We start from the raw sequence: 44,959 nt of genomic DNA, 5'->3' as shown, positions 1-44,959 counted from the left end.
CGCGTCCACTGTGCAACTCCCGACAAACGAACAATCACACCATTTTTGGTGGTTGGTTGTTTGACATGTCGATAGAGTTACGGCGGTCATGGCGGAGGGGAAACGCCCGGTAACATTCCGAACCCGGAAGCTAAGCCCTCCAGCGCCGATGGTACTGCACTCGGGAGGGTGTGGGAGAGTAGGACACCGCCGGACAAACTTTCCAGTCAGGGTCACCCATTTCCGGGTGACCCTGACTGCATTTCCGGCGCGGGAATCGCCGGCGGCCGGACGCCCGCGGTGAACGGCGTCCCGCAGCCCTGGTCAGCGGCTCTGAATACCCTCGCGCAGCTGCCGGAACAGCACGGCCGAATCGTCTATCGAACGGCCCGCGAACATCGCCATCACCACGCTGCCGTGGTCGGCCCAGCCGCAGACCGCGAAGTCGCCGCCATCGCCGCCGGTCGAACCGCACTTCATTACCCCGCCTAGGCGGCCGGCGTCCACCTCGTGCAGCCCGCCCACCTTGCCGGTCTCGTCGGCCATCAGCCCGAAGAGGGTGTCCAGGTCCCGCTCCGGCTGCCAGAGCAAGGTGGTGCCGCCGAACACGAGCACCGCCCGCTTGGCGTCGGCCGGGTCGCTGTAGACGGTGCCGAAGCTCCGGTCTAGGTCGATGTCGGCGGCGAAGCCGTTGCGGAGGTAGTCCGCGGTGCTGCGGGCGCCCTCGCTGTCGTCTCGGGTCAGCCCGGCGACCTTGGCCGGCGTATCCAGCGTGGTGTCCTTCTGGGCCAGTACCCGCCAGCCGCCGACGCCCAGCGCCCCAAGACCGGCCAACCCGACGGCCAGCGCCGCGCCCAGCACGATCCGGCGCCGGCGCGAGGCGGGACGCCGTTCGGGCTCCATCGCCGGATCCCGGCGGCTCAGCTGGATCGGCTCGTCGGTCAGGTCGACCGGCTCGGACCCGTCGTCCACCGGGCGCTCGGTGAGATGTGCGTCGGACATGTCCGCCACCGTACGCGAACGAGAGGTGGCGCACGTCAGGTCTCCAGAAGCGCTCCGTAGACTTTCAGGGTGACCGAGAGACTGGATGCCCGACGCCCCGACGCCCCCACCCTTGCCGGCCAGTACCAGCCCGGCGAGGTAGAGCAGCGACGGTACGAGCAGTGGGTAGCCGCCGGCCACTTCCGGGCGTCGGCGGAGAGCGACAAGCCCCCCTTCACCATCGTCATCCCGCCGCCGAACGTCACCGGCTCGCTGCACATGGGCCACGCGTTCGAGCACACGCTGATGGACGCCCTCACCCGCCGGAAGAAGATGCAGGGCTTCGAGGCGCTCTGGCTGCCCGGCATGGACCACGCCGGCATCGCCACCCAGAACCTGGTCGAGCGGCAGCTCGCCACCCAGGGCCTGTCCCGCCACGACCTGGGCCGGGAGAAGTTCGTCGAGCGGGTCTGGCAGTGGAAGGCGGAGTCCGGCGGCGCCATCCTGGGCCAGATGCGCCGGCTCGGCGACGCGGTCGACTGGGATCGCGAGCGCTTCACCATGGACGCGGGCCTGTCCCGGGCCGTGCAGACCATGTTCAAGAAGCTCTTCGACGCCGGGCTGATCTACCGGGCGAACCGGATCATCAACTGGTGCCCGCGCTGTCTCACCGCGCTGTCCGACATCGAGGTGGAGCACACCGACGACGAGGGTGAGCTGATCTCGATCCGCTACAGCGACGAGGTCGTGGTGGCCACCACCCGGGCGGAGACCATGCTCGGCGACACCGCGGTCGCGGTGCACCCGGAGGACGAGCGCTACCGGCACCTGATCGGCACCACCGTGGCGCTGCCGCTCACCGACCGGCGGATCCCGATCGTCGCCGACGAGCACGTCGACCCCAGCTTCGGCACCGGCATGGTCAAGGTGACCCCGGCGCACGACCCGAACGACTTCGAGATCGGGCAGCGGCACGACCTGCCGGCGCTGACGATCATGGATGAGCGGGGCATCATCACCGCGCCGGGCCCGTTCCAGGGACTCGACCGGTACGAGGCCCGCCCGGCGATCGTCGCCGCGCTGCGCGAGCAGGGGCTGATCGTGGCCGAGAAGCGGCCGTACCTGCACGCGGTGGGGCACTGCTCGCGGTGCAAGACCACGGTCGAGCCGCGGCTGTCGCTGCAGTGGTTCGTCAACACCGCCCCGCTGGCCAAGGCCGCCGGCGACGCGGTCCGCGATGGCCGGGTGCGGATCGAGCCGGCTGAGCTGGCCAAGCGTTACTTCGCCTGGGTCGACAACATGCACGACTGGTGCATCTCCCGGCAGCTCTGGTGGGGCCACCGCATCCCCGTCTGGTACGGCCCGGACGGCGAGATCGTCTGTGTCGGCCCCGACGAGGAGCCGCCGACCGGCGAGGGCTGGCGGCAGGACGAGGACGTCCTGGACACCTGGTTCTCCAGCGGCCTGTGGCCGTTCTCCACCCTCGGCTGGCCGGAGCAGACCCCCGACCTGGCGAAGTTCTACCCGACCAGTGTGCTGGTCACCGGGTACGACATCCTCTTCTTCTGGGTCGCCCGGATGATGATGTTCGGCCTGTACGCGATGGACGGCGTGCAGCCCTTCGACGTCGTCGCGCTGCACGGCATGGTCCGCGACGAGCACGGCAAGAAGATGTCCAAGTCGTTCGGGAACGTGGTCGACCCGCTGGACTGGATCGACCGGTTCGGCGCCGACGCCACCCGGTTCACCCTGGCCCGGGGCGCCAATCCGGGCCAGGACGTGCCGGTCAGCGAGGAGTGGTGCCAGGGCTCCCGCAACTTCTGCAACAAGCTCTGGAACGCCACCCGGTTCGCCCTGCTGAACGGCGCACACGCCGAGGGGCCGCTGCCGGCGGCGAGCGAGCTGTCGACGGTCGACCGGTGGATCCTGTCCCGCCTGGCGCACGTGACCGCCGAGGTGGACGAGCAGTTCGAGGCGTACGAGTTCGCCAAGGTGTGCGACCTGCTCTACCACTTCGCCTGGGACGACGTCTGCGACTGGTACGTGGAGCTCAGCAAGCCGGTGCTCGCCGAGGGCGGGCCGGCGGCCGACGCCACCCGCCGGGTGCTCGGGCACGTGCTGGACCAGCTGCTGCGCCTGCTGCACCCGGTGATCCCGTTCGTCACCGACGAGCTGTGGAGCGCGCTGACCGGCGGGGAGACGGTGCTCACCGCGATCTGGCCGGTGGCCGACCGTACCCTCGTCGACGACGCCGCGGAGAGCGAGGTCGGCACCCTGCAGCGGGTGGTGACCGAGATCCGGCGGTTCCGCTCCGACCAGGGGCTGCGCCCGACGCAGCGGGTGGCGGCCCGGCTCGACGGCCTCGGGCCGGCGGGCCTCGCCGCGCACGAGCCGCTGATCCGGTCGCTGGTGCGGCTGGACGCCCCCGGCGACGACTTCCAGGCCAGCGCCACCCTCGCCATGCCCGGCGAGGTGAGCGTCGCGCTGGACACCCGGGGCTCGATCGACGTGGCCGCCGAGCGGGCGCGGCTCACCAAGGATCGGGCGGCCGCCGAGAAGGAGGTCGCCCAGGCGCGGGCGAAGCTGGACAACCCGGCGTTCGTCGGCAAGGCGCCCGAGCCCGTGGTCGCCAAGATCCGTGAGCGGCTCGCGGTGGCCGAGGCGGACCTGGTCCGGATCGACGCCGCGCTGGAGGCGCTTCCCTCGTGACCGACCGTACCGAATTCGCCGCGGTGGAAGCCGCGCTCGGCGAGCGTGGCTTCACCCGCATGCATTTCGAGCTGGAGAAGATCGAGAGCCTGCTCGACCTGCTCGGCAGCCCGCAGCGGGCGTACCCGTCGATCCACCTGACGGGCACGAACGGCAAGACCTCGACGGCCCGGATGATCGATTCGCTGCTGCGGGCGTTCGGGCTGCACACCGGCCGCTACACCAGCCCGCATCTGGAGACCGTCCGGGAGCGGATCAGCCTGGACGGGGAGCCGGTCAGCGAGGAGCGGTTCGTCGCCACGTACCGGGAGGTGGCGCCGCTGGCCGAGCTGGTCGACCAGCGCTCCGCCGAGCCGCTGACCTACTTCGACCTGACCACGGCGCTGGCGTTCGCCACGTTCGCCGACGCGCCGGTCGACGTCGCGGTGGTGGAGGTGGGGCTCGGCGGCGCCGAGGACTCGACCAACGTGATCCAGGCTGGGGTCGCGGTGATCACCCCGATCGGGCTGGACCACACCGAGTGGCTCGGCGACACCGTCGAGGACATCGCACTGCACAAGGCGGGCATCGTCCACAAGGGGGCCACCGTGATCGCGGCGGCGCAGGAGGAGGAGGCCGCCCGGCCGATCCTGGAGCGCTGTGCCGAGGTCGGCGCGACCATCGCCCGCGAGGGCGCCGAGTTCGGCGTGCTCCGCCGGGCGGTGGCGGTCGGCGGCCAGGTGCTCACCATCCAGGGCCTCGGCGGGGTGTACGAGGAGATCTTCATCCCGCTGCACGGCGCGCACCAGGCACAGAACGCGGCCGTGGCGCTCGCCGCGGTCGAGGCGTTCCTCGGCGCGGGCGCCAAGCGGCAGCTCGACATCGAGGCCGTCCGGGAGGGTTTCGCCTCGGCCACCTCGCCGGGACGGCTGGAGAAGGTGCGTACCGCCCCGACGATCCTGCTCGACGGCGCGCACAACCCGCACGGGATGGCCGCCACGGTCACCGCGCTGCAGGAGGAGTTCGCGTTCAGCAAGCTGGTCGGCGTGCTCGCCGTACTCGGCGACAAGGACGCGGCCAGCCTGCTGGAGCTGTTGGAGCCGATGCTCGACTCGATCGTGGTCACCCGCAACAGCTCGCCCCGGGCCATGCCCGCCGACGCGTTGGCCGCGCTGGCCCGGGAGATCTTGGGACCGGACCGGGTGCAGGTCGCCGAGGAGATGCCGGACGCCATCGAGGCGGCCGTCGCCGAGGCCGAGTCCGACGTACCGGGCGAGCTGGCCGGGGTCGGCGTGCTGATCACGGGATCGGTGGTGACCGTGGCCGACGCCCGCCGGCTGCTCAAGCGATGACCGGCCCGGTGGAGGAGCGCCCCGGCGCCGAGGACCACCCGGCGATGCCTGCCACGTCCTCGCCCGGTGGTCCGGGTGACGGCGAGCCGGGCCCGGGGGAGCGCCGGTCCGGGCTGCGGAATCCGGACAAGGCCGTCCGCGGGCTCGGCGCGGGGACGCTGGCGCTGGAGGCGTTGGTGCTGTTGCTGGCCATCCAGCCGATCCGGGTGGTCGGCGGGCACCTCGGCGGCACCGCGGTCGGGGTGATCGTGGCGCTGGCGGTAGCCTGCGTGGTGCTCGCCGGACAGATGAAACGGTCGTGGGCCTGGCACGCCGGGACCGTGCTCCAGGGGTTGCTGATGCTGTCCGGGCTGCTGCACTGGTCGCTGCTCGTGCTGGGGGTCATCTTCGCCCTGGTCTGGGCGTACGCCCTGCACGTGCGGCGGGTCGTCCTCGGCTGAGCGCCCCGGCCGGGCCCCGCTCGGCGCGGCTCAGGCGTCGGCGAGGGTGCGCCACTGGGTGAGGGCGACGCCGTGGCCGTCCGGGTCACGGAAGGCCGCTGCCCACACCTCCAACTTCGTGCCCCGGTTGACCACGCGGGGGGCGTACGTGAAGCGCACGCCGGACCCGCGCAGCCGCTCGTACGCGGCCTGGATGTCGTCGACCTCCAGGTTGACGTGGACCAGCCGGCGGCTGATCGGCGCGGCCCCGCTCACCTGGCGCAGCACCAGGCGGGTCGCCCCGGAGGAGAGGACGGCGTTGCCGGTGCCGCGGTCGAACTCCTCGAAGCCGAGGCTCCGGTAGAAGTCCAGCGACCGGTCCAGGTCGGTGACGAGCAGGGTGATCCCGACCCCGCTGATCGGGGTGGCCAGCTCGGCCGGCTCGTCCCCGGCCGGGCCGAAGATGGCCTCGTCCAGTTCCTCCGGGGTGGGCGGCGCCTCGGCGGCCGGCTCGTCCAGCGGGACGTCGATCGGGTCGACCGGCACGGTGTCGAACCGCTCATCGGCTGGCGTGCGCGGGGCCGGGGTGGCCCGGCGGGGCAGCGAGCCGCTGGCCGCCGGCTCGACGAGCTGGCCCTCCAGCACCACCGGGCCGCCCGGGCGCTGGTGCACCACCACCGGCTCGCGCGGCTCCGGCGGCGCCGTGACGTCGTCGAGGACCGGGTCCGGCGCGGGCGGGAAGTCGTCCCGGAAGTCCTCCTCCGGGCGGTCCGCCCACGGCGGGGCCTCCTGCGCGATCAGCACCTCCTCGACCGGGTCGGGACCGGCGTACTCAGGTGGGAGGTCGGCGACCGCGGCGGCCGTCTCGGCGTGGGTGGGCACCTCGTCCCACAGCACGCGGATGTGTCGCTGGTCGTCGAGGGCTACCCGGACCGGCAGGGCCTGGCCCAGGGACGGCCACTTGGCGACCGGGACCCGCGGCTCGATGATCTTCTTGGACCGGGGCGGCAGCCCGGGCGCGTCGATCACCAGTTGGAGTTCGCAGCGGCCGAACGCGTACTGGGTGGGCGGCTCGGAGGCGCTGTGCACGTGGCCTAGGCCGACCACCCAGGTGCGGCCGCCACCACGTACGGTGGCCAGGGCGATCGCCAGCACGAGCAGCGCGATGCCGAGCGCCACGATCGCCCAGCTCGTCATGCCCAGCCCGAACAGCACGATGAAGGTAGCCACGGTGCCCAGCACCGCGCCGATCAGCTTTCGCACCGGCGCGATGGGTCGGTTCCCGCCATTCGCCACAGTGGACCTCCCGGGGTCTAGGGCCAGGCTAGGCCGTGTCGGCGACCGGGGGAAAGAGCGGCCGCCGCGTCGGCGCCGGGACCGGGTCGCTACGCTGACCGTACCCAGCCCGACCCGCTTCCGCGCACAGGAGGAACCCAGCGTGTCCAGCAGCAGCCCGGACGAGCGCACGCTCGTACTGATCAAGCCTGATGCGGTGCGCCGCGGTCTGGTGGGCGAGATCCTCGGCCGTTTCGAGCGCAAGGGCCTGCGGATCGACGCGCTGGTCTCCCGGACGATGGACGGCGACTTCGCCGACCAGCACTACGCCGAGCACGTGGACAAGCCGTTCTACCCGCCGCTGAAGACGTTCATGATCGGTGGTCCGCTGGTGGCCCTGGTGCTCTCCGGCGACCAGGTGATCGAGGTGGTGCGCGGGATGATCGGCAGCACGGACGGCCGCAAGGCCGCCGCCGGCACCATTCGCGGCGACTTCTCCCTCTCCAACCGGGAGAACCTGGTGCACGCCTCCGACTCGGTCGACAGCGCCAAGCGGGAGATCGCCCTCTGGTTCCCCGAGCTGGGCTGACGTCCTCGCCGACGGCCCTCGTCCCCTGCTGGGACGGGGGCCGTCGGGCGTGTTCAGCCGGGGACGCGGGTCAGCTTTTCGGGGTTGCCGACCAGGTAGACGCCGGTGATCCGGCCGTCGGCGGCGGCCACCGCGAGGGTGTAGCGGGCTCCGGCCGGCCAGCGCAGCAGCAGCGCCGGCGCGCCGTTCAGCTCGGCCGACGTCGTCCGGATGCCGGGGCGGCGATCGCGGGCGTAGATGCCGGCGAAGAAGCGGGCGATCCGGTCCGCGCCGTGGACCGGGTTGCGCGCCGCGCGGACCCGGCCGCCACCGTCGGACCAGGCGGTAGCGTCGGCGGCGACGAGGTCGGTCAGCCGGGCCAGGTCGCCGTCGCGCGCCGCGGCGAGGAACGCGTCCAGCAGCCGCCGCTGCTCCGCCGGGCCCGCGGTGAACCGCCGCCGGTCGTCGGCGATCCGCGCCACGGCCCGGTGGTGCAGTTGCCGGCAGTCCGCCGCCGACCGGCCGAGCAGGTCGGCGATCTCGGCGTACGGCAGGGCGAACGCGGTGTGCAGCACGTACACCGCCCGTTCCGGCGGGGTGAGCCGCTCCAGCAGGTGCAGCAGCGCGGTGGAGAGGGTGTCCCGCAGTTCGACGGTGTCCAGCGGCCCGAACGGCGACGGTGCGGTCGGCACCGGCTCGGGCAGCCACGGACCGATGTACGTCTCCCGGGCCGCCTGCCGGGCGCGTAGCCGGTCCAGCGCCAGCCGGGTCACCACCCGGGACAGGTAGCGGCGCGGCTCGGCGACCGACTCCCGGTCGACGTCCAGCCAGCGCAGGTACGTCTCCTGCAGCACGTCCTCGGCGTCGTGCAGGCTGCCCAGCAGCCGGTACGCCAGCCCGAGCAGCATCGGCCGGTGCGCGGTGAGCGCACCGGCCGCCTCCGCTGCCCCGGTCGTGGTCACACCTCGAGCGGCGGTTCGTTCCGGGTGCTCACCGAGATTCGGTTCCACACGTTGATTGTGGCGATCGCGACGAGCAGGTCGGCCAGTTCCTTCTCCGACCAGACCTTCGCGGCGGCGTCCCACACGTCGTCTGGCACGCCGTGCTCGCCGAGCCGGGTGACCGCGTCGGTCAGCGCCAGCGCGGTCCGCTCCCGCTCGTCGAAGAACGGCGCGTCCCGCCATGCGGCGACCGCGAACAGCCGCCGGCTGGACTCGCCGGCGGCGAGCGCGTCCCGGCTGTGCATGTCGACGCAGTACGCGCAGCCGTTGAGCATCGACGCCCGCAGCTTCACCAGCTCCAGCACGGTGTGGTCCAGGTTCTCCCGCACGTACTTCTCCAGCTCGAGCACCGCCTGGTACGCCCCCGGCGCCACCGCTGCCATGTTGATCCGGCTCATTTCGGCCTCCTCGTGTCGTCGATACGCCTACCCGACGGATACGGCCCCGGCCGGCGTGACGGTGCGGCCCTGTGACGGTGGTCATGCGAGCTGCGCCGGGCCGGCTGACCCTCGATCATGAGGTTGGCGGCGGTGACGATCTCGGGATCCGCCGCCAACCTCATGATCACCGGAGTGGGGTGATAGTCGGGGCCGGAGCGGGCGCGGGGTCGAGTACGCTTGTCGGCACAGGCGACGACCCGGCCATCACCGGCGAGCCTCCGGAAGAACGGCCGGGTGACCGGCCCAGTAGAACCGGACGGGACCGGCCCGTCACAGCCGGCCAACGAGCGGGCGGTCGCACCTTGACCGCCAAGCGGGGTGGTACCGCGGGCCTTGCCCGGGCACGCCGGTGACGGCGTACCGGAAAGGGTTCGTCCTCGCAGACCCACACGACAGTGAGCTCGACGGCTCCCGGTCGCGGCGCGGCGTCAGCCGCGCCGAGCTGGAGTTGTCGCACGTGAGGAGAGCGACCCCCGATGGCCTATCCGTTGCACGACCCGACCGCCGCCGGTGTCCCGGCGAGCCCGGACCTGCCCGCGGTGGAGCGCCGGGTCCTGGAGCACTGGACGGCCGACAAGACCTTCGAGGCCTCCGTCGAGGCAAGGCCGGCCTCCGGCCGGCAATCGGACACGGCGGCGGGCTCCGCTGGCGGCGGCGGAGCCGCCGACAATGAGTACGTCTTCTACGACGGCCCGCCGTTCGCCAACGGCCTGCCGCACTACGGCCACCTCTTCACCGGGTACGTCAAGGACGTGGTGCCGCGCTACCAGACCATGCGCGGCCGCCGGGTGGAGCGGCGCTTCGGCTGGGACTGCCACGGCCTGCCGGCCGAGGTGGTGGCCGAGAAGCAGCTCGGCATCACCAGCAAGGCCGAGATCCTCGACCTGGGCGTGGCCCGGTTCAACGAGGCGTGCCGCACCTCGGTGCTGGAGTTCACCCAGGACTGGGAGCGGTACGTCACCCGGCAGGCCCGCTGGGTGGACTTCGCCAACGACTACAAGACGCTCGACCTGGACTACATGGAGAGCGTCATGTGGGCCTTCAAGACCCTGCACGACAAGGGTCTGGTCTACGAGGGCTTCCGGGTGCTGGCGTACTGCTGGCGGTGCGAGACGCCGCTGTCGAACACCGAGACCCGGATGGACGACGTCTACAAGGACCGGCACGACCCGACCGCGTCGGTGTGGTTCGAGCTGACCCCGGACGAGGGCGCGCCGGAGTTGCTGCGCGGCCCGGTCCGGGTGGGCGTCTGGACCACCACGCCGTGGACCCTCCCGTCGAACCTGGCGCTCGCCGTCGGCCCCGATATCGAGTACGCGGTGCTGGAGCGCGACGGCGCCCGGTACGTCGTCGGCGCCGCCCGGCTCGGCGCGTACGCCAAGGAGTTGGAGGGGTACGCGCAGGTCGGAACGGTGTCCGGCCGCGATCTGGTCGGGCGCCGCTACGTGCCGCTCTACGACTTCCTGGTCGAGCAGGCCGGGGCGAACGCGTACCAGGTGCTGGGCGCGGAGTTCGTCACGACCGAGGACGGCACCGGGATCGTCCACCTGGCCCCGGCCTTCGGTGAGGACGACCAGAACGTCTGCAACGCGGCCGGCATCCCGACGATCGTCACCGTGGACGACCACACCCGGTTCACCGCGCTGGTCCCGCCGTATCAGGGCGAGCAGGTCTTCGACGTGAACAAGTCGGTGATCCGGGAGCTGAAGGAACGGGGGGTGCTGCTCTGGCAGGACACGTACACCCACTCGTACCCGCACTGCTGGCGCTGCGACACCCCGCTGGTCTACAAGGCGGTGTCGTCCTGGTTCGTGGCGGTGACCCAGTTCAAGGACCGGATGGTCGAGCTCAACCAGCAGATCAACTGGACGCCGGGGCACATCAAGGACGGCTCGTTCGGCAAGTGGCTGGCCAACGCCCGCGACTGGTCGATCAGCCGGAACCGGTTCTGGGGCTCGCCGATCCCGGTGTGGAAGTCCGACGACCCGAACTACCCGCGGGTGGACGTGTACGGCTCGCTGGCCGACCTTGAGCGGGACTTCGGCGTACGCCTGACCGACCTGCACCGGCCGGCGGTGGACGACCTGGTCCGCCCCAACCCGGACGACCCGACCGGGAAGTCGATGATGCGCCGGGTGCCGGAGGTGCTGGACTGCTGGTTCGAGTCCGGCTCGATGCCGTTCGCCCAGGTGCACTACCCGTTCGAGAACCGCGAGTGGTTCGAGCACCACTACCCGGGCGACTTCATCGTGGAATACATCGGGCAGACCCGCGGCTGGTTCTACACCATGCACGTGCTGGCCACCGCGCTGTTCGACCGGCCGGCGTTCCGCAACTGCCTCAGCCACGGCATCCTGCTCGGCTCGGACGGGCGCAAGATGTCCAAGAGTCTGCGCAACTACCCGGACGTGTACCACGTCTTCGACTCGTACGGGTCGGACGGGATGCGCTGGATGCTGATGTCCTCGCCGGTGCTGCGCGGCGGTGACATGGCGGTCACCGAGGCGGGCATCCGGGACGCGGTACGTCAGGTGCTGCTGCCGTTGTGGAACGTCTGGTACTTCTTCTCGCTCTACGCGAACGCGGAGGGCTACCAGGCGAAGCGGCGGGTGGATTCCACCCACCTGCTCGACCGGTACGTGCTGGCGAAGACGAACGAGCTGGTGTCGACGGTCCAGACGCAGCTGGACGCGTACGACATCTCCGGTGCCTGCGCCACCGTCCGGTCCTACCTGGACGCGCTGACCAACTGGTACGTGCGTCGCTCGCGGGACCGGTTCTGGTCCGGTGACGCGGAGGCGTTCGACACGCTGTGGACGGTGCTGGAGACGCTCTGCCGGGTGGTGGCGCCGCTGGCGCCGCTGACCGCGGAGGAGATCTGGCGCGGCCTCACCGGCGAGCGGTCGGTGCACCTGACCGACTGGCCGGCGGCGGCCGAGTTCCCGGCCGACCACGAGCTGGTGACCGCGATGGACGCCACCCGGGCGGTTGCCTCGGCGGCGCTGTCGCTGCGTAAGGCCAAGGGGCTGCGGGTGCGGCTGCCGCTGTCGAAGCTGACCGTGGCCTCGTCGCGGGCGGACCAGTTGCGGCCCTTCGCCGACCTGGTCGCCGACGAGGTGAACGTCAAGCAGGTGCAGTTCACCGACGAGGTGTCCGCGTACTGCCAGCAGGTGCTGACGGTGGTGCCCCGGGCGCTCGGCCCGCGGGTCGGCAAGGCGGTCCAGCAGGTGATCAAGGCGGTCAAGGCGGGGGAGTGGGAACTGGTCGACGGTGCCCCGGTCGCCGCCGGGGTCACCCTCGCCGAGGGCGAGTATGAGCTGCGCCTGGTCGCCGCCGACGCCGAGCACTCCGCGCCGCTGCCCGGCGGCGAGGGCGTGGTCGTGCTGGACACCGAGGTCACCCCGGAGCTGGCGGCCGAGGGGCTGGCCCGGGACGTGGTCCGGGTCGTCCAGCAGGCTCGCCGGGACGCCGACCTGGACGTCTCGGACCGGATCGTGGTGGCGCTGTCGGCGTCCGAGGAGGTGCGCGCGGCGGTGTCCGGGTACACCGACTTCGTGGCCCGGGAGGTGCTGGCCGACACGGTCGACTTCGCCGAGGGGATCGAGGGCTTCGTCGGTGAGGTCGGCGAGGGTGAGCGGGTGACGGTCGCCGTGCGGCGGGTATGACCTGCTGAGGGTGGTGGTCCGGCGGGCTGGGATCCGGCGGACCACCACCCGGGCGGCCGGCCACCCGAGAGGGCCGGCATGGGGCCGTCCGCTACCGTGACACCGCCTGTCCCGTACGACCGCCGGAGGACCCGTGCCCCTGCTCTACACCATCGGCAAGCTCGCCGTGGCGCCCACGATCCGGTTGGCCTTCCGTCCAACCGTCGAAGGGCTGGAGCACATCCCGGCGACCGGTGGCGCCATCTTCGCGGGCAACCACCTGTCGGTCGCCGACGAGTTGCTCCTCGGCACGGTGGTGCCACGGCACCTGGCCTTCTGGGCGAAGTCGGAGTACTTCAAGGGCACCGGCGTGAAGGGTGCGTTCTCCAAGTTCGTGCTCACCGGGCTGGGCGCCATCCCGGTGGAGCGGGCCGGCGGCCGGGCGGCGCTGTCGGCGTTCGACGCCGCCATCCCGGTGCTCAAGGCCGGTGACCTGGTCGCCGTCTACCCGGAGGGGACCCGCTCCCCGGACGGGCGGCTCTACCGGGGCCGCACCGGCGCCGCTCGGCTGGCGGTGGCGGCCGGCGTGCCGATCATCCCGGTCGGCGTGACCGGCACCGACAAGGCGCAGCCCATCGGCACGCGGGTGCCCCGGCCCGGCCGGGCCGAGATCGCCATCCGGTTCGGCAAGCCGCTAGACGTCACCGGCCGGTCGGACGACCGGACCTCGCTGCGGGCGATCACCGACGAGCTGATGAGCGAGATCCAGAAGCTCACCGGCCAGGAGTACGTGCCCCGCTACGCCCCGCCGCGCGCCCGGCCGGCGGTCAGCGGCGAGCCGCCGACCGCCTGAGCCGTCCGGCGGGAGCCGTCACGGCGGGTCGTTGCCGCGGCGCTTCTCCTGAACGACCACCGCGTCCAGGTCGCTGAGGCCGTCCAACTGCTTGATGGTCCGGGCCAGCCGGGCGTTGGCCGGGATCCGGGGGCGGTTGGTGGACAGGAACGCCCAGTAGCCGGCGGTGAACGGGCACGCGTTCTCGCCGAGCCGCTCTCTCGGGTCGTAGCGGCAGCCGCCGCAGTAGTCGCTCCTCCGGTTGAGGTACGCGCCCCCGACGACGTACGGCTTGGTGGTCATCCGGCCCAGGTCGGCGTACTGGCTCAGGCCGATCACGTTGCCGGTCATCGCCCACTCGTGGCCGTCCACGAACCGGGTGTGGAACCACTCGGCCAGCTCCGCCGGGCGCCAGCCGCGCTGCAGGGCGTAGTTGCCGAGCACCATCAGCCGGGGGAGGTGATCCGCCCAGCCGCGGTCGCGGACGCCGGTGAGCACGTCGGACAGGCAGCGCGCGTCGACCACGTCGGCGTCCAGCTCGTTCCACCAGGCCGGCAGCGACCGCCGCGTGGCCGGCTCGCTGCGGTTGCGCCGGGCCGGCTCGAAATACCAGTACATGTGCCAGGCGTAGTCCCGCCAGCCCATGATCTGCCGGACGAAGCCCTCCACGCCGGCCAGCGGCGCGCCCGCCGTGCGGTACGCCTGCTCGGCACCCCGGACCGCCTCCATCGGGTCCAGCAGGCCGAGGTTGAACGCGGCGGACAGCACGCTGTGCGCCGGCCACGGGTCGCCGGCGAGCATCGCGTCCTCGTACCGGCCGAACGCGGCGAGCCGGTGTCGGAGGAAGTGCCGCAGCCGGGCCTTCGCCTCCTTCGCGGTGGCCGGGAAGTGGCGGGGACCGTCCCGGCCGGCGAACCGGATGCCCTCCCGCTCCCAGCGGTCCAGGTCGGCCCGGACCTCCGCGTCGATGTCGTCCTCTCGCGGCCGCGGCGGGGCCGGTATGCCCAGCGCGCCGTTCTTCGGCGGCGGCTCGCGGTGCTCCGGGTCCACGCTCCACCGGCCGCCCACCGGGTCTTCGCCGGTCATGAGCACCCCGTGCTGCTCCCGGGCGAAGCGGTAGAACGCCTCCATCCGCAGCGCGCCCCGGCGGCCGTCGGCCCAGTCGGCGAAGTCCGTCAGGCTGGTCACGTACCCCCGGGGCGGCAGCACCGTGACCCGGTCCAGCTTGCGGACGAACTTTAGCGCCCGACGGGAGGTCGGATGGCACACCTCCAGCGGCTCGCGGACCTTTCTGAGCGCCTGCCCGTACGTCTCGGCCCGCAGGAAGATCGCCTGGTCCCCCAGCTCGGCGGCCCGGTGCCGCAGTGCGGAGAGGATCAGATGGGCCTTCTGCCGGTGGTAGACGCGACGCCGGAAGACCGCCTTCGACTCGATCAGCAGGACCGGTTGCTTCCGGTCGTCGAGGAAGTGCAGCCCCAGCTGATCGGCGAAGTGCCAGCGGCGCAACATGTCCCGATTGTGAGTCAATCACCCATTATGGGCGGCGCGACGCGAGGAGCTTTATGTGATCGATACCTTGCGTAGCGTGAGACTCGCTACTGCTTCGGGGTCACCACCTGCTGTCGTAGGTCGTTCAGCAGGCGGCCGCTGTCGTCCACGGAGAGCCGGGTGAAGACGCCGGTGGTCAGGCTGCCGTGGTCGACCGAGGTGCACACCACCACCGCGTCGCCGTCCGACCGGCCGACCGCGCAGCGCTCGTACCGGCCCCGGACACCGGTCTCCACCGCTACGGCGTCGCCCAGCGCGTACCGGTCCCGGAGGCGGTCGATCTCGGCGTCGGCGTCCGCCTCGGGACTCAGCCGGAACCCGGTGCCGCCGAAGAGGGTCACCCGCTTGCCGTCCTTGTTGGTGTAGATCCCGGCGAAGGTGTCCTCGGCGAGCAGGTGCGCCTGGCGTACCTGGGTCTCCAGCTCGGCCGCGTCGGCCTGGCTGCGCTGGTCCTGCCGTAGCTGCAGGTCCCTGATCTGGTCCGGCAGGGCCGCGCTGGCCGGGTACTGGGCGCGGAGCGGCTGGGCCCACCAGAGGGGCAGGCCGCAGCAGCAGGCGACGGTCAGCAGCAGCACCCAGGGCCAGCGGCGCCGGCGGCGGACCGGGACGCTCACGTACCCCTTGGGTGGTTGGAACCCGGGCGGTGGCGCGACCGGCGGTGCGGCCGGGCGGCGGCGCTGCTTCGGCGGCGCGGGTGGCGCGGGCCGGGGCGGCGGCAGCGCGGCCGGCGACGGCGACACCGGGCGGGCGGCGACCGGCGGCGGCGGGGTGACCGGCGGGCGCGCCTGCGGACGGGCGTCCGGCGGGTACGGGGCGTGCGGGTGCGCGACCGGTGGGTACGGGGCGTGCGGGTGGGCGACCGGCGGCGCCGGACTGGCCGGCGGTGCGGCCGGATAGGGCAGGGTGTGGCCCGGCGGCGGGTAGGACAGGGTCGGCGGCAGTGCGGGGAAGTCGGCCGAGTGCAGGTCCCAGCCGGTGGTGTCGACACCCTCCCAGGGGTCGACCGGGACCAGGTGTTCGGGCGAGTCCACCGGCGGCGGCGGGGTGGGCTCGGCGGACTCGCCCCAGGACCGCTTGCGTGGCGGCGGGGCCGGCACCGGCGCGGACCCGCTCCACCGGGGCGCGGGCGGCTCGGCGTGGGTCTCCACCCGGGTCGGGTCCGGTCGGTCCGCCTCCCGCGCCGGGTCGGGGCGATCCGTCTGCCGCGTGGGGTCGAGGCGGCCGGGGACCGCTGCCGAGCCGGTCGGTCGGTTCGCGGCGGCCGGGCGGGGCGGTACGGCGGCCGAGCCGCGCGCCGGGGAGACCGGCGCGTCGGCCGGCGGCGCCGGTGCGTCCTCGGTGCCCATCGACGCGTCGTCGCTGCTCGTTGGCGGCGTCGGCGCCCCGGCGGCCCGGTCATCGGTGTCCGGGTCGCTCGACGCGGGCTCGTGTGGGTCGGACGGCGCCGGTTCGTCGGTGGCCGCCGGAGTGACGGTCGGCGCCGGTTCGTGGGGGGCCGCGGGCGGCACTCCTGGCCCCGGCTCGGCAGGGTCGCCGGCCGGGCCGGTCGGTGCGGGTTCGCCGGTGGTCGTGGCCGGGTCGGTCGGCGCCGGTTCGTCGGTGGCCAGGGGTGGCTCGTCAGCGGGCGTGCTGCCGTCCGGTGCCGGCGCCGGCGGCGCGACCGGATCGGTGGCCGGGCTGGCCGCCGGTACGGGGGCGCGGCTCGGCCCGTCGGTGCCCGGATCCCCGCCCGTGGCCGGGGTGCTCCCGTCGGCCGGCCGGTCGGTGCCCGGCTGCGGCTCCGGCATCGCGGCTGTCTCCTCTCGCGCCGGTTGCGAGGCTAGTACCGGCGTGCCACCGCCGACGAATCCGCTCGTCAGCCCGTCCCGTCGCCGATCCCGGACAGCTGCCGTGCGCTGCGGACGGGGGCGGGTCCAAGATCCAGAAGAGCCGGACGGCGGGCTGCTGCGGTGCGCCGTGGTGGCCGGTGGCGCACCGCGTACCCTTGGGCATCATGAGTGCCCCGTCCACGACGCCGCGTCCCGTCGCGGCCCATTCCGTTTGGCCCCGGCTGGAGCCGCTGCTGCCGCAGGTGACCAAGCCCATCCAGTACGTCGGTGGCGAGCTGGGTGCGGTGGTCAAGGACTGGGACGCCGCGGTCGTCCGGTGGGCGCTGATGTACCCGGACGCGTACGAGGTGGGCCTGCCCAACCAGGGCGTGCAGATCCTCTACGAGGTGCTCAACGAGCTGCCCGACGTGCTCGCCGAGCGGACGTACGCGGTCTGGCCGGACCTGGAGAAGCTGATGCGCGCCCATGGCGTGCCGCAGTTCACCGTCGACGCGCACCGCTCGGTGCGCGACTTCGACATGTTCGGCGTCTCCTTCGCCACCGAACTGGGCTACACCAACCTGCTCACCGCGATCGATCTGGCCGGCATCCCGCTGCTCGCCGCCGACCGCACCGACGCCGACCCGGTGATCGTGGCCGGCGGGCACGCCGCGTTCAACCCGGAGCCGATCGCCGACTTCGTCGACGCCGCCGTGCTCGGCGACGGCGAGGAGGCGGTGCTGGAGATCACCGGCATCGTCCGGGAGTGGAAGGCCGAGGGCTGCCCGGGTGGGCGGGACGAGCTGCTGCTGCGGCTGGCCCGCACCGAGAGCGTCTACGTGCCGCGCTTCTACGACGTGGACTACCTGCCGGACGGCCGGATCCAGCGGGTCGTGCCGAACCGCCCCGACGTGCCGTTCCGGGTGCACAAGCGCACGACCATGGACCTGGACGCCTGGCCGTACCCGAAGAAGCCGCTGGTCCCGCTCGCCGAGACGGTCCACGAGCGGTACGCGGTGGAGATCTTCCGGGGTTGCACCCGCGGCTGCCGGTTCTGCCAGGCCGGCATGATCACCCGCCCGGTCCGGGAGCGCTCGATCACCACGGTCGGCCAGATGGTGCAGCAGGGGCTGGAGTTCTCCGGCTTCCACGAGGTGGGCCTGCTGTCGCTGTCGTCGGCCGACCACTCCGAGATCGGCGACATGTGCTCCGGCCTCGCCCAGCAGTACGAGGGCACCAACGTCTCGCTGTCGCTGCCGTCGACGCGGGTGGACGCGTTCAACATCGACCTGGCGCAGGAACTGTCCCGCAACGGCCGGCGCACCGGGCTGACCTTCGCCCCCGAGGGCGGGTCGGAGCGGATCCGCAAGGTGATCAACAAGATGGTGTCGGAGGACGACCTCATCCGCACCGTGGTCACCGCGTACACCAACGGCTGGCGGCAGGTGAAGCTCTACTTCATGTGCGGCCTGCCGACGGAGACCGACGAGGACGTGCTCCAGATCGCCCGGATGGCCCACGAGGTGATCAAGGCCGGCCGGGCGGCGACCGGGTCCAAGGACATCCGGTGCACGGTCTCCATCGGCGGGTTCGTGCCGAAGCCGCACACCCCGTTCCAGTGGGCGGCGATGGAGCGGCCGGAGGTCATCGACGCCCGGCTGAAGCTGCTCAAGCAGGCGATCAACGCCGACCGTTCGCTGGGCCGGGCGATCGGTTTCCGCTACCACGACGGCGAGCCGTCGCTGATCGAGGGCCTGCTGTCCCGAGGTGACCGCCGGGTCGGCGCGGTGATCCGCAAGGTCTGGGCGGACGGCGGCCGGTTCGACGGCTGGAGCGAGCACTTCTCCTACCAGCGGTGGGTGGACGCCGCCGCCGAGGTGCTGCCGGCCTTCGGGGTGGACCTCGACTGGTACACCACCCGGGAGCGCGACGAACTGGAGGTCCTGCCCTGGGACCACCTGGACTCGGGCCTGGACAAGGACTGGCTCTGGCAGGACTGGCAGGACGCCCTGTCCGAGTACGAGCAGGACGACTGCCGGTGGACCCCGTGCTTCGACTGCGGGGTCTGCCCGGCCATGGACACCGAGATCCAGATCGGCCCGACCGGCCGAAAGCTGCTGCCGCTGACCCCGGTCAACGGCCTGAAGCTGCCCACCGGCGCCCCGCAGTAGCGCCGCCGACACGTCCGGAGCGCCGGGACCTCACCAGGGTCCCGGCGCTCCGCCGTTTCCGGTGCCGGTCAGCAGGCCCGTCGCCGGCGGCCCCAGCTGGTGCCGTGACCCCCGGGGTGGGGGTGCCTGGATTGGCGGCGACTCGATACGCTGCGTCCGACATGGACCGATCGGCGGGTCGGCAACGGGGAGGACAGCAACATGGGTGACATCAGGCCGCCGGCCACCGGCGACCTCCACGTCAGTGTCGAGGACCTGGACGCCGCGGCGGAGTACGTCGAGCGCTTGAAGCAGTACGTCGACGACACCATCGGCTACGAGATGGAGCGCATCAAGGAGCGGATGAAGGGCGACAGCAACAACGCCCAGGCCGTCCCGAACGGCACCCCCTTCGGCGCGTACGAGGACGCCCGCATGCAGTGGCAGGCCCTGACCAGGTCGACGGCCAACATGGAGCTCCACCTCAAGGCGATCTCCAACAAGCTCGCCGGGCTCAAGAAGGGCACCGAGGACATCGCCAAGGCGTTCCGGGACGCCGAGGCGCGCAACGCGGCCAACGGCAAGGAGATCGAGCGGATGCTGGAGTCCGCCACCCCGCCGCCCGCGCCCGGCGGCACGCCCACCACCTACCCGTACACGGCCTGAGGGGAACGGTCATGGCAGGAGGAACCTGGGAGAGCTGCGTCCGCGAGGTGACGCTGTCGGCGGACCCGGAGACGGTCGGCTCGGTGAGCGTGGGGTGGAATAACCTCTCCACCGCGCTGGGCTACCTGCGGGACTCGCTGGTCGGGCGGTCGTTCGTCGGCCCGATCGCCCCCGGCCAGGAGCGCCCGCACAGCGGCGGCCTGCCGGGCCTGCTGGCCGGCTGGAAGGGCAGCGGCGGCGACGCCTACCGGGAGCACCTCGGTGACATCGGCAAGGACATCGAGAAGCTGATCACCGACGCGAGCAACGTCAGCGGCGCGCTGTCGCGGATCGAGGGCGACATCCGCAAGGCGGTCGCCAGCATCCCGATCCCGCTGATGGACGACTTCGGCTGGAACGAGTGGAGCCTGCCGAACGGCACCGAGCTCGACGACGCCCGGGACGGCGAGAGCTCGTCCGGCTTCCTCGCCGCACTGCGCAAGGACTACCAGAACAACCCCGCCTCGTACGCCGACGGCGCGTTCCGCGACAAGGCCGACGACCTCGAGGCGACCATGAAGATCGACGGCAACGCCGAGGACCACAAGCGGGGCGGCTGGTGGGACACCAAGTCCCACCTGGACAACTGGTACCGGGACAACCAGCAGGCGGCCAAAACCGCGATGTCGCCGCTGCCCACCGCGGTGGAGACCGAGCGGCCCAGGCTGGTCGTGTCGGCGCCCGACGAGGCCGCCTCGGACGGCTACACGCCCGACGACCGGAAGCCCCCGTCCGGATACCCCGGTGGAGGTGGTGGCGGCTTCGGTGGTGGCGGCCCCTCCATCGGCAGCACGGGCATCGGCGGTGGCGGCGGCGGTTCGTACGGTGGCGGCCCCTCGTCCATCGCGCCACCCACCGGTGGCGGCTTCGGCGGCGGAGGCTCCCTGACGCCGCCGTCGACCGGCTCCGGCTACCCGGGCACCGGCAGCCCCGACTACGGCAGCGGCCTGGCCGGCGCCGGTGGCCCGACCACCACCGCCGGCAGCGGGTACGGCGGCCCGAGCGGCCTGGGCAGCCCGGCGCTCGGCGGTGGCAGCGGCTTCAGCGGGGGCGGACCGGGCGTGGGCTCGGCCGGCGGGTTCGGTGGTGGCGGTGTCGGCGCGGCCGGCGGGATCGGCATGGGTGGCATCCCGGGCATGGTCGGCGGCGGCAACGGCAAGGTGCCGCCGATGACCAGCGCGGCCAGCGCGTTGCGCAACGCGGCCGGCGCCGGCGGCGCGGGTGGCCCGCGGGGCGCGGGGATGATGGGCGGTGGCATGGGTGGCCATGGTGCCGGCGGGCATGGTAGCGGGGCTGCGGAGCACTCGTCGTGGTTGACTGAGGACGACGATCCGTGGGGCACCGGCGACGCCGGGTCTCCGGGCATCCTGCGATGAGGACGGACGGATGAGGTTGCACGTCGGCGCGCTCCGGCCGGCCGTGGCCGGCCTGCTGGCCGGGCTGATGGTGCTGGGGGCCGCCCAACCGGCGGCCGCCGCGCCGCGCCGGGCCGAGCAGTGGTACCTGGACGAGCTGCGGATCGAGCAGGTGCACAAGCTCTCCACCGGGCGGGGTGTGATCGTCGGGGTGGTGGACACCGGCGTGGACGCCACCCACCCGGACATCCGGGGTCAGGTGCTGCCCGGTGGCCGCAGCTACGGCGCCTCCGGCGACGGGCGCGCCGACGAGGAGGGTCACGGCACCCACATGGCCGGCATCATCGCGGCCACGAACGCCAGCCGCGACGGCGTGGACGGCGTCGCCCCGGGCGCCAAGATCCTGCCCATCAAGCTCAAGGCGGGCAAGGGCGCCAACCCCACCGGGGCGTCGGCCCGTGGCATCCGGATGGCCGTCGACGGCGGCGCGAAGGTGGTCAACCTCTCCTACGGTGGGCCGGGCTACGCCGACCCGGACGTGGAGAGCGCGATCAAGTACGCGCTGGACCGGGACGTGGTCGTGGTGGCCGCTGCGGGCAACACGGCCAAGGGGAGTGTCGCCGTCGACCAGCCCGCCAACGTCCCCGGTGTGATCGCGGTGACCGGCACGACCCGGGGCGGCGCCTTCTGGGGCGGCTCGGTCCGGGGGCCGGAGGCGGTGATCGCCGCGCCCGGCGACGGCATCTACAACGTCGGTCCCGAGCACGGCTACGGCTGGGGTGACGGCACCTCGGACGCCAGCGCGATCGTCTCCGGCATCGCGGCGCTGATCCGGTCGAAGTACCCGAACCTCGACGCGCCCAACGTGATCAACCGGATCATCGCTACCGCCCGGGACGCCGGCCCGCCCGGTCGCGACCCGGAGTACGGCTTCGGGCGGATCGACCCGGTCGCCGCGCTGACCGCGAACGTGCCGGCCGTCTCCGCGAACCCGCTGCTTGAGGCGGCCGCCCCGGCCAGCCAGGCCCCCGGCCAGGCGGCCGAGGACGACAACTTCGACGTGACCAAGTACGGCGACCGGGGTGGCCCCAGCGACCAGCAGGTGATGGTGATCGGCATCGGCATCGCCGTGGTGCTGGTGGTCCTGCTGGCGCTGGCGATCTTCCTGATCTGGAACCGGCGCCGGTACCGGCGCGACGCGGCCCGCGCGGCCGGCGCGGCCGACGAACTGCCCGACGGGATCCCGCCCGGCGGCGGCTACGGCCCGCCTGGCGCCCCGCCGGTTCCGGCCGGCTACCACCCGTCGGGCGCTACGGCCGCCCCCGGCTATTCACAGCCGGGTGGCGCGCCGGCCCCGGGCGGCTACGCCCCGCCCCCCGGCAACATCCCGCCACCGGGACCGCCTGGGACGTACCCGCCGCCCGGGAGCGGCAACCGCTCCTGATCGGCGCACCGTTCACCGTCGTGGCCGGCCGGGTGACCTGCGCGTCACCGGCCGGCCACCGGCGTGTCTGGGGTGGGCGGTAGGGGCCCGGCTGCCCGGTTCGGACCGGCTTTCCGGACTCCTCCGGCCGCCCCGGCTGCGTACCGCCCCGGGGGCTGCGCCAGGATGGGACGGACACGCAGGCAGCACCCGAGGAGTTCACGATCGCCAGAAAGCCTCAACCCGAGGGCGGCCAGGCGCCGGTCGTCCAGCGCGTCCGGATCCGGTACGCCAAGCGCGGGCCGCTGCGGTTCACCTCGCACCGGGACTTCGCCCGAGCCTTCGAGCGCGCGCTGCGCCGGGCCGGCGTACCGATCGCCTTCTCCCAGGGCTTCACCCCGCACCCGAAGATCTCGTACGCCTCGGCTGCGCCGACCGGCGTCGCCAGCGAGGCCGAGTACCTGGAGATCGGCCTGCGCGAGCCGGTCGACCCGGAGCAGTTGCGGGTCGCCCTGGACGCCGCGCTCTCGCCCGGGCTCGACGTGCTCGACGCGGTGGCGGCCACCGGCGGCAACCTGCCCGACCGGATCGAGGCGTCGCGCTGGCGGATCGAGCTGCCCGAGGTCGACCCGGCCGAGCTGGAGCGGGCGGTGGCGGCCTTCACCGCCGCCGAGGAGATCCAGGTCGAGCGGATGACCAAGCAGGGCCGGCGGACCTTCGACGCGCGGGCCGCCGTCATCAGCATCGATGTGCTGGCCCCGTCCGAGACGCCTTCCGGGGCGACGGCCGTACCGTGTGCGATACTCGAAGTGGTCGTACGGCAGGTCACCCCGTCCGTACGACCCGATGACGTCCTTTCCGGCCTCCGCGTGGTGGCCGACCTGGAGCCGCCGGTCTCGCCGAGGGTGATCCGGCTGGCACAGGGCACGCTGACCGCGCAGGGCGAGATCGTCGATCCGTTGGATGCGGATCGCGACGGGGCAGCCATCGGAGAGCGCTGACCGACGGTCGGCGCTCTGGCAGGCAGACTTCGGCGGTCGCGCACCTGCGCCCGGCGGAAACACCTTTTGCGGCGACCCTGCGTGGCAGCGCTCACCCGCGCCCGGGGTAGCCAGAACTGGAGAACGTCCATGCTCGAGAACGAGCCCGAGGGCGGCGAGCGGACCGGTTCGGAACCGGCCGAGGCAACCGCCAACAGCACCGACAGCACTCCCGAGGCCAAGCCGGCGCGCAAGCGGACCAGCCGGCGCAAGGCCGCCCCGCTCAACCAGCCGGAGCAGATCGATGCGCCGGCCGAGGCCCCGACCGGCGCCGGCACCACCAGCGGGGAGGCCCCGCAGGCCGAGGTCTTCGCCCCGGTCGCCGGCGAACTGGACGCCGCGCCCAAGACCACCCGGCGGCGCCGCAAGGCGACCAGCGCGAAGGCGGCCGAGGAGCCGATGGTCGCCACCGGCGTGGAGGCGACCTCCGACGAGGTCGTCCCGCCGGTCAAGGTGACCCGCAGCCGCCGGCGGAAGGCCATCCCGCCGCCCGCTGAGACCCTCGAGGAGTCGCCCACCGAGGCGCCGGCCGAGGCCGCCGCGGCCGCCGAACCCGAGCCGCAGCGGGACGAGGAGGGCGGCGAGCCCGCCGAGCCCTCGGCCGTCGCCACGCCGTCCGAGGACGAGGAGGTCGAGGGCGAGCCGGCCCCGGCCCGCGAGCTGGCCGGCGCGCCCACGCCGACCGCGGAGGGCGTGGCCGAGGTGCCGCCGGCCGCCGAGGCGACGCTGGCCCGTGCCGGTGGGCCGGAGGACCGGACCGGCGAGATCGCGCCGGGCGCGGCCGTGCCGGGGGCCGGGCAGCCGGCCGAGGAGGAGCCCGCGCCGACCACGCGTCGCCGCCGGGCTGCGCTGTCCGCGCCGACCGTCCTGTTCATGGCGCCGCAGCCCGAGGAAGCGCCGATCGTCCGGACCACCGCCCCGGCCGCCGAGGAGCCGGCCGAGGAGCCGGTGGAGACCGGCCGGCGGCGCCGGCGCGGCCGCCGTGAGGCGGAGCCGGTCGAGGTCGAGGTCGAGGCCGAGGCCGAGGCCGAGGCCGAGGAGGAGCCGACCGTCGAGGCCGAGGAGGCCGCCGAGGCGGAGGAGGACGAGGAGGAGTCGGCCGCGGGCCGTCGCCGCCGCCGTCGGGGCCGCCGCGGCCGGGGCCGGGGCAAGGGCGGCGTGGAGGACCTCGAGGAGGAAGAGGCCGAGGAGGCCGTCCAGGCCGAGAGCGCCGAGGCCGAGGCGGACGAGGCCGAGGAGGAGGAGACCGAGGGCGACGGGATGACCCGGCGCCGGCGTCGCCGTCGCCGCCGTGGCGCGGGCGACGTCGAGGTCGCCGCCGAGGACGGCGTCCCCACGGTCGTCAAGATCCGCGAGCCGCGCCGCCCCGTGGACGAGGTGCAGGGCGTCTCCGGCTCGACCCGGCTGGAGGCCAAGCGGCAGCGCCGCCGGGACGGCCGGGAGCAGCGGCGTACCCGGCCGCCGATCCTCAGCGAGTCGGAGTTCCTGGCCCGCCGGGAGGCGGTCGACCGGGTGATGGCGGTCCGCCAGCGCGGTGACCGGACCCAGATCGCCGTCCTCGAGGACGGCGTGCTGGTCGAGCACTACGTCACCCGGAACTCCGCCGGCACCATGGCCGGCAACGTCTACCTGGGCAAGGTGCAGAACGTCCTGCCCAGCATGGAGGCGGCGTTCGTCGACATCGGGCGCGGCCGCAACGCCGTGCTGTACGCCGGCGAGGTCAACTGGGACACCACGGGCCTGGAGGGCCGGGCCCGCTCGATCGAGCAGGCGCTCAAGTCCGGCGACTCGGTGCTGGTGCAGGTCACCAAGGACCCGATCGGGCACAAGGGCGCGCGGCTGACCAGCCACATCGCGCTCTCCGGCCGGCACCTCGTGTACGTGCCCAACGGCAACGCCTCCGGCATCAGCCGGAAGCTGCCGGACACCGAGCGCAAGCGGCTGCGGGACATCCTCAAGAAGCTGGTGCCGGACGGTGCCGGGGTGATCGTGCGGACCGCCGCCGAGGGCGCCAGCGAGGACGAGCTGGCCCGGGACGTCAAGCGGCTCCAGGCGCAGTGGGAGGACATCCAGGCCAAGTCGGCCGAGGGCGGTGCCCCGGTGCTGCTCTACGAGGAGCCGGACCTGGTCATCCGGGTGGTCCGGGACCTGTTCAACGAGGACTTCCGCGAGTTGGTCATCGAGGGTGAGCAGTCGTACGGCATGGTCGAGTCGTACCTGTCGCACGTCTCGCCGGATCTGGTCGCCCGGCTGCGGCGGCACGCCGGCACCACCGACGTCTTCGCCGAGTACCGGATCGACGAGCAGATCCTCAAGGGGCTGGACCGCAAGGTCTTCCTCCCCTCGGGCGGGTCGCTGGTGATCGACCGGACCGAGGCGATGACCGTCGTCGACGTCAACACCGGCAAGTACACCGGCTCCGGCGGCAACCTGGAGGAGACGGTCACCCGCAACAACCTGGAGGCGGCCGAGGAGATCGTGCGCCAGCTGCGGCTGCGCGACCTCGGCGGCATCGTGGTCATCGACTTCATCGACATGGTGCTGGAGTCGAACCGGGAGCTGGTGCTGCGCCGGCTCACCGAGTGCCTCGGCCGGGACCGGACCAAGCACCAGGTCACCGAGATCACCTCGCTGGGCCTGGTGCAGATGACCCGGAAGCGGATCGGCGCCGGCCTGCTCGAGGCGTTCAGCGAGACCTGCGAGTGCTGCAAGGGCCGCGGCGTGATCATCCACACCGAGCCGGTGCCGGAGAAGCCGCGCGGCGGCGGTGCGGGGGAGAAGGTCAAGGCGGTGGCCTCGGCCGTCACCACCCCGGCCACCGAGGAGAAGGGCGGGCCCTCCCGGCGCCGGGGCCGCAAGGCCGCGCCGGAGAAGACCGTCGCCGAGGTGACCGACGCCCAGGCGGACGCCGACTACCACGACACGATGGGCTACGACCTGTCCCGGTACGAGACCGAGATGCCGGCCGCCCCGGCCGTGGCCGACAGCCAGGAGGGCGACTCGGCCCGGCTGGCGGCGCCGGACGACCCGGACGCGCTCGGCGAGGGCGAGACCGACGAGGAGGGCGCCGAGACGGGCCTCGGCCGGCGGCGCTCCCGGCGGGGCGGTGCCCGGCGGCGTACCCGCCCGTGAGGCGCTGACCAGCGCGGCGTACGGCAGGGCCCCTTTCCCGGGGACGAGAGTCCGGGAGAGGGGCCCTGCCGTTCCGTCGGCTGGTCGGGACGGCGTCGAGACGCGTTCGACCGGCTCCGGCAGCGCCGCGATGAGCTGTGTGCGGGCTGACGGGCGGCCCGGTTTGGGTGTCGGGCCTGGTATGGCGTACGCTGGCCTGCGGCGCACTTTGGTGTGCCGAGTTCCCGCGTGCCCGCGCCGCCGGTGTCACAGCTACCCGGCGAGTCGCCGTGGGAACGACCGCCAGCAGCCTCAACGACAGGGAGTCCGCCTCCGATGTACGCGATCGTCAAGACCGGCGGCAAGCAGTACAAGGTCGCCGAGGGCGACGTGATCGAGGTCGAGAAGCTCGCCGGTGTTCCCGGCGACGCGGTGAAGCTCACCGCGGTGCTCCTCGTCGACGGTGACGACCTGGTGACCGACGCGGCGCAGCTTGCCAAGGTTGCGGTGTCCGGCGAGATCGCCGCGCACACCAAGGGCCCGAAGATCCGGATCCACAAGTTCAAGAACAAGACCGGCTACCACAAGCGCCAGGGTCACCGCCAGCCGCTGACCCAGGTCAAGGTGACCGGCATCTCCAGCGGGAAGTAGGTCGTCCTCCAATGGCTCACAAAAAGGGTGCGTCCAGCTCGCGTAACGGTCGTGACTCCGCGGCCCAGCGGCTCGGCGTGAAGCGCTTCGGTGGTCAGGTCGTCAACGCCGGCGAGATCATCATCCGCCAGCGTGGCACCAAGTTCCACCCCGGTGACCTGGTCGGGCGCGGCGGCGACGACACGCTCTTCGCGCTGGCCGCCGGTGCGGTCCAGTTCGGTACCAAGCGCGGTCGCAAGACCGTCAGCATCGTGCCGCAGCAGTAGTTCGCAGGCGTTGCGGGCCGTGGACCTCGGGTCCCGGCCCGCTTCGCTTTTCTCATGCGGGGTGGGCCCCGCTGGAAGGATTGAGATCGTGGCGATGTTCGTTGACCGGGTCGTCCTGCACCTGCAGGCCGGCGACGGCGGGCACGGCTGTGTCTCGATCCACCGGGAGAAGTTCAAGCCCTTCGGTGGCCCGGACGGCGGCAACGGCGGCCACGGCGGCAGCATCTCGCTGGTCGTCGACCCGCAGGTGCACACGCTGCTCGACTTCCACTTCCGGCCGCACGTGAAGGCCGAGAACGGCAGGGGCGGCGCCGGCTCGAACCGGGACGGCGCCAACGGCCAGGACCTGGTCATCAAGGTGCCGAACGGCACCGTCGTGCAGACCTCCGACGGTGAGGTGCTGGCCGACCTGGTCGGCGCGGGGACCACCTTCGAGGCGGCCCGGGGTGGCCGGGGTGGCCGGGGCAACGCCTCGCTGGCCAACGCCCGGCGCAAGGCACCCGGCTTCGCCGAGCTGGGCGAGCCCGGCGACCGGCTGGACGTGGTGCTGGAGCTGAAGAGCGTGGCCGACGTCGGCCTGGTCGGCTTCCCGTCGGCCGGCAAGTCGTCGCTGATCTCGGTGATCTCCGCCGCCAAGCCGAAGATCGCCGACTACCCGTTCACCACCCTGGTGCCGAACCTGGGCGTGGTCCGGGTGGACAACCACACCTTCACCGTCGCCGACGTGCCGGGCCTGATCCCCGGCGCGGCCACCGGCAAGGGGCTGGGCCTGGAGTTCCTCCGACACGTCGAGCGCTGCGCCGTGCTGGTGCACGTGATCGACACCGCGACGCTGGAGCCGGGCCGGGATCCCCTCGCGGACATCGACGCCATCGAGGCCGAGCTGGCCGAGTACGGCGGCCTCGCCGACCGGCCCCGCCTCGTCGCGCTCAACAAGATCGACGTACCGGACGGCCGGGACCTCGCCGAGATCGTCCGGCCTGACCTGGAGGCGCGCGGCCTGCCGGTCTTCGAGGTCTCCACGGCCACCCGCGAGGGGCTCAAGGAGCTGACGTACGCGGTGGCCGAAGTGGTCGAGCAGGCCCGCAGCGCGGCGCCGCCGGCCGAGCCCACCCGGATCGTGATCCGCCTTAAGGCGGTCGACGACGCCGGCTTCACCATCGAGGCGGAGGAGGACGGCTCGTTCACCGTCCGCGGCACCCGCCCCGAGCGGTGGGTCCGGCAGACCAACTTCGACAACGACGAGGCGGTGGGCTACCTGGCCGACCGGCTGGCCCGGCTGGGCGTCGAGGAGAAGCTGGCCAAGGCCGGCGCAAACCCCGGCGACCTGGTCCGCATCGGCGACCGGGAGTTCGACTGGCAGCCGACCCTCTACGCCGGCGTCGACTTCGTCCCGGGCAACCGGGGCACCGACATCCGGCTGGAGGAGAAGTCGACCCGCGCGTCGGCGGCCGAGCGGCTGGAGGCTCGCAAGGCCCGCCGGCAGCGCCCGGCCGACGAGATCGAGGCGGCGGCGCAGGACGCGGACGACGACGAGGACTGGGAGTAGTCCCTTTCCGTCCGTGATCGGGTCGTTGGCCGGAAACCTCCGCGAAATCCGGCCGACCTAGCGTTACGGCATGTTGATCGAAGCCCGTCCCGCCAACGATCCCGAGCTTGCCGCCTTGGTCGTCGCCCAGCAGCGTGAACTGCGGGACGTCGACGGGGGGCCGGCCGGCCAGGTAACGGTCACTCACGACGACCTCCGTTACCTGGTGGTGGTGGCCGGCGGGCGGGCAGTCGCCTGCGGCGGGATCCAGTCGCTGGATGCCGAGACCGGCGAGCTGAAGCGGATGTACGTCCGGCCGGCGTACCGGGGGCGGGGCATCGGGCGGCAGTTGCTGGCCGCCCTGGAGGAGTTGGCCTTCCGGCAGGGGCACACCACGCTGTGCCTGCAGGCCGGCACCTACGTCCCGGCCGCCATCGGCCTCTACCGGTCCTGCGGCTACCAGCCCATCCCGGGGTACGGGGAGTACGACCACAACCCGTACCGCGTGTGCTTCGCCAAGCAGCTGCCGGTGGCCGCCTGACGGCTGGCGGCGGTGGCCGCCGGGCGGCTGGCGGACCCGCGCGGCGGCCCGGTCAGGCGCCCGTCTCGGCGTGCGCGGCGGTGACCGGCTTCGACTCGGGGCTGGCGTGCTGGCGCAGGACGACGCTCAGCAGGATCAGCACGCCCACGGCGAGGAACTCGCTCTGCCAGTTCTGCATGGACTGGAACCAGAAGTCGCTGGTGCCGAGGAACTGCCAGGCGCTGATCGGGGCGGCCCCTCTCTGCAACGCCTGCTCCTCGTTGTATTCGGCCACGCCGCCGAACACGTGGCCGAGGAACGAGCCGACGAAGATCAGCAGCAGGGCGAGGGACAGGCTGTTGCGGTAGACCACGAGTGGGAGGCCCCCGGCGCGGACCGGCCAGGGCGAGTCGGGCGTGGCCCGGCGCTCGTCGTCCTCCGGGCGGTCGCCCTGGTCCTCCGGCTTCGACTCGGCCGACCCCTTCTGCACCAGGTACGCGGTGAGCAGCACGTAGCCGCCCATCTGGAGGAACTCCGACTCCCAGTTCTCGAAGACCGCCTCGGCGAAGTGCCCGGTGCCCAGGTACGCCCACCAGCTCAGCGGCGCCGCCCCGTACTGGGTCAGCTCCTCGTTGTGCGTCTGCCAGCCGAACACGCTCTGCAACAGCAGGAAGATCAGGAACGCGCCGAGCATGGCGACCGTGAGCGCGTTCTCCCGCAACCACCGCGGCATCGCTGGACCTCCTCGTCCCGGGGGCACTCCCGTGGCGGTCCTCCTGCCCCGGCCGGTGACCGCGCAAACCCTGCAGAGGGTGCCGCGCCAGCCGTCCCCGATCGGGTGAACGCACAGGTCAGGGCCGGTCGAGCGGGGTGTCCAGCCGGCCGCCGGTGCCCGCGCGGGGGGACAGCAGCAGCCCCAGGAGCAGCATGCCGAAGCCGAGGAACAGGTGCAGCCAGTTGTCGGCGTCGTTGAACGGCACGAAGTTCGCCGAGCTCTCTCGATCGACGCCGAAGCCGTACAGCCAGATCACCAGATAGACGGCGCCGCCACCGGCGAGGAACAGCCGCGCCCCGCCGACCCGGCGGGCCAGCACCAGCCCGACGAGGCCGAAGACCAGATGGATGAGGTTGTGCAGGATCGACACCTGGAACAGGTAGAACAGCTTCGCCTGGGAGTGGTGGCCGGCGAACGCTAGGTCGCCAGAGTGCTCGGTGACGCCGGGGATGAAGCCGAGCACGCCGATCAGCACGAAGACGGCGGCCACCAGGAGGGCGGCCTTCTGGATCGCCGGCCGCTGCCCGGCCGGGGCGGGTCCGCGCACGTCACGTGCCATCGCTGTCACCTCCGTTGCTCAGCCGCCGCCCGGGCGGGGCAGACCCACCATTGTGAGATCGGGGCGGGGCGGCTCCGCAGAGAAATGACGAATCAGGCATGGGCCGGACGCCGGGTAGGTCGATGGCCCATCGGCCGCCGTTTCGACGCCTTCTCGCCGGGTAGCGCTGCGGGACGCGGGCGCGCTCCGGCGCCCGGGTCGAGGAGGCGTGATGACCAGCAGTGGTACGAGGTGGGTGCTCGGCGGCGCCGCCACCCTGACCGGGTTCGGGGTCGGCCGGATGGTGGCCCGGCGGCGGCGCCGGCACCAACCCGACCGGGAGGGGGGCTGGTACGTCGTCCACCGGGGGATCACCGTGCACCGGCCGAGGGATGCGGTGATCGGCTTCTGGACGGATCAGGAACGGCTGGACCGCGGGCTGGCCGAGTGGGCGACCCTGGAGCGGCTCGACGACAACCGGTGGCGCTGCGTGGCCAGCGACCCGGCGGGCGGCGGCACCGAGTGGCGCGCCGAACTCACCGTTGACGGTCCGGGCCGGCTGACCTGGCGGGTGACGGAGGGGCCGATCGCCCAGCGGGGCCGGGTCGAGCTGGTCCCGGCGCCGCAGGACCGGGGCACCGAGATCCGCGCCGAACTGCGCTGGCGGTCCGGCCGGATACGCAGAGTGCTCGGCTTGGCCAGCCGGCACGACCCCGACCTGGCCCTGCGCAGCGCACTCCGCCGGATCAAGTCGCTGATCGAGACCGGCCAGGTGCTGGACACCCGGCACGACCCGTCGGGACGCAGCCCGAAGCAGGAGCAGGCGACGGACCGGATCCGGGAGGCGCTGACGGTGGGGGGTCGACCGTGAAGGCGCTGTGCTGGGAGGGCGTCCGCAAGCTGGCCGTACGCGACGTGCCGGAACCGACGATCCGCTCGGCCGGCGACATCATCGTCAGGGTCCGGGCGAGCAGCGTCTGCGGTTCGGACCTGCACCTGATCAACGGCTACCTGCCGGCGATGCGGGAGGGCGACATCCTCGGCCACGAGTTCATGGGCGAGGTGGTGGAGACCGGCCCGGACGTACGCCGGATCAAGGTCGGTGACCGGGTCGTGGTCGGCTCGGTGGTGGCCTGTGGCGGCTGCTGGTACTGCCGTACCGAGCAGTACTCGCTCTGTGACAACTCCAACCCGCAGCCGGTCTTCAGCGAGAAGCTGTGGGGCCACGCGCCGGCCGGCATCCTCGGCTACTCGCACGCGGCCGGCGGCTACTCGGGCAGCCATGCCGAGTACATCCGGGTGCCGTTCGGCGACGTCGGGGCGTTCACCGTCCCCGAGGGGGTGCCGGACGACTCGGTGGTGTTCGCCTCCGACGCCATGCCGACCGGCTGGATGGGGGCCGATTTCTGCGGGCTGAAGGGCGGCGAGGTGGTCGCGGTCTGGGGCGCCGGCGGGGTGGGCCAGATGGCCGCCCGGTCCGCGCAGATCCTCGGCGCCGAGCGGGTGATCGTCATCGACCGGCTGCCGGATCGGCTCGCCGCCGCAGTGCAACGGTGGGGCGTCGAGACGATCAACTACGCGGATACCGACGTGCTGGAGGCGCTGCGCGAGCTGACCGCCGGGCGCGGGCCGGACGCCTGCATCGAGGCGGTCGGCATGGAGTCGCACGACGTGGGGCCGAGCTACGCGTACGACAAGGGGAAGCAGGCGACCCGGCTGACCACCGACCGGCCGACCTCGGTCCGGCAGGCGATCATGGCTTGCCGCAAGGGCGGCACGGTGAGCATCGTCGGGCTGTACGGCGGCCTGGTCGACAAGTTCCCGCTCGGCGCGGCCATGAACAAGGCGCTGGTGCTGCGGATGGGGCAGATGCACGCCCAGCGCTACATCCCGATGCTGCTGGACCGAATCGCGGTCGGCGAGGTCGATCCCGGGTACCTGGCCACCCATCCGATGTCCCTGGAGCAGGGGGCCCGGGGCTACGAGATCTTCGAGAAGAAGGAGGACGGCTGCCTGCGTACCGTCCTGCACCCGCAGGCGGCCTGACCCGGGCCACGGCGGCCGCCTCCCGCGCGCGGCCGGAGGTTCACTCCGCCCGGCGTATCCCGTCGATGAGGAACCCGCTGGGCGGCCGGGCTGGCACCCGGCTCAGGTCGAGCGCCAGGTCCTGCGGCGGGACCCGGTAGCTCATCGCGCAGGTCAGGTTGGCGACCGCCCGCTTCATCAGCTCGATGGTGAGCCACTCGCCGGCGCAGCGGTGACCGGTGAGGTGGTCGCCACCGCCCTGCGGGACGAGGCTGAACGGGTCGCCTCGCCAGCCGGTGAACCGCTCCGGCCGGAACTGTTCCGGGTCCGGCCACAGCCGCGGGTGGTGATTGGTGCCGTACAGGTCGAGCAGCACCCGGCGGCCCTGCGGAAAGGGATGCCCCTGCCACTCGAAGGAGCGCCGGACCCGGGCCGCCGTCATGGCGAAGAGGGGGTAGTAGCGGCGTACCTCCTGCACGAAGTTCTCGATGGCCGCGTCGTCGCCGCGTAGCCGTTCCCGCCACTGCGGATGGTCGTGCAGGGCCAGCGCGGCGAAGACCACGAAGCGGTCGACCGCGACCGTCGGGCGGAGGACGTTCAGCAGTTCCACCGCCGCGATCCGGCGGGGTAGCAGCCGGCCCTGCTCGTCCCGGTGCTCGGCGACCACCCGCAGCGCGCTGCCCTCCGGCGCGGGCAGGTCGCCGGTGCGGGCCTGCTCCACCAGATCGGCGGTCCAGCGTTCGGCGCGGCGGCGGCCGAGCAGTCCCCGCCAGTGCCGGGGACCGACCGTGGTCGGGGAATCGATCATGGCGTGCAGGTCGCGGGTCCGGCGCGGCCCGTCGGTGCCGGCGAGCGGTACGCCTGACCAGGCACAGACCGCCCGGGTCAGCAGCCGGCCGACCTCCTCGCGGAGCACGACCGGACCGGCTGCAGCCCAGACCGGGATGCGGGCCCGCCACTCGTCGTCGAAGAGCTGCCCGAGGTGGCGGATCGCGGTGGCGCTCATGATCGACATGAGCATCGCCTTGCGCGTCCGGTGCGCCACGCCGTCGAGCCCCTGGACGCCGCCGACGCCGGTCAGGGTGCGCTGGAACCGCATCGGCATGGCGCCGCGCCGGACGAACCGGTCGTTGTCGTAGAACAGCTCGGCGGCGGGGCGGCCGCGCAGGCAGATGGTGGGTTCCAGCAGCAGCCGGGTCTGGAAGATGTCGCTGCCGTACCGGTCGCAGCGGTCGCCGACGAACCGGTACCCCTCGCGGAGAAAGGCCAGCGTGCTGTCCGGACTGCGGTCGGTGGGGATGGTGCTCATCTGCTGCTCCTGACGCGGCTCGGCGACGGTGCCCGTCTACCCGTGCCGGGGCGGGCGAATCCCGCCCGTTGGGGCGTTGGTGTAGCAGCTGCGGCGGGCCCTGGGAGGGGCCAGCCAAGCACGGGAGCTGGCCCCTCCCAGGGCACGGAAAAGCTGATTGGCTCAGTTCGGGGACCGGCGGCGGGCCGGTCGCTGATCCGCCGGGCGCGACCGGCGGTGGTCACCGGCGACGGGGAGGACGGATGCGGGACAACAGGGCAGCGCACTGGCGGCAGCGGCGGGCGGTGACCGGGCTGAGCGTGCGTCCCGGCGACCGCGAGGAGTCAGTGATCGCACCGCCCCGGCGGTCCGGGGCCCGACCGCCCCGGTTCTTCACCGTGCACCTCGGCTTCGAGGCCGTCGATCCGGCTGTCGCCCGGGAGTTGGCCGTCGCGTACGCCGAGGCGCTGGGGCTGCTCCGCCCGGAGCTGGCGCTCGGCGCCGCGGCGCTCTCCCCGGCCGACGCCTGGCACCGCGCGGAGCGGCTGTTCTGCGGGGCGCTCGGGCCCGACGGCGAGCGGTGCGCGGACGTGGCCGGCCATCCGGGCTTCCACCACGCGCCCGGCCCCGGCGGTCTGGGTTGGGGCGACGGTGACTGAGCCCCGGGGCTCACTCCAGGTCGAACTCGCCGTCCTGGGCACCCGCGACGAAGGCGTCCCACTCGCCCTGGGTGAAGACCAGCACCGGCCCGTCCGGCTCGGCCGAGTTGCGCATCCCGATCAGGTCGTCGACGAAGGCCACCTCCACCGCGCCTTCGGAGGCGTCACCCTCGGCCCGCTGCCAGATCGCTCGGGAGAGGTCGAAGTCGCCCTTGGGGTGCTGACCCATGTCGTTCCTCCATCGCCACGCGTCACCGGGGGGTCCGTCCGGATCCCCATCGGGCAGGATAAGCGGATGCCGAGCCTGACCCGTGTAGAGGCGACCGCGCGTGGCGCGTTGATTACCGTCGAGTCCTACCAGGTGGACCTCGACCTGACCGGTGCCGGCGAGCGGTTCCGCTCGACCGTCACGATCCGGTTCCGGGCGACCCCCGGCGCCGACACCTTCGCCGAGGTGAAACCCGTGAACCTCCTCGGCGTACGGCTCAACGACCGGGACCTCGACCCGGCCGTCCTCGACGACAACCGGCTGCCGCTGACCGGGCTGGCCGTGGAGAACACCCTTACGGTCAGCGCCGAGATGGCGTACTCGAACACCGGCGAGGGCGTGCACCGGTTCGTCGACCCGGCCGACGGCGAGACGTACCTCTACGCCATGTCCTTCCTCGACGACGTGCAGCGCATCTTCGCCGCGTTCGACCAGCCCGACCTGAAGGCGCCGGTGATCCTCTCGGTCACCGCCCCGCCAGAGTGGACCGTGGCCGCCAACGGGCGGCTCGCCGAGCGGCCGGCGCCCGGGCGCTGGGAGTTCGCCCCCACCGAACCCCTGGCCACGTACTTCTTCACGCTGATCGCGGGCCCCTGGCACGTCCGTCACGACGAGCACGACGGCATCCCGCTCGGCCTCTACTGCCGGCGGTCGCTGGCCGCCCACCTGGACGCCGACGCCGACGAGATCTTCACGGTCACCCGGCAGTGTCTCGACCGGTTCCACCAGCTCTTCGCCGAGCGCTACCCGTTCGGCAAGTACGACCAGGCGTTCATGCCGGAGTTCAACGCCGGAGCGATGGAGAACCCGGGTCTGGTCACCCTGCGCGACGACTACATCTTCCGCTCCGCGGTCACCGACACCCAGCGGGAGCTGCGGGCCACCACGATCGCGCACGAGATGGCGCACATGTGGTTCGGCGACCTGGTCACCATGCGCTGGTGGGATGACCTCTGGCTGAACGAGTCCTTCGCCGAGTACCTGGGCACCCGGGTCACCGCCGAGGCCACCCGGTTCGACCGGGCGTGGACCACGTTCGCGATGCGCCGCAAGGCGTGGGGGTACGCGGCCGACCAGCGCCCCTCCACCCACCCGGTGGCCCCGGCGGAGGTGCCCGACGCCGCCCAGGCCCTGCTCAACTTCGACGGCATCTCGTACGCCAAGGGCGCCAGCGTGCTGCGCCAGCTCGTCGCCTGGGTCGGTGACGACGCCTTCCTCACCGGCTTGAACGCGCACTTCGCCAAGCACCGGTTCGGCAACGCCACCCTCACCGACCTGCTGGAGAGCCTGAGCACGGCGAGCGGGCGGGACCTGGCCGACTGGGCCGCCCGCTGGCTGCGCCGCCCGCAGGTGAACACGTTGCGGATGGTGACCGCGGTGGACGCCGACGGCCGGTGGAGCGAGGCGGCGGTGGTGCAGACCGCGCCGGAGGCGTACCCGGTGCTGCGCCCGCACCGCATCGGCGTGGCGCGCTACGCTCCCGACGCCCCGGTGCACCGCTTCGAGGTGGATCTGGACCCGGACGCCGACGGCGGCCGCACCGAGCTGACCGAGCTGATCGGGCAGCCGGCCGCCGGCCTGCTGCTGCCCAACGCCGGTGACCTCACCTTCGCCAAGATCCGGCTCGACCCCGCCTCCGCGGACGCGGTGCCGATGCTGCTCGCCGGGCTGGACGACCCGCTGGCCCGGGCACTGCTCTGGGGCGAGGCCCTGGACGCCGCCACCGACGGCGAGCGTCCGGTGGCCTCGGTGGTCTCGCTCATCGCGGCGGCGCTGCCGGCCGAGACCGAGGTGATCATCGCCGAGGACGTGCTCACCCTCAGCCGTGGCCTGGTCGACCGCTATCTGGAGCCGCTGGCCCGGGACGCGGCCCTGCTTCGGATCGCGGAGGCGTGCGCCGCGCTGCTGGCCGGCGCCCCGGCCGGGGGTTCGCTGCAGCTCGCCGCGGCCCGGGGCCTGATCGGCGCCACCGCCGACGCCGGGCTGCTGGCCGGTTGGCTGGCCGGCGACGGCGTGCCGGAGGGGCTGGCCGTGGACGCCGACCTGCGCTGGGCGCTGCTGCACCGGCTGGTCGTGCTCGGTGCGGCCGGCGAGCCGGAGATCGCCGCCGAAGCGGCCGCCGACCGCAGCGCCACCGGCGCCGAGCGGGCCGCGAGCTGCCGGGCCGCGCTGCCCGACGCCGACGCCAAGCGGGCCGCCTGGGAGATCATCACCAGCAGCACTGAGCTCTCCAACCGGCTCGTCGAGGCGACCGCGGAGGGCTTCTGGCAGCCGGAGCAGGCCGAGCTGACCGCCGGATACGTCGAACGGTACTTCGCCGACATGCCGGCGGCGGCGCGGCTGCGTACCCCCTGGATGGCCGACCGGGTCGCCACCCTGGCCTTCCCCCGCTACGCCGTGGCGCGGTCCACCCGGGACCTGGCCGCGGCGCTGCTGGCCCGCGACGACCTTACGCCGGGCCTGCGCCGGCAGGTCGTCGACCGGGACGACGATCTGCGCCGCGCGCTGGTGGCGCGCACGGCGGTGGCCGCCGCCTCGGCCTGACCGTTCGTGGGCGGCGCGCCGAAACGGGGCGCGCCACCCACGGCGCGGGTTCAGCGTGCGGCCGTCGTCACGGGGGCGTCCCAGTCGATGACGTACCGCTGCTCGGGGCCGAGCGTCTTCTCCGGGTTCATCGCGATCCGCATCAGCATCGGCATGAGCACCGGCATCAGCGCCCGGGCCATCGGGCCCGGTGCCTTCGTGCGGTTGATCTTCGCCGCTCGCGCGGCGACCGCCTCCACCCGGCCGCGGCGCAGCCGCTCGTAGGCGGCGAACGCGGACGGGATGTCGGGCAGGTCGCGCAGGCAGCGGGCCAGCTGCACGGCGCTCTCGATGGCCAGCGAGGCACCCTGGCCGGAGCTGTTCGACGGCGCGTGCGCCGCGTCGCCGACCAGCACCATTCGCCCGCGGTGCCAGTGCCGCACCGGCGGCATGATGTGCAGCGAGCCCACCACCTGCAGCTCGTCCTCGCGGCTGGTGAGCATGAGCTCGCGACCCGGGTCGTCGTCGGCGTACGCGGCCCGCAGCGTCCGCATCCAGTCGGCCGGCGGCACGGCGCGGGCCTCGGTGAGGCTCATCGGCCGTTGCTGCGGCAGGTTGACGCCCCACCAGGTGCCGCCGCCCGGCTCCGGCCAGTAGAGGTAGTAGCCGCCCCGGCCGAAGGCGAAGGTCATGGTGCCAGGTTCCACCTCGACCTCGTGCCGGGCCACCGCCTCGAAGCCGAGCAGCCCGGTGAACTTCGGTCCGACGGCGTCCGGGTCGATCAGGGCGCGCACCGCCGACCGGATGCCGTCGGCGCCGATGAGGACGTCCCCCGTCGCCGTGCTGCCGTCGGCGAACCGGGCGGTGATGCCGCTGCCCGTCTCCCGCACGTCGACCAGGCGCTTCCCGTGCTCGATGACCACCCCGTCGGCGTGGGCGCGGTCGTGCAACACGCGGTGCAGTTCGTTGCGGTGCACCACCTGCAGCGGCGGCACACCCGTCAATCCCGGCAGGGCGATGCGCTTGCGCCCTACCGCCATCACCATTCGAACCATCGGATTGCCGATCGCGGTCACGGCCCGGTCCGCGTCGACGGCGCGCAGCGCGGCGACACCGTTGGGGCGCGAGCCCGAGCGTGCCGCCGGCGCCGTTGGTGGTGCTCGGGTACGCCTCGTACACGGTCGCGGTGATGCCCGCCCGGTGCAGCGCCAACGCGGTCACCGGACCGGCGATGCCGCCGCCGATCACGATCGCTGTTCTCACTGTGGTCACGGTTCCCTCCCAGGGATCGTCGGTTGCGATGCGTACGAACCGACCTGGAGGGAGCCCAGCTATCCTCGTGGTTGCCGCTTCGGGCCGGGCACCTTCGGGTGTCGGTTCGAGGTAAGGGCCCCGGCCTGGTGTTGGCGCACCGTGCCGGGGCCGTCCATCACGGTGCGGAGCCGCTCCTCTCCCCGGGCCCGTCCGGCTCGGTCGGCAGCACGCCGGTCTCGTGGAAGGCCCGCCACTCGGCCAGGCCCGGGTAGCTGCCCGAGCCGAGCTCTGCCAGCAGCGCGCGGACCCAGGCCACCTCCGCCTCCCGGATGGCCAGGTCGTATTCCGACTCGACCAGGAACAGGCGTGGCAGGGTGCGCAGGTGCTCCGCGAGGGCGGCGCGTTCGGCCCCGACCTCCTCCTCCAGCACTGCCAGCCGCCGGCGCAGCAGGGCCGTCGCCTCCTCGGGGTGCAGCACGGCGAGCACCGACAGGCCGGCGCGGAAGCGGGACTGCTCGGCGACCGGGGTCGAGACCAGCTCGCGGGTCCAGTCGACCAGCTCCGCCCGGCCGGCGTCGGTGATGCGGTAGACAGTGCGCTCAGGGCGCCGCCCCGCGCGGACGCTCTCCACGGCCGCGATCAGGCCGTGCCGCTCCAGGTTGCGGACCACGGTGTAGAAGGACCCCCACTTGATGCCCATGTCGTGGTCCTTGCCCCAGCCGCGGAGCGTGGTGGCGATCTCGTATGGGTGCATGGGCCGCTGGACGAGGGCGGACAGCACGGCCAGGGCCAGCAGGTTGCCGACCTTCCGCCGCCCCGACATGCCGCCCTCCCGTGATGCTCGCCTCCGATTACTCGCTGACGAGTATATGGCCGACCGGACGATCGGGGAAGCCCGGCCGGAACCGCCCCGAAGCGCGGGCGCCGGCAAGGGGCGAGACTGCCGACGTCCCGCACCGGCCTACGATCGCGGGGTGGAGGAAGACATCAGGCGGATCGGGATCATGGGCGGTACCTTCGACCCGATCCACCACGGTCACCTGGTGGCGGCCAGCGAGGTGGCGGACCGGTTCGGCCTGGACGAGGTGGTCTTCGTCCCCACCGGCCAGCCGTGGCAGAAGGCGGACGAGGTGGTCAGCTCCGCCGAGGACCGCTACCTCATGACGGTGATCGCCACCGCCTCCAACCCCCGCTTCCAGGTGAGCCGGGTCGACATCGACCGCGGCGGCCCGACGTACACCGTCGATACCCTGCGCGACCTGCACGCTGAGTACGGCCCGAAGGTCCAGCTCTTCTTCATCACCGGTGCGGACGCGCTGGAACGCATCCTGTCCTGGAAGGAAGTGGACCGGATGTTCGAGCTGGCCCACTTCATCGGGGTGACCCGCCCCGGGTTCGAACTCTCCGACAAGCACCTCCCCGCGGACACGGTCAGCCTGGTACAGGTCCCGGCCATGGCCATCTCCTCGACCGACTGCCGCGCCCGGGTGGCCCGGGGTGAGCCGGTCTGGTACCTGGTGCCGGACGGTGTGGTGCAGTACATCGCCAAGCGGCGCCTCTATCAGCGGTGAAATCTTCCCGAACGCGAGCGCTTGTCCGGGTAATCGGCCAGAACTGACAAGTCGTCGCGCGTCCCGGTGTGAGAGGCTTGGAGGATCGCACGGTTGATCGAAGGAGAACGGTGACAGTTTCCGAACGCGCTCATGAGCTGGCGATGGCCGCCGCACAGGCCGCGGCCGACAAGAAGGCGCAGGACATCGTCATCATCGATGTGGGCGACCAGCTCGCCATCACCGACGCGTTCCTGCTGGCCGCCGCTCCGAACGAGCGCCAGGTGCTCGCCATCGTCGACGCCATCGAGGAGCGCCTGCTGGAGCTGCCGGAGAAGGCCAAGCCGGTCCGGCGCGAGGGCGAGCGGGGTGGCCGTTGGGTGCTGCTCGACTACGTCGACATCGTGGTGCACGTGCAGCACACCGAGGAGCGCGAGTTCTACGCCCTCGACCGGCTCTGGAAGGACTGCCCGCAGATCCCGTTCGTGGACCGGGACCTGGCCGACTCCACCGCCGGCACCGCCAGCGCGGAATGACCCGCCTGATCATCTGGCGGCACGGCAACACCGACTGGAACGCCGCCGGCCGGGTCCAGGGGCAGACCGACGTCCCGCTCAACGACCTCGGCCGTGAGCAGGCCCGCGCCGCCGCGCCCGTGCTCGCCGCGCTGCGCCCCGACGCCATCGTCGCCAGCGACCTGCGCCGGGCCGCCGACACCGCCGCCGCCCTCGCCGCGCTGACCGGGCTGCCGGTACGCACCGACGCCCGGCTGCGGGAGCGCCACTTCGGCCAGTGGCAGGGGCTCGCCCTCGCCGAGGTCGCCGAGCGCTTCCCCGACGAGTACGCGCGCTGGCGCGCCGGCGACCCCGACCCGGGCGCCGGTATCGAGAACCTCGACGACCTGGGCAAGCGCCTCGGCGCCGCCATGCAGGACGCGGCCGACCTGGCCCTCGGTAGCACCGTCGTGGTGACCACGCACGGCGGCGGCGCCCGGCAGGGCGTCGGCCACCTGCTCGGCTGGGACCACGCCGTACTGCGCGCCGTCGGTTCGCTGGCCAACTGCCACTGGACCGAGCTGCGCCACGACGACGTCCGGGGCTGGCACCTGCGGGCGCACAACGTCGGCCTCATCACGCAGCCGGCGCTGACCGACGCGGTCTGACTCATCCGGCCCGGGCGTGCCGGGCCGGCATCGGCTAGCGTGCCGGTCATGCCCGTCGCGGTCGTCACCGACTCCACCGCCTACCTCCCGCCGGAGCTGGTGCGCGCGCACCAGCTCACCGTGGTCCCGCTGACCGTCGTGCTCAACGGCGCCGAAGGGCGGGAGGGGGTCGAGACCTTCCCGGACGACGCCGCCCGGGCACTGAGCGGCCGGCGGGTCTCGGCCAGCACCTCCCGCCCGGCCCCGGAGCAGTTCGCGCAGGTCTACCGCCAACAGCTCGCCGCCGGCGCCAACGGCGTGCTCTCGGTGCACCTGTCGGCCGAGCTGTCCGGCACGGTGGAGGCCGCCCGGCTGGCCGCCGCCGAGTTCGGCGACCGGGTCGCCGTGGTCGACAGTCGCTCGACGGGGATGGGTCTGGGCTTCCCGGCGCTCGCCGCCGCCGCGGCCGCCGCCGAGGGAGCGGACCTGTCCGGGGTACGCCAGGCGGCGGTCGACGCCATCGCCCGGACCACCATCTTCTTCTACGTGGACACCCTGGAGTTCCTGCGCCGGGGCGGCCGGATCAACGCGGCCGAGGCCCTGCTCGGTACCGCCCTGTCGGTGAAGCCGATCATGCACATGCCGGACGGCACGATCGTGCTCCGGGACAAGGTCCGTACCGCCAGCCGGGGCATGGCCCGCCTGGTCGACCTGGCCGTCGAGGCGGCCGGCGACGCCGAGGTGGACCTGGCGGTGCACCACCTCGCCGCCCCGCAGCGCGCCGAGCAACTGATCGCGGCGCTGACCGAGCGCCTCGGCGCCCGCCTGCACGACACGTACGTCACCGAGGCCGGGGCGGTCGTGGCGGCGCATGCCGGACCGGGACTGGCCTGCGTGGTTGTGCACCGCCGCCCTTCCTGACCGACGCCGCCTCAGCCGCGTGCCGGCACCACCCGGCGGGTGCGCGGCTTCGGCGAGGTGGCGGCATCCAGTGCGCCCGGACACCGCAGTTTCGCCGATGCGGCTGCGGATAGCGCGCGCCATCCGGGCCCGGGAGAATGACGTCGTGTCGTACGTGGTGACCGGCGGGGGCCGGGGCGTCGGACGGGCCATCGTGGAGCAGCTCGCCGCCGACGGCGGCACCGTGGTGGTCGTCGAGCAGGACCCGGACGCGCTGCGCTGGCTGGCCGAGCATCCCGCCGCCGACCGGCTGCGGCCGGTGCTCGGCGACGCCGCCGACGAGGAGGTCGCCGGGCGGGCCGCCGACCTGGCCGAGGCGGCCGGCCCGCTGGCCGGCTGGGTCAACAACGCCGCCGTGTTCCGGGACGCCGCCCTGCACACCGCGCCCGCGGCCGAGGTGTTCGAGCTGATCGCGCGGAACCTGCGCCCCGCCGTGGTCGGCGCCGGCACCGCGGTACGCCGGTTTCTGGCCGCCGGCACCGGTGGCGCGATCGTCAACGTCTCCTCCCACCAGGCCCGCCGGGCCGTGCCGGGCGCCCTGCCGTACGCCACGGCGAAGGCCGCCGTCGAAGGGCTCACCCGCTCGCTCGCCGTCGAGTACGGCGTCCGGGGCGTACGGACCAACGCCGTCGCGCTCGGCTCGATCCACACCGAGCGGCACGCCGCCTTCCTCGCCGGACGGGAGCCGGCCGAGGCGGAGTGGATCACCGCGGAGCTGGCTCGGCTGCACCCGCTGGGCCGGATCGGGCGTACCGGGGAGGTGGCCGAGGTGGTCGCGTTCCTGCTGTCGGAGCGGGCCAGCTTCGTCAACGGGGCGACGATGCCGGTGGACGGCGGCCGGGCAGTGTTCGGCATCGACCCCGAGGCGAGGTGAGCATGGACCGACCACCGATCGTCCTGGTGCACGGCACCCGCTTCGCGCGCGGCCAGTGGCAGCCGCAACTGGCCGCGCTCGCCGCGGAGTTCCCGGTGGCCGCGATCGACCTGCCCGGGCACGGCCGCCGGGCGGCCGAGCCGTGGGACCTGGACCGGGCCGCCGACGTGGTGGCCGAGGCCGTCCGCGACCTCGACGCCGGTCCCGCACTGGTGGTAGGTCACTCGCTCGGCGGGTACGTCTCGCTGCACGTCGCCCGACGGCACCCGGACCTGCTCGCCGGGCTGGTGCTGATGGGCGCGAGCGTGGCCACCACCGGGCCGCTGACCGTGCCGTACCGGCTGATGGCGGCACTGGTCGCGCGGCTGCCGGCGGCCCGGCTCACCGCCTGGAACGACCGGCTGCTGCGCCGCCTGTACCCGCCGGAGGTCGTCGGGGCCACCCTCGCCGACGGCTACGCCTTCCACACCCTGCCGGTGGCCTGGCGGGACGTCATGGGCCGGTTCGACGCGACCAGCCTGGCTGCCGTACGCGCCCCAGTGCTTATCCTCAACGGGGAACGGGACCGGCTGTTCCGCTCCGGGGAGCAGGAGTTCGCCCAAGCCCGCCCCGGCACCCGGATCGAACTGGTCCCGGGCGCCGGACACCTGGCCAACTTCGACGCCCCCGCAGCGGTCACCGAGGCGGTACGCCGGTTCGCCCGCGAACTGTCGCCTGCCGCCCCGCCCGATAGCACGGTTCGGGCATGAACAGGTCGTTGTCCACAGGGGATCCGCCTGTCCAAAGCCTGCCTGGTCCTTCCTGAACACCACCCGTCGTGCGACCTAACCACGCGCCGTCTCAGACGACGACGAGAGCGCGGTGCGCCGGCGGCTGTCCCGGCTGTTCACCCGGGACGCCCGCCGCGAGCCGGACTGGCCGACCTTCGACCTGCTCCCGGCGGCACCCGCCACGCCCCGACCGCGCGTACCCGGGGAGCCGGGCCGGCGTTCCGATTCGGTCATGCCGCCGGTCACCGGCTCCGCCGAGGCTGACGCGCCGGAGCCCATCCCGGATCCGCCGTCGCGGCTCTCCCGGCTGCCCGGGCCGGGCGCGTTCGATCCCGGTCGGCGGGGCGTCCGGGCGCTGGCCGTCGTCGCCGTCGTCGTGGTGCTGGAGGCCGGGGTCTGGGCCTGGCGGTCCCGCCCGCACGCCGAGCCGGTCCGGCCGGTGTCGACGGTCGCCGCCGCGGACGAGCCACCGCCGTCCCCGGTCGCCTCGTCCGGGGCGAGCGGCGAGGTGGTGGTCGCGGTCGCCGGCAAGGTACGCCGTCCGGGCCTGGTCCGGCTGCCCGCCGGCTCGCGGGTCGGCGACGCCCTCGAGGCGGCCGGTGGCGCGCTGCCCGGTGTGAGTCGGGCGCGTTGTGCTACTTGATGCCTCGCTTACTTCTCGCAGCGCCCGGAGGCCCGCCCCTCAGCGATCACCTTGTCGACGCCCTTGGCGTAGTCCGCCATTGAGTCGGCGTCCGGCTGGTACCGCCACTGCCCGTCCTCGTACCGAATCTCGGACATCCCGGCGACGATCGACCGCTTGAAGTTCACCACGGCCTTATCCTCACCCTCCAGCCTGGCGTTCGTGATCTCGAAGGTCAGGCCGGTGATGGTCTTGCACTCGGTATGCAGGCGGGCGTACTCGTCGCGGGTGATCGCCGTCTTGCCCTCCTTGGTCCAGAGGTCCCATGCACCCTTCCAGTCGCCAGCTGCGTAGGCGTCGAATTCCTTCTGAGAATCCATGGCCTACCGTGGGCCGCCTCGAAGGATGAGAATCGGGGTGGGGTCGGC

40 protein-coding genes and 1 rRNA gene are annotated in these 44,959 nt (G+C 73.1%); 28 read left to right on the top strand and 13 right to left on the bottom strand.

The features are described from left to right. Window positions 1–78: 78 nt before the first annotated feature. Window positions 79–195: ribosomal RNA gene (rrf, locus tag A6A27_RS31655) — 5S ribosomal RNA — on the top strand. A gap of 108 nt (window positions 196–303) precedes the next feature. On the opposite strand, the gene A6A27_RS31650 is transcribed toward rrf, so the two are convergent. Next, window positions 304–981 (bottom strand): hypothetical protein, encoded by a 678-nt coding sequence (locus A6A27_RS31650; protein WP_073838312.1) that lies wholly within the window; start codon window positions 979–981, stop codon window positions 304–306. Between the two features lie 69 nt (window positions 982–1,050). Between A6A27_RS31650 and A6A27_RS31645 the strand changes: the two genes are divergently transcribed. Genes A6A27_RS31645 through A6A27_RS31635 form a run of 3 tightly spaced genes read left to right on the top strand, consistent with a single transcriptional unit; the run spans window position 1,051 to window position 5,440 of the window. Then, window positions 1,051–3,669 carry a valine--tRNA ligase gene (locus tag A6A27_RS31645; RefSeq protein ID WP_073838311.1) on the top strand — a complete coding sequence of 873 codons (2,619 nt, stop codon included), beginning with the start codon at window positions 1,051–1,053 and terminating at the stop codon, window positions 3,667–3,669. Further along, window positions 3,666–5,000 carry a bifunctional folylpolyglutamate synthase/dihydrofolate synthase gene (locus A6A27_RS31640; protein WP_073838310.1) on the top strand — a complete coding sequence of 445 codons (1,335 nt, stop codon included), beginning with the start codon at window positions 3,666–3,668 and terminating at the stop codon, window positions 4,998–5,000. The genes A6A27_RS31645 and A6A27_RS31640 overlap by 4 nt, the downstream gene beginning before the upstream one ends. A 44-nt stretch (window positions 5,001–5,044) precedes the next feature. After that, window positions 5,045–5,440, top strand: coding sequence for a DUF4233 domain-containing protein (locus A6A27_RS31635; RefSeq protein ID WP_073838315.1), 396 nt, complete (start codon window positions 5,045–5,047; stop codon window positions 5,438–5,440). Window positions 5,441–5,470: 30 nt separating this feature from the next. Here A6A27_RS31635 and A6A27_RS31630 read toward each other — a convergent pair whose 3' ends face one another. Continuing rightward, a complete protein-coding gene (locus tag A6A27_RS31630) occupies window positions 5,471–6,715 on the bottom strand; it encodes a VOC family protein (protein ID WP_073838309.1) in 1,245 nt (414 codons plus the stop codon). A gap of 142 nt (window positions 6,716–6,857) precedes the next feature. Here A6A27_RS31630 and ndk point away from each other — a divergent pair, with 142 nt between their 5' ends. Further along, window positions 6,858–7,283 carry a nucleoside-diphosphate kinase gene (gene ndk / locus A6A27_RS31625; protein ID WP_073838308.1) on the top strand — a complete coding sequence of 142 codons (426 nt, stop codon included), beginning with the start codon at window positions 6,858–6,860 and terminating at the stop codon, window positions 7,281–7,283. Between the two features lie 53 nt (window positions 7,284–7,336). Here the strand turns inward: ndk and sigJ are convergent, their stop codons facing one another. Next, window positions 7,337–8,224, bottom strand: a complete 888-nt coding sequence (sigJ, locus tag A6A27_RS31620; RefSeq protein ID WP_241825536.1) for an RNA polymerase sigma factor SigJ — start codon at window positions 8,222–8,224, stop codon at window positions 7,337–7,339. Next, complete coding sequence (locus A6A27_RS31615; RefSeq protein WP_073838307.1) at window positions 8,221–8,661, bottom strand: carboxymuconolactone decarboxylase family protein; 441 nt, start codon at window positions 8,659–8,661, stop codon at window positions 8,221–8,223. The genes sigJ and A6A27_RS31615 overlap by 4 nt, the downstream gene beginning before the upstream one ends. Before the next feature lie 518 nt (window positions 8,662–9,179). Here A6A27_RS31615 and ileS point away from each other — a divergent pair. Together ileS and A6A27_RS31605 are read left to right on the top strand one after the other, a co-directional pair. After that, window positions 9,180–12,368, top strand: a complete 3,189-nt coding sequence (ileS, locus tag A6A27_RS31610; protein WP_073838306.1) for an isoleucine--tRNA ligase — start codon at window positions 9,180–9,182, stop codon at window positions 12,366–12,368. A gap of 133 nt (window positions 12,369–12,501) precedes the next feature. Next, window positions 12,502–13,200, top strand: coding sequence for a lysophospholipid acyltransferase family protein (locus tag A6A27_RS31605; RefSeq protein ID WP_073838305.1), 699 nt, complete (start codon window positions 12,502–12,504; stop codon window positions 13,198–13,200). Between the two features lie 18 nt (window positions 13,201–13,218). Here A6A27_RS31605 and A6A27_RS31600 read toward each other — a convergent pair whose 3' ends face one another. After that, entirely contained in the window at window positions 13,219–14,706 is a 1,488-nt protein-coding gene (locus A6A27_RS31600) for a cryptochrome/photolyase family protein (RefSeq protein WP_338013325.1), read from the bottom strand. Window positions 14,707–14,774: 68 nt separating this feature from the next. After that, the gene (locus A6A27_RS46405) at window positions 14,775–16,514 is read right to left on the bottom strand and encodes a hypothetical protein (protein ID WP_073838303.1); all 1,740 of its coding nucleotides are present in this window, start codon (window positions 16,512–16,514) and stop codon (window positions 14,775–14,777) included. A gap of 206 nt (window positions 16,515–16,720) precedes the next feature. Between A6A27_RS46405 and A6A27_RS31590 the strand changes: the two genes are divergently transcribed. The 10 genes from A6A27_RS31590 (at window position 16,721) to A6A27_RS31545 (ending at window position 29,305) form a co-directional block, all read left to right on the top strand. Continuing rightward, complete coding sequence (locus A6A27_RS31590; RefSeq protein WP_073838302.1) at window positions 16,721–18,706, top strand: TIGR03960 family B12-binding radical SAM protein; 1,986 nt, start codon at window positions 16,721–16,723, stop codon at window positions 18,704–18,706. Between the two features lie 201 nt (window positions 18,707–18,907). Continuing rightward, the gene (locus A6A27_RS31585) at window positions 18,908–19,351 is read left to right on the top strand and encodes a hypothetical protein (protein ID WP_073838301.1); all 444 of its coding nucleotides are present in this window, start codon (window positions 18,908–18,910) and stop codon (window positions 19,349–19,351) included. A gap of 11 nt (window positions 19,352–19,362) precedes the next feature. Then, complete coding sequence (locus A6A27_RS31580) at window positions 19,363–20,766, top strand: hypothetical protein (RefSeq protein WP_073838300.1); 1,404 nt, start codon at window positions 19,363–19,365, stop codon at window positions 20,764–20,766. 10 nt (window positions 20,767–20,776) lie between these two features. After that, a complete protein-coding gene (mycP, locus tag A6A27_RS31575; RefSeq protein ID WP_073838299.1) occupies window positions 20,777–22,189 on the top strand; it encodes a type VII secretion-associated serine protease mycosin in 1,413 nt (470 codons plus the stop codon). Window positions 22,190–22,449: 260 nt separating this feature from the next. Then, complete coding sequence (locus A6A27_RS31570) at window positions 22,450–23,169, top strand: TIGR03936 family radical SAM-associated protein (protein ID WP_073838298.1); 720 nt, start codon at window positions 22,450–22,452, stop codon at window positions 23,167–23,169. A 129-nt stretch (window positions 23,170–23,298) separates the two neighbouring features. After that, on the top strand, window positions 23,299–26,340 hold the full coding sequence (locus A6A27_RS31565) for an Rne/Rng family ribonuclease (RefSeq protein WP_073838297.1): 3,042 nt from the start codon (window positions 23,299–23,301) through the stop codon (window positions 26,338–26,340). 315 nt (window positions 26,341–26,655) lie between these two features. Beyond that, window positions 26,656–26,970 carry a 50S ribosomal protein L21 gene (gene rplU, locus A6A27_RS31560; protein ID WP_073838296.1) on the top strand — a complete coding sequence of 105 codons (315 nt, stop codon included), beginning with the start codon at window positions 26,656–26,658 and terminating at the stop codon, window positions 26,968–26,970. 11 nt (window positions 26,971–26,981) lie between these two features. Then, complete coding sequence (rpmA, locus tag A6A27_RS31555; RefSeq protein WP_073838295.1) at window positions 26,982–27,236, top strand: 50S ribosomal protein L27; 255 nt, start codon at window positions 26,982–26,984, stop codon at window positions 27,234–27,236. Window positions 27,237–27,324: 88 nt separating this feature from the next. Beyond that, window positions 27,325–28,785, top strand: coding sequence for a GTPase ObgE (obgE, locus tag A6A27_RS31550; RefSeq protein WP_143194270.1), 1,461 nt, complete (start codon window positions 27,325–27,327; stop codon window positions 28,783–28,785). Window positions 28,786–28,855: 70 nt separating this feature from the next. Next, window positions 28,856–29,305: a GNAT family N-acetyltransferase gene (locus tag A6A27_RS31545; protein ID WP_073838294.1), complete on the top strand. Its 450-nt coding sequence runs from the start codon at window positions 28,856–28,858 to the stop codon at window positions 29,303–29,305. Window positions 29,306–29,357: 52 nt separating this feature from the next. Here A6A27_RS31545 and A6A27_RS31540 read toward each other — a convergent pair whose 3' ends face one another. Both A6A27_RS31540 and A6A27_RS31535 read right to left on the bottom strand, forming a co-directional pair. Further along, window positions 29,358–30,017: a DUF6766 family protein gene (locus A6A27_RS31540; RefSeq protein ID WP_073838293.1), complete on the bottom strand. Its 660-nt coding sequence runs from the start codon at window positions 30,015–30,017 to the stop codon at window positions 29,358–29,360. Between the two features lie 118 nt (window positions 30,018–30,135). Continuing rightward, complete coding sequence (locus tag A6A27_RS31535; protein ID WP_073838292.1) at window positions 30,136–30,618, bottom strand: DUF4383 domain-containing protein; 483 nt, start codon at window positions 30,616–30,618, stop codon at window positions 30,136–30,138. Window positions 30,619–30,829: 211 nt separating this feature from the next. On the opposite strand from A6A27_RS31535, the gene A6A27_RS31530 reads away from it, so the two are divergent. Together A6A27_RS31530 and A6A27_RS31525 are read left to right on the top strand one after the other, a co-directional pair. Next, entirely contained in the window at window positions 30,830–31,468 is a 639-nt protein-coding gene (locus A6A27_RS31530; protein WP_073838291.1) for an SRPBCC family protein, read from the top strand. Then, window positions 31,465–32,643, top strand: a complete 1,179-nt coding sequence (locus A6A27_RS31525) for a zinc-dependent alcohol dehydrogenase (protein WP_073838290.1) — start codon at window positions 31,465–31,467, stop codon at window positions 32,641–32,643. Before A6A27_RS31530 ends, A6A27_RS31525 begins: the two co-directional genes overlap by 4 nt. 40 nt (window positions 32,644–32,683) lie before the next feature. Here the strand turns inward: A6A27_RS31525 and A6A27_RS31520 are convergent, their stop codons facing one another. Continuing rightward, window positions 32,684–33,931 carry a cytochrome P450 gene (locus tag A6A27_RS31520; protein WP_073838289.1) on the bottom strand — a complete coding sequence of 416 codons (1,248 nt, stop codon included), beginning with the start codon at window positions 33,929–33,931 and terminating at the stop codon, window positions 32,684–32,686. Between the two features lie 242 nt (window positions 33,932–34,173). On the opposite strand from A6A27_RS31520, the gene A6A27_RS31515 reads away from it, so the two are divergent. Beyond that, window positions 34,174–34,569 (top strand): hypothetical protein, encoded by a 396-nt coding sequence (locus A6A27_RS31515; protein WP_073838288.1) that lies wholly within the window; start codon window positions 34,174–34,176, stop codon window positions 34,567–34,569. A gap of 10 nt (window positions 34,570–34,579) precedes the next feature. Here A6A27_RS31515 and A6A27_RS31510 read toward each other — a convergent pair whose 3' ends face one another. After that, entirely contained in the window at window positions 34,580–34,798 is a 219-nt protein-coding gene (locus A6A27_RS31510; protein WP_073838287.1) for a DUF397 domain-containing protein, read from the bottom strand. 66 nt (window positions 34,799–34,864) lie between these two features. Between A6A27_RS31510 and pepN the strand changes: the two genes are divergently transcribed. Beyond that, window positions 34,865–37,381, top strand: a complete 2,517-nt coding sequence (gene pepN / locus A6A27_RS31505; RefSeq protein ID WP_073838286.1) for an aminopeptidase N — start codon at window positions 34,865–34,867, stop codon at window positions 37,379–37,381. Between the two features lie 50 nt (window positions 37,382–37,431). Here the strand turns inward: pepN and A6A27_RS31500 are convergent, their stop codons facing one another. Together A6A27_RS31500 and A6A27_RS31495 are read right to left on the bottom strand one after the other, a co-directional pair. Continuing rightward, window positions 37,432–38,406, bottom strand: coding sequence for an FAD-dependent monooxygenase (locus tag A6A27_RS31500; RefSeq protein WP_241825535.1), 975 nt, complete (start codon window positions 38,404–38,406; stop codon window positions 37,432–37,434). A gap of 383 nt (window positions 38,407–38,789) precedes the next feature. Beyond that, the gene (locus A6A27_RS31495; protein ID WP_073838285.1) at window positions 38,790–39,437 is read right to left on the bottom strand and encodes a PadR family transcriptional regulator; all 648 of its coding nucleotides are present in this window, start codon (window positions 39,435–39,437) and stop codon (window positions 38,790–38,792) included. A 151-nt stretch (window positions 39,438–39,588) separates the two neighbouring features. Here A6A27_RS31495 and nadD point away from each other — a divergent pair, with 151 nt between their 5' ends. The 7 genes from nadD (at window position 39,589) to A6A27_RS31460 (ending at window position 44,552) form a co-directional block, all read left to right on the top strand. Next, the gene (gene nadD, locus A6A27_RS31490; protein WP_073838284.1) at window positions 39,589–40,185 is read left to right on the top strand and encodes a nicotinate-nucleotide adenylyltransferase; all 597 of its coding nucleotides are present in this window, start codon (window positions 39,589–39,591) and stop codon (window positions 40,183–40,185) included. 110 nt (window positions 40,186–40,295) lie between these two features. Beyond that, entirely contained in the window at window positions 40,296–40,700 is a 405-nt protein-coding gene (gene rsfS / locus A6A27_RS31485; protein ID WP_073838283.1) for a ribosome silencing factor, read from the top strand. Further along, window positions 40,697–41,326 (top strand): histidine phosphatase family protein, encoded by a 630-nt coding sequence (locus A6A27_RS31480; RefSeq protein ID WP_073838282.1) that lies wholly within the window; start codon window positions 40,697–40,699, stop codon window positions 41,324–41,326. Before rsfS ends, A6A27_RS31480 begins: the two co-directional genes overlap by 4 nt. 48 nt (window positions 41,327–41,374) lie before the next feature. After that, window positions 41,375–42,226: a DegV family protein gene (locus A6A27_RS31475; RefSeq protein WP_073838281.1), complete on the top strand. Its 852-nt coding sequence runs from the start codon at window positions 41,375–41,377 to the stop codon at window positions 42,224–42,226. Window positions 42,227–42,323: 97 nt separating this feature from the next. Continuing rightward, complete coding sequence (locus A6A27_RS31470) at window positions 42,324–43,139, top strand: SDR family NAD(P)-dependent oxidoreductase (protein ID WP_073838280.1); 816 nt, start codon at window positions 42,324–42,326, stop codon at window positions 43,137–43,139. Between the two features lie 2 nt (window positions 43,140–43,141). Further along, on the top strand, window positions 43,142–43,888 hold the full coding sequence (locus tag A6A27_RS31465) for an alpha/beta fold hydrolase (RefSeq protein WP_073838279.1): 747 nt from the start codon (window positions 43,142–43,144) through the stop codon (window positions 43,886–43,888). 112 nt (window positions 43,889–44,000) lie between these two features. Beyond that, complete coding sequence (locus A6A27_RS31460) at window positions 44,001–44,552, top strand: SLBB domain-containing protein (protein ID WP_443190019.1); 552 nt, start codon at window positions 44,001–44,003, stop codon at window positions 44,550–44,552. Between the two features lie 8 nt (window positions 44,553–44,560). Here A6A27_RS31460 and A6A27_RS31455 read toward each other — a convergent pair whose 3' ends face one another. Next, window positions 44,561–44,911 (bottom strand): hypothetical protein, encoded by a 351-nt coding sequence (locus A6A27_RS31455; protein WP_073838278.1) that lies wholly within the window; start codon window positions 44,909–44,911, stop codon window positions 44,561–44,563. Between the last annotated feature and the right edge of the window lie 48 nt (window positions 44,912–44,959).

The organism is Micromonospora sp. CB01531, from assembly GCF_001905095.1.
Classification (GTDB): Bacteria; Actinomycetota; Actinomycetes; order Mycobacteriales; family Micromonosporaceae; genus Micromonospora.
This window is presented reverse-complemented; position numbering and strand designations above follow the sequence as displayed.

What these genes read in the sequence shown, in the direction of transcription:
- A6A27_RS31650 (WP_073838312.1), bottom strand. Translation starts at nt 981, where the DNA reads ATGTCCGACGCACATCTCACCGAGCGCCCGGTGGACGACGGGTCCGAG.
- A6A27_RS31635 (WP_073838315.1), top strand. Translation starts at nt 5,045, where the DNA reads ATGCCTGCCACGTCCTCGCCCGGTGGTCCGGGTGACGGCGAGCCGGGC.
- A6A27_RS31615 (WP_073838307.1), bottom strand. Translation starts at nt 8,661, where the DNA reads ATGAGCCGGATCAACATGGCAGCGGTGGCGCCGGGGGCGTACCAGGCG.
- ileS (WP_073838306.1), top strand. Translation starts at nt 9,180, where the DNA reads ATGGCCTATCCGTTGCACGACCCGACCGCCGCCGGTGTCCCGGCGAGC.
- A6A27_RS46405 (WP_073838303.1), bottom strand. Translation starts at nt 16,514, where the DNA reads ATGCCGGAGCCGCAGCCGGGCACCGACCGGCCGGCCGACGGGAGCACC.
- A6A27_RS31590 (WP_073838302.1), top strand. Translation starts at nt 16,721, where the DNA reads ATGAGTGCCCCGTCCACGACGCCGCGTCCCGTCGCGGCCCATTCCGTT.
- A6A27_RS31585 (WP_073838301.1), top strand. Translation starts at nt 18,908, where the DNA reads ATGGGTGACATCAGGCCGCCGGCCACCGGCGACCTCCACGTCAGTGTC.
- A6A27_RS31580 (WP_073838300.1), top strand. Translation starts at nt 19,363, where the DNA reads ATGGCAGGAGGAACCTGGGAGAGCTGCGTCCGCGAGGTGACGCTGTCG.
- mycP (WP_073838299.1), top strand. Translation starts at nt 20,777, where the DNA reads ATGAGGTTGCACGTCGGCGCGCTCCGGCCGGCCGTGGCCGGCCTGCTG.
- A6A27_RS31565 (WP_073838297.1), top strand. Translation starts at nt 23,299, where the DNA reads ATGCTCGAGAACGAGCCCGAGGGCGGCGAGCGGACCGGTTCGGAACCG.
- rplU (WP_073838296.1), top strand. Translation starts at nt 26,656, where the DNA reads ATGTACGCGATCGTCAAGACCGGCGGCAAGCAGTACAAGGTCGCCGAG.
- rpmA (WP_073838295.1), top strand. Translation starts at nt 26,982, where the DNA reads ATGGCTCACAAAAAGGGTGCGTCCAGCTCGCGTAACGGTCGTGACTCC.
- A6A27_RS31545 (WP_073838294.1), top strand. Translation starts at nt 28,856, where the DNA reads ATGTTGATCGAAGCCCGTCCCGCCAACGATCCCGAGCTTGCCGCCTTG.
- A6A27_RS31540 (WP_073838293.1), bottom strand. Translation starts at nt 30,017, where the DNA reads ATGCCGCGGTGGTTGCGGGAGAACGCGCTCACGGTCGCCATGCTCGGC.
- A6A27_RS31535 (WP_073838292.1), bottom strand. Translation starts at nt 30,618, where the DNA reads ATGGCACGTGACGTGCGCGGACCCGCCCCGGCCGGGCAGCGGCCGGCG.
- A6A27_RS31530 (WP_073838291.1), top strand. Translation starts at nt 30,830, where the DNA reads ATGACCAGCAGTGGTACGAGGTGGGTGCTCGGCGGCGCCGCCACCCTG.
- A6A27_RS31520 (WP_073838289.1), bottom strand. Translation starts at nt 33,931, where the DNA reads ATGAGCACCATCCCCACCGACCGCAGTCCGGACAGCACGCTGGCCTTT.
- A6A27_RS31515 (WP_073838288.1), top strand. Translation starts at nt 34,174, where the DNA reads ATGCGGGACAACAGGGCAGCGCACTGGCGGCAGCGGCGGGCGGTGACC.
- A6A27_RS31510 (WP_073838287.1), bottom strand. Translation starts at nt 34,798, where the DNA reads ATGGGTCAGCACCCCAAGGGCGACTTCGACCTCTCCCGAGCGATCTGG.
- pepN (WP_073838286.1), top strand. Translation starts at nt 34,865, where the DNA reads ATGCCGAGCCTGACCCGTGTAGAGGCGACCGCGCGTGGCGCGTTGATT.
- A6A27_RS31500 (WP_241825535.1), bottom strand. Translation starts at nt 38,406, where the DNA reads ATGGTGATGGCGGTAGGGCGCAAGCGCATCGCCCTGCCGGGATTGACG.
- A6A27_RS31495 (WP_073838285.1), bottom strand. Translation starts at nt 39,437, where the DNA reads ATGTCGGGGCGGCGGAAGGTCGGCAACCTGCTGGCCCTGGCCGTGCTG.
- A6A27_RS31480 (WP_073838282.1), top strand. Translation starts at nt 40,697, where the DNA reads ATGACCCGCCTGATCATCTGGCGGCACGGCAACACCGACTGGAACGCC.
- A6A27_RS31475 (WP_073838281.1), top strand. Translation starts at nt 41,375, where the DNA reads ATGCCCGTCGCGGTCGTCACCGACTCCACCGCCTACCTCCCGCCGGAG.
- A6A27_RS31470 (WP_073838280.1), top strand. Translation starts at nt 42,324, where the DNA reads ATGCGGCTGCGGATAGCGCGCGCCATCCGGGCCCGGGAGAATGACGTC.
- A6A27_RS31465 (WP_073838279.1), top strand. Translation starts at nt 43,142, where the DNA reads ATGGACCGACCACCGATCGTCCTGGTGCACGGCACCCGCTTCGCGCGC.
- A6A27_RS31455 (WP_073838278.1), bottom strand. Translation starts at nt 44,911, where the DNA reads ATGGATTCTCAGAAGGAATTCGACGCCTACGCAGCTGGCGACTGGAAG.